Annotated in this window: 37 protein-coding genes and 3 pseudogenes; 20 read left to right on the top strand and 20 right to left on the bottom strand. The window is 66.1% G+C overall.

All coding sequences use genetic code 11. The annotated features are described in order from the left end of the window. The first annotated feature begins 160 nt into the window (after window positions 1-160). From OXU42_07840 to OXU42_07825, 4 genes are all read left to right on the top strand, one after another. Window positions 161-1285 (top strand): amidohydrolase family protein, encoded by a 1125-nt coding sequence (locus OXU42_07840; protein ID MDE0029292.1) that lies wholly within the window; start codon window positions 161-163, stop codon window positions 1283-1285. Between the two features lie 180 nt (window positions 1286-1465). Beyond that, the gene (locus tag OXU42_07835; GenBank protein MDE0029291.1) at window positions 1466-2401 is read left to right on the top strand and encodes an LLM class flavin-dependent oxidoreductase; all 936 of its coding nucleotides are present in this window, start codon (window positions 1466-1468) and stop codon (window positions 2399-2401) included. A gap of 95 nt (window positions 2402-2496) precedes the next feature. Then, window positions 2497-2871 carry an NfeD family protein gene (locus OXU42_07830; GenBank protein MDE0029290.1) on the top strand — a complete coding sequence of 125 codons (375 nt, stop codon included), beginning with the start codon at window positions 2497-2499 and terminating at the stop codon, window positions 2869-2871. A 91-nt stretch (window positions 2872-2962) separates the two neighbouring features. Beyond that, entirely contained in the window at window positions 2963-5188 is a 2226-nt protein-coding gene (locus tag OXU42_07825) for a SulP family inorganic anion transporter (protein MDE0029289.1), read from the top strand. 57 nt (window positions 5189-5245) lie between these two features. Here the strand turns inward: OXU42_07825 and OXU42_07820 are convergent. The 4 genes and pseudogenes from OXU42_07820 to OXU42_07805 form a co-directional block, all read right to left on the bottom strand. Further along, window positions 5246-5644: pseudogene (locus tag OXU42_07820) on the bottom strand (response regulator). Beyond that, window positions 5641-6018 (bottom strand): response regulator, encoded by a 378-nt coding sequence (locus OXU42_07815; GenBank protein MDE0029288.1) that lies wholly within the window; start codon window positions 6016-6018, stop codon window positions 5641-5643. The pseudogene OXU42_07820 and the gene OXU42_07815 overlap by 4 nt, the downstream one beginning before the upstream one ends. After that, complete coding sequence (locus OXU42_07810) at window positions 6011-8476, bottom strand: PAS-domain containing protein (GenBank protein MDE0029287.1); 2466 nt, start codon at window positions 8474-8476, stop codon at window positions 6011-6013. The genes OXU42_07815 and OXU42_07810 overlap by 8 nt, the downstream gene beginning before the upstream one ends. A gap of 62 nt (window positions 8477-8538) precedes the next feature. Beyond that, window positions 8539-9489, bottom strand: coding sequence for a hypothetical protein (locus tag OXU42_07805; GenBank protein ID MDE0029286.1), 951 nt, complete (start codon window positions 9487-9489; stop codon window positions 8539-8541). Between the two features lie 186 nt (window positions 9490-9675). Here OXU42_07805 and OXU42_07800 point away from each other — a divergent pair, with 186 nt between their 5' ends. Together OXU42_07800 and apaG are read left to right on the top strand one after the other, a co-directional pair. After that, window positions 9676-10923: a M20/M25/M40 family metallo-hydrolase gene (locus OXU42_07800; protein MDE0029285.1), complete on the top strand. Its 1248-nt coding sequence runs from the start codon at window positions 9676-9678 to the stop codon at window positions 10921-10923. Window positions 10924-10941: 18 nt separating this feature from the next. Beyond that, the gene (gene apaG, locus OXU42_07795; GenBank protein ID MDE0029284.1) at window positions 10942-11331 is read left to right on the top strand and encodes a Co2+/Mg2+ efflux protein ApaG; all 390 of its coding nucleotides are present in this window, start codon (window positions 10942-10944) and stop codon (window positions 11329-11331) included. 129 nt (window positions 11332-11460) lie between these two features. Here the strand turns inward: apaG and OXU42_07790 are convergent, their stop codons facing one another. After that, entirely contained in the window at window positions 11461-13863 is a 2403-nt protein-coding gene (locus tag OXU42_07790; GenBank protein ID MDE0029283.1) for a HigA family addiction module antitoxin, read from the bottom strand. 149 nt (window positions 13864-14012) lie between these two features. Between OXU42_07790 and OXU42_07785 the strand changes: the two are divergent. Beyond that, window positions 14013-15154 (top strand): annotated as a pseudogene (locus OXU42_07785) (IS4 family transposase). 693 nt (window positions 15155-15847) lie between these two features. Here OXU42_07785 and OXU42_07780 read toward each other — a convergent pair. Beyond that, window positions 15848-18076: a xanthine dehydrogenase family protein molybdopterin-binding subunit gene (locus OXU42_07780; GenBank protein MDE0029282.1), complete on the bottom strand. Its 2229-nt coding sequence runs from the start codon at window positions 18074-18076 to the stop codon at window positions 15848-15850. A 143-nt stretch (window positions 18077-18219) separates the two neighbouring features. Between OXU42_07780 and OXU42_07775 the strand changes: the two genes are divergently transcribed. Continuing rightward, entirely contained in the window at window positions 18220-18789 is a 570-nt protein-coding gene (locus tag OXU42_07775; protein MDE0029281.1) for an SUMF1/EgtB/PvdO family nonheme iron enzyme, read from the top strand. Here the strand turns inward: OXU42_07775 and OXU42_07770 are convergent. After that, a complete protein-coding gene (locus OXU42_07770; GenBank protein ID MDE0029280.1) occupies window positions 18761-20281 on the bottom strand; it encodes an ethanolamine ammonia-lyase reactivating factor EutA in 1521 nt (506 codons plus the stop codon). The genes OXU42_07775 and OXU42_07770 overlap by 29 nt on opposite strands. A 13-nt stretch (window positions 20282-20294) precedes the next feature. Continuing rightward, window positions 20295-21425 (bottom strand): cupin domain-containing protein, encoded by a 1131-nt coding sequence (locus OXU42_07765; protein MDE0029279.1) that lies wholly within the window; start codon window positions 21423-21425, stop codon window positions 20295-20297. Between the two features lie 348 nt (window positions 21426-21773). Here OXU42_07765 and dxs point away from each other — a divergent pair, with 348 nt between their 5' ends. The 5 genes from dxs to OXU42_07740 all read left to right on the top strand — a co-directional run bounded on the left by dxs (window position 21774) and on the right by OXU42_07740 (window position 29344). Beyond that, window positions 21774-23669, top strand: a complete 1896-nt coding sequence (dxs, locus tag OXU42_07760; protein MDE0029278.1) for a 1-deoxy-D-xylulose-5-phosphate synthase — start codon at window positions 21774-21776, stop codon at window positions 23667-23669. A 20-nt stretch (window positions 23670-23689) separates the two neighbouring features. Next, window positions 23690-24844, top strand: a complete 1155-nt coding sequence (locus OXU42_07755; GenBank protein MDE0029277.1) for an oxygenase MpaB family protein — start codon at window positions 23690-23692, stop codon at window positions 24842-24844. Window positions 24845-24888: 44 nt separating this feature from the next. Then, on the top strand, window positions 24889-27180 hold the full coding sequence (locus tag OXU42_07750; GenBank protein ID MDE0029276.1) for an MMPL family transporter: 2292 nt from the start codon (window positions 24889-24891) through the stop codon (window positions 27178-27180). After that, complete coding sequence (locus OXU42_07745) at window positions 27177-27989, top strand: outer membrane lipoprotein-sorting protein (protein ID MDE0029275.1); 813 nt, start codon at window positions 27177-27179, stop codon at window positions 27987-27989. Before OXU42_07750 ends, OXU42_07745 begins: the two co-directional genes overlap by 4 nt. 113 nt (window positions 27990-28102) lie before the next feature. Further along, window positions 28103-29344 carry a hypothetical protein gene (locus OXU42_07740; protein ID MDE0029274.1) on the top strand — a complete coding sequence of 414 codons (1242 nt, stop codon included), beginning with the start codon at window positions 28103-28105 and terminating at the stop codon, window positions 29342-29344. A gap of 4 nt (window positions 29345-29348) precedes the next feature. Here OXU42_07740 and ispH read toward each other — a convergent pair whose 3' ends face one another. The 4 genes from ispH to hpnC all read right to left on the bottom strand — a co-directional run bounded on the left by ispH (window position 29349) and on the right by hpnC (window position 33424). After that, the gene (gene ispH, locus OXU42_07735; GenBank protein MDE0029273.1) at window positions 29349-30305 is read right to left on the bottom strand and encodes a 4-hydroxy-3-methylbut-2-enyl diphosphate reductase; all 957 of its coding nucleotides are present in this window, start codon (window positions 30303-30305) and stop codon (window positions 29349-29351) included. A gap of 64 nt (window positions 30306-30369) precedes the next feature. Beyond that, complete coding sequence (hpnE, locus tag OXU42_07730; GenBank protein MDE0029272.1) at window positions 30370-31629, bottom strand: hydroxysqualene dehydroxylase HpnE; 1260 nt, start codon at window positions 31627-31629, stop codon at window positions 30370-30372. Between the two features lie 12 nt (window positions 31630-31641). Continuing rightward, window positions 31642-32526, bottom strand: a complete 885-nt coding sequence (gene hpnD, locus OXU42_07725) for a presqualene diphosphate synthase HpnD (GenBank protein ID MDE0029271.1) — start codon at window positions 32524-32526, stop codon at window positions 31642-31644. Further along, on the bottom strand, window positions 32513-33424 hold the full coding sequence (gene hpnC, locus OXU42_07720; GenBank protein MDE0029270.1) for a squalene synthase HpnC: 912 nt from the start codon (window positions 33422-33424) through the stop codon (window positions 32513-32515). Before hpnC ends, hpnD begins: the two co-directional genes overlap by 14 nt. Window positions 33425-33638: 214 nt before the next feature. Between hpnC and OXU42_07715 the strand changes: the two are divergent. The 5 genes and pseudogenes from OXU42_07715 to OXU42_07695 all read left to right on the top strand — a co-directional run bounded on the left by OXU42_07715 (window position 33639) and on the right by OXU42_07695 (window position 36694). Further along, window positions 33639-34068: pseudogene (locus tag OXU42_07715) on the top strand (pyrimidine dimer DNA glycosylase/endonuclease V). 66 nt (window positions 34069-34134) lie between these two features. Further along, window positions 34135-34398, top strand: coding sequence for a type II toxin-antitoxin system prevent-host-death family antitoxin (locus OXU42_07710; GenBank protein MDE0029269.1), 264 nt, complete (start codon window positions 34135-34137; stop codon window positions 34396-34398). After that, on the top strand, window positions 34395-34793 hold the full coding sequence (locus tag OXU42_07705) for a type II toxin-antitoxin system VapC family toxin (GenBank protein ID MDE0029268.1): 399 nt from the start codon (window positions 34395-34397) through the stop codon (window positions 34791-34793). The genes OXU42_07710 and OXU42_07705 overlap by 4 nt, the downstream gene beginning before the upstream one ends. Before the next feature lie 9 nt (window positions 34794-34802). Beyond that, window positions 34803-35687, top strand: a complete 885-nt coding sequence (locus tag OXU42_07700) for an MBL fold metallo-hydrolase (GenBank protein ID MDE0029267.1) — start codon at window positions 34803-34805, stop codon at window positions 35685-35687. 29 nt (window positions 35688-35716) lie between these two features. Next, on the top strand, window positions 35717-36694 hold the full coding sequence (locus OXU42_07695; protein MDE0029266.1) for a PhnD/SsuA/transferrin family substrate-binding protein: 978 nt from the start codon (window positions 35717-35719) through the stop codon (window positions 36692-36694). Between the two features lie 62 nt (window positions 36695-36756). On the opposite strand, the gene OXU42_07690 is transcribed toward OXU42_07695, so the two are convergent. The 6 genes from OXU42_07690 to modA all read right to left on the bottom strand — a co-directional run bounded on the left by OXU42_07690 (window position 36757) and on the right by modA (window position 42570). Next, a complete protein-coding gene (locus OXU42_07690; GenBank protein ID MDE0029265.1) occupies window positions 36757-37341 on the bottom strand; it encodes a 3-phenylpropionate/cinnamic acid dioxygenase subunit beta in 585 nt (194 codons plus the stop codon). Continuing rightward, a complete protein-coding gene (locus OXU42_07685) occupies window positions 37328-38668 on the bottom strand; it encodes an aromatic ring-hydroxylating dioxygenase subunit alpha (GenBank protein ID MDE0029264.1) in 1341 nt (446 codons plus the stop codon). Before OXU42_07685 ends, OXU42_07690 begins: the two co-directional genes overlap by 14 nt. An 82-nt stretch (window positions 38669-38750) precedes the next feature. Next, complete coding sequence (locus OXU42_07680) at window positions 38751-39974, bottom strand: MFS transporter (protein ID MDE0029263.1); 1224 nt, start codon at window positions 39972-39974, stop codon at window positions 38751-38753. Then, complete coding sequence (gene modC, locus OXU42_07675; protein MDE0029262.1) at window positions 39971-41089, bottom strand: molybdenum ABC transporter ATP-binding protein; 1119 nt, start codon at window positions 41087-41089, stop codon at window positions 39971-39973. Before modC ends, OXU42_07680 begins: the two co-directional genes overlap by 4 nt. Continuing rightward, entirely contained in the window at window positions 41082-41786 is a 705-nt protein-coding gene (gene modB, locus OXU42_07670; GenBank protein ID MDE0029261.1) for a molybdate ABC transporter permease subunit, read from the bottom strand. The genes modC and modB overlap by 8 nt, the downstream gene beginning before the upstream one ends. Before the next feature lie 7 nt (window positions 41787-41793). Then, complete coding sequence (modA, locus tag OXU42_07665; protein MDE0029260.1) at window positions 41794-42570, bottom strand: molybdate ABC transporter substrate-binding protein; 777 nt, start codon at window positions 42568-42570, stop codon at window positions 41794-41796. A 154-nt stretch (window positions 42571-42724) separates the two neighbouring features. On the opposite strand from modA, the gene OXU42_07660 reads away from it, so the two are divergent. Continuing rightward, window positions 42725-44083 carry an amidase gene (locus tag OXU42_07660; protein MDE0029259.1) on the top strand — a complete coding sequence of 453 codons (1359 nt, stop codon included), beginning with the start codon at window positions 42725-42727 and terminating at the stop codon, window positions 44081-44083. A gap of 65 nt (window positions 44084-44148) precedes the next feature. Then, entirely contained in the window at window positions 44149-45849 is a 1701-nt protein-coding gene (locus tag OXU42_07655) for an NAD-binding protein (protein ID MDE0029258.1), read from the top strand. Window positions 45850-46041: 192 nt separating this feature from the next. Here OXU42_07655 and OXU42_07650 read toward each other — a convergent pair whose 3' ends face one another. Both OXU42_07650 and OXU42_07645 read right to left on the bottom strand, forming a co-directional pair. Then, window positions 46042-46989 (bottom strand): alpha/beta hydrolase, encoded by a 948-nt coding sequence (locus tag OXU42_07650; protein ID MDE0029257.1) that lies wholly within the window; start codon window positions 46987-46989, stop codon window positions 46042-46044. 445 nt (window positions 46990-47434) lie between these two features. Next, the coding region (locus OXU42_07645) for a hypothetical protein (protein MDE0029256.1) at window positions 47435-47727 on the bottom strand (293 nt) is incomplete at its 5' end.

Genomic DNA, 47727 nt, shown 5'->3' with positions numbered 1-47727 from the left:
ACGCCCCCGAGCCGTTCTTCAACAACCCCCAGAACGACCGCACCAAGCTGTTCCTCAGCCAGATCCTGTCACACTGAGCCTGAATTTCGCGGGTTTCTGTGCTACGGTCCCGCGCATGTCCTCAACGCTGATTAAGAACATCGGGACTCTGGTGACAGGGATGCTGGAGGACCCCCTCCGGGACGCCGACTCGATCCTGGTGGCGGACGGCGTCATCCAGGAGATCGGCAACGGCCTGAGCGGCGGCGCCGACCGTACCATCGACGCCAACGGCACCACGGTCGTCCCCGGCCTCATCGACTCGCATTCCCATCCCACCTTCGGAAACTTCACGCCCGCGCAGAACTCCATGGGCTGGATCACCCACTACATGCACGGCGGGGTCACCTCCATCATCTCCGCCGGGGAGCTGCACGTGCCGGGCCTGCCGCTGCCGCCGGACCCCCTGTGCGCGGTGTCCCTGGCCATCGTCGCCAAGCGCTGCTGGGACAACCTGCGCCCCACCGGGGTGCGCGTGCACGGCGGCACGCTGCTGCTGGTGCCGGGGCTGGAGGAAAAAGACTTCGACACCATCGACGGGGCCGGCATCCGTCTGGTCAAGTTCATCTTCTACGACTACAGCCTGCTGCCCACCGGCGAGGCCGAACGCTACGTGAAGTGGGCCCGGGCGCGGGACATCAAGGTCAAGATCCACTCGGGCGGGGTCTCCCGTTCGGGGGTGAGCCAGGTGGCGGGGGTGGACATCGTCAAGGCCATCGACCCCGACGTCATCGGCCACAGCACCGGCGGCCCCATCCCCATGCCCGAGGAGGACCTGCGCCGCATCGTGGCCGAGACGGAGTACTACGTCGAGATCTGCACCTCCGGCAACCTGCGCATGGGCATGGTGCTGACCGAAGCGGTCCGCCAGCACGGCGCCGAGGCGAGGGTGCTGGTGGGCACCGACACGCCCGGCGGCACGGGCGTGGTGCCGCGCGGCATCCTGCGGGAGATCTGCTTCCTGGCCTCGCTGGGAGGCATCACCCCGGAGCACGCCGTGGCCATGGCCACCGGTAACACCGGCCGCGCCCACGGACTGGACCTGGGCATCATCGCGGAGGGGAGGCCCGCGGACCTCGTCATCATGGACCGCATCACCGGATCGGTGTCCACTGACGCGCTCGATTCGTTCGCCAAGGGCGACCTGCCGGGCATCTCGGTGGTGATGATCGACGGCGAGCTGACCGTGGCGGGCCGGAGCCAGCAGACGCCGCCGCCGGAGCGGGGGGTCGTCATCAGCGGATAGCGACCAGCGGCTTCCCAAAGACTTGGGGCCGGATCTTGTAGTATGGCCGAATTGGCCGTAACAATTCGTTAATACGAGAAATTGGTGTCGGTCGACGGCCCGGATACAGGGGCCGTTGGCGAAGGAGGTTTCGCGGTGAGCTCAATGCAATACGGCGTGGGAATGTTTCCCACGGAACCCATGTCACGGATCATCCAGCTCAGCAAGCAGGCGGAGGAACTGGGCTACAGCCACATCTGGGTCGGCGACTCGCATCTCATCTGGCGCGAGGCGTTCGTGAACATGGCCGCGGTGGCCCTCAACACGTCGAGGGTGATCATCGGCACCGGCGTCACCAACCCCGTGACGCGGCACCCCTCGGTGCTGGCCAGCGGCTACGCGACCCTGGACGAGATGGCGCCGGGGCGGTTCGCCGTGGGCATCGGACTCGGCGACAGCTCGCTGGAGACCATGGGCCGCAAGCAGGCGCGGCTGGCGGACTTCGAGGCGGCGGTGGCGCAGATGCGGGCCGTCATCGAGGGAGGCGAAGCCGAGCTGGAGAGCGGCAGCAAAATACACCTCAACTTCGCCCAGAACCGGAAGATCCCGTTCTACGCGGCCGCCAGCGGGCCCAAGATGCTGGAGTTGTCGGGGCGCATCGCCGACGGCGTGATCATCCTGGTGGGCGTGGATTCCGGTGCCATCGAGAGAGCCGTGGAACGCATCGCCGCCGGCGCCGAGTCCGCGGGCCGCAAGCTCTCCGACATCGACTTGGTGCTGTGGGTCCCGTGCGCCGTTTCCGAGAAGCCCGGGGCAAAGGACGCGGTCAAGGCCCACGTCGCCCGGGTCATCGCCCACCCGCTGCCGTTTACCCTCAACGAGGACGAGCAGAAGGTCCTGGACGACATCCACGAGGCCTACAACTACTACCAGCACATGAACCCGCTCGCCGCCCAGGCCCGCGTAATCCCCGACTGGCTGGTGGACAAGTTCGCCGTCGCCGGCACCCCTGACGAGTGCAACACCAAGGTCGCGGAGCTGAAGCAAAGCGCCATCAACCAGGTGGCGATCATTCCCTACAACGTGGGCGACGCCGACCGCGGCGAGACCCTGCGGCTCTTCGCCGGCGCCATGTAGCGCCGTACACCTGTCCGGGCCGTCGAATCGCCGCGACTCACGCGACCCTTCCCGACTGCCCGGACAGACCCTCCGACCAACGAGACACCCCGCCGGTGCGGACCGTCACCCGCTACTACCTCTTCCAGATTCCCGGCTGGCTCCTGGCCGGCGCGCTCGTGACCGTCCTGCACGCGTGGCTGGGCCTGCCCATGTGGGCGGCGCTCACCATCGTGGGCGTGGTGGTGGTGAAGGACGTGGTCTGCTACCCGTTCCTGCGCAAGGCCTACCAACTGGAAGCCGCCGGCGCCGCCCAGCTCGTGGGCCTGCGCGGGGTGGCACGGGACACCTTGGACCCTGCCGGGTACGTCTACGTGAACGGCGAGCTGTGGCGCGCCCGCACCGAGCCCGGTGCTCCCGCGATACCCGCGGGCGCGGAGGTCAGAGTGGTCCAGGGCCAGCGGATGACGTTGACCGTGGCGAGGGACTAGGTAATCAGCCTCCCGGATCGCCGACGGGTACATAGGGGGCGGATTTCGCCTGTATATGAATCTCCCCGAATGATGTATGGTCCGTTGCTCCATGAGCGGCTATCTGGTGTCATCAATCACGAGCCTGGTCTCCGAACTCCGCGCCGACGTACGCGCGGGCAAGCTGTTGCCGGCGCTGTCGGCCGGAGTCATCCTGGGCCTGATTCACATTGTCTACGAGATCCTGTTCGGAGCCCTGGTTTTTTCCGGTCCGCTGGCGCCGTTTCTGTCCCGAGGCATCGGCATCATGGTGTTCGGCGCGTTCGCCGTCTGCCTCGTGGTCGCGCTGACCGGGGGCTACCGGGGAGTGATCGCAAACCATCCGACGGTTGTCGTGATCGCATTGGCGACCATCGCCGCCGCGATCCCGCTGGAGGGGAACGCGCTGTTCATGACCCTGGCCGCCATCGTGATCATCGGCTCGGTCGCGACCGGTGCGTGCTTCCTGGCGATCGGGTATTTTCGGCTGGCCGATCTGCTCCGGTTCGTTCCCTATCCGGTCGCGTGCGGGGTTCTCGCCGGCGTCGGCGGGCTCATCACTCTGGCGGCGTTGTCGATGATGAAGGCGACGCCGGGCTGGCAAGCGCTTCCTTCACTCCTGGAAACCACCGTGCTTTGGAGCTGGGGTCCCGGCGTGGTCTATGGCCTTGGCTTGTTCCTGTCCACCAAACGCTGGAGTAGCCCCTGGATATTGCCGTCGAGTTTCGTGCTCGGCGCCGTGCTCTACCAAATGAGCCTGCCCCTCCTCGATATCTCGGCGGAAGAGGCCGGGGCGGCGGGCTTGCTGTTCGCGAACGCGATGGAAGGGACCCTTTGGCCCCCCTTCCAACCGGGGGATCTGGCTTATGTGGACTGGGGCGCGGTGGTCGGGCAGATTCCCAACATGCTGTCCCTGGTCGCGGTTATCCTGCTCGGCGCGGTCATATATTTGGGCAGCTTCGAGCTGGCCACGAACCGGGAACTGGAGTGGAACCGGGAATTCAAGGTGGCGGGCGGAGCCAGCGTGATCGCCGGTCTGGGCGGCGGTCCGGCCGGTTTCATCAATCTCCCGTTTTCGATGCTCAACCACCGGCTCGGAGCCGAAACACGGCTCACCGGCGTCATTACCGCCCTCGTGCTGGGCTCGGTACTGGTCGTCGGCGACGCGTTCGTGAGACTGGTCCCGGTGCCGCTATTGGCCGGGATGGCGATGTTCATCGGCGTCGGCCTGCTGGACGAATGGCTCGTAAGAAGCCGCAGACGGCTGCCCCGGCCGGATTACGCCATCGTCCTCGCGATATTCGTCGCCGTGATATTCCTCGGTTTTGCCGAAGGCGTGGGCATCGGGATGGCCATCACGACCGTTCACTTCGCGATCCGCCTCAGCCGCGTGGACCCGATCGAGACCGTGTTCACCGCGCGCGAGCGCCGCAGCAACCGGACCCGCCGCATCGCCGACCAGGCGATACTGCTGGCGGAGGGCGACCGGGTCCATGGATACCGGCCGCGCGGCTATCTCTTCTTCGGAAGCGCCCACGCCCTGGCCAGCCGGCTCAAGCAGTCGCTGAGCCGCGACCCGCCTCCGGCCTGCATCCTGCTCGATTTCGAGGCCGTCTCGGGTCTGGACTTCTCGGCCGTCAACACCCTGTGCCAGTTTGTCCGGGCCGCGCACGACGCCGGAGTGCGGACCGCTCTGTGCGCCGCGCCCGAAAACTGCCGGGCCGAGATGGAACGCAATCTTCCGTCTCCGGTATTCACCGGCCTGCTGTTCGAAGCGGATGCGGACCGCGGTCTCGAGCAATGCGAGGATATCGTCATCGCGGCGCGAAGAGCGGATCTCCGCCGTGAAGACGGCTCCGGCGACGCATTGCTGGACCGCTTCGCCGGCGACATCGAGAGCCATCTGGACAGGCGTATCCTGTTCGAGGACATGGCCCACGAACTCCGCAAGTGGCTGGAGGTTCGCGACTACGACCCGGGCCAGACCCTTGTGGCGCTGGGTGAGCCGCAGGACGGGTTGCAACTGCTGCTGATGGGCCGGGCCTCCGTCTACGATGCCGGAGGCACGCGGCTTCGGCAGTGCGGCCCCGGCGATGCGATAGGGATACGCGCCGCTTTCGAGGCCCATGCGTCCACGACCGCCGCGGTCGCGGATGAACCGTGCCGAACGTTGACGCTCACGCCCGCCGTCCGGCAGCGGCTGGAAAAGGATCAAGAGCGGTTGATGCTGGAGCTGTACGGATACCTTCTCACCGCCGGAGCGGACGCAGCCGGTCTCCCGGAATCGGACGCCCGGTAGAGCGCTTCCGACCGAAACGGCGGGCGACTAACTCTCCCGCTCGCGCGGACGGTCGGCTTCGCTGTCCCGGAGCCGCTTCTTCTCCAGGCAGTCGCGGACCCGGTCCCGCAACAAGGTCGGGTCGAAGGGCTTGGCAAGATAGTCCTCGGCGCCGATCTCGATGCAGCGGGCAACGCTGTCGGCCTCGTCCAGCGCCGATATCATGACGACCGGGATGCCGCGCAGAGCCGGATCGGCCTTCATGGTCTCCAGCACTTCGTAGCCGTTCATGTCCGGCATCATGACGTCGAGCAGGACCAGGTCGAAGGGACGCGCGGCCAGAAGCTCCAGCGCCTGCCGCCCGTGCCCGGCGGTGGCCACGTTGTCGTAACCCTGCCGCTTCAGCCGCCGCGTCAGCGTGTAGCAGTTGTCCTCGTTGTCGTCGACGACGAGAATGGCGGGACCGTCGCCGCTCACGCCGGGGCTCCCTTGGGCAACAGCGCCTCGATCTTTGCCAGCAGGCGCGCGAGATCTACCGGCTTGGTGTCGTAGTCGTCGCAGCCGGCGGTGATCGCGCTTTCCCGATCGCCTTCCATTGCGTGCGACGAAAGCGCAATGATCGGAATGTGCCGGGTCTCGGGCGCGGACTTGATCCGCCCGGCCGCCTCCCAGCCGTCCAGCACCGGCAGGTTCAGATCCATCAGGATCAGCGAGGGTGCGGCGGAACGGGACATCTCGACCCCCGCCTCGCCGTCGGTGGCGATGACGACGTCGTAGCCCTTGCGCCGCAAGCGACGTTCAAGCATGTAGATATTGTCGTCGTTGTCCTCGACATAAAGGATTCTAGTCATTGGTCCTTGCCGTCGTTGACCGCTCCGGGTCGTTCCCGCCCAATTGTGCCAGGTCCAGGATCACCGGAAGCCGCGCCGTGAACGTGCTGCCGGCTCCCGGCTCACTGACCAGCTCGATGTCCCCGCCCATCATACGGCAGAACCGCCGGCTTATGGCGAGGCCAAGGCCGGTACCGCCGTATTTTCGGGTGGTGGAGCTGTCGGCCTGGGCGAACTCCTCGAACACCTTGGCTTGTTGCTCCGGCGTCATGCCGATGCCGGTATCCGCGACCGCGAACTGAATCCAGTCCTTGCCGCGCGTCCTCTTTCGCGAAACTGCCAGGCTTACCTCGCCGCCCTCGGTGAACTTGCAGGCGTTGCTCAGCAGGTTGAGAACGATTTGCCGCACCCGTGTCGGGTCCCCGTGCATCGTGCCGGATTCCTCCGGGCAACGGACCGCCAACCGGTTGCCCTTCTGGTCGGCGAGCGGTTGCGCGGTCGTCGCCAGCTCTTCCGTCAGTTCGGCGATGTCGATGGCCTCGATATGGAACTCGATCCGGCCCGCTTCGATCTTGGAGAGGTCGAGGACCTCGTTGATCAGGTGCAGGAGGTGGGTCCCCGCGCGAGAGACCCGTTCCAGGGGCTCGATGTAATCGTCCAGGGCGTCGTCCCTCGCGTCCTCCTCCAGCATCTCGGTGATGCCGATGATGGCGTTCAGGGGCGTGCGCAGCTCGTGGCTCATGTTGGCGAGGAACTGGCTCTTGGTCCGGTTGGCCTCCATCGCCTGGTCGCGCGCGGCCGTCAGGCGGTCCACAAGGTCGGCGAGCTCGGCTTCCCGCTTCTTGGCGTCGGTGATGTCGGCGTAGACGCCGACGATGCTCCCGTCGGAAGACAGCCTCTCGTCGATCCTGACCCAGATGCCGTTGCTGAAGCGCACTTCCACGGCCTTCATCGGGTAGTCCCGCCGCTCGGCGAGGAACTCCTCGATGGTTCCGGTGCTGTCCGGGAACATGCCGCGTGCGAAGGCGACCCTGTGGATCGTGTCGCGATCGGCGCCCGGCACCACGAGCCCGGCCATCTCCTCGCCGGCCGCGTCGACGTAGAATTGCCGGTAGTTGGTGTTGCACACGACGAGGCGGTCGTCCCCGTCGAAGACGACGAAGCCCTCGGAGATCGCCTCGATGGCCTCGTCGAGCTGGGCGCGCGCCCGCAGCGCCTCGTCGCGCGTCGCGGCGAGCTCGTCGACAAGCTTGCCGAGCTGCTGCTCGCGCCGCTTCATCTCGGTGATGTCGAGATAGGTCAGCATGCGGCCGCCGTTGGGGAGCACGATGCATTGGTACCGCAGGACCTTGCCGTCGCCACGGGTCCACTCGAAGGGGGCTATGGCCCCCGCGCGGACAGCCGCGATGCGCCCGGCGAGATAGTCCTCCCATTGGTCGTCGGGAACACCGTAGAGCCCGGTGTGCCGGTTGTAGCCGATCATTTCCGCCAGGGTCGGACGGCTGTCGAAGAAATCGTCGGGGAAGTTCCACATGTCGCGGAACGCCCGATTGGCGACCCGCGCCCGGAGATCACGCCCCATGAAGCAGATGCCGTACTCGATGGTGTCGAGCACGGCGTTGAGTTCTCCCTCGCGCTGCTTGACCTCGGTGATGTCCGTATAGACCGCGACCACGCCGCCGACCTGCGTCCGTCTTTCGGCGCTCTGCAACCAGACCCCGTTGGACAGATGGAATTCGACGGGAGCTCCCGAGCGGTCCCGCCGCCGGTCCAGATAGGCGTCGACGTCGAGCGCGGCGTCGGGGGAAAGGCCGTGCTCGAAGAACGTCCGGATGATGTCCTCGTAGAACGCACCCGGCACCAGCCGCGTCACGGCCTCCTCGCCGACCGCTCCGGCGTAGTAGCGCCGGTAGGTTTCGTTGCAAAGAACCAGACGGTACTCGGGGTCGAACAGCAAGAAGCCTTCGGAGATGGCCTCGATCGCCTCGCTGAGCCGTCTCTGCGCCCGTTCCAGCTCCAGGGCGAGATAACGCTCGTCCCTTGCTTCGAGAGCCCGGTCGATCCGTCGCGGTTCCGTCACGTCGCGGCAGGTGATGAGCACTCCGCCGTTCGAGATCGGATCGTACCGGGTCAGGAGAATCCTCCCGTTCGGCGTTTCGTGCTCGACCTGGCGAAGCTCGCCGCGAGAGATTCTGTGCATTCTTCTTGCGATCTGCTCCTCGACGGCCTCGGGCTCGTGATCGCCGCTCATCACGTCGTGGCGAAGCAACGCTTCGAGCGTTGCCCCGGGCTGACACAGATCGTCGGGGAAGCCGTAGAGCCTGCAGAACGGCGCGTTTCGCGCGATCAATGTCAGGTCCCGATCAAAGATGCCGAATCCTTCCTCGAGCAGGTCGAGTGCGGATTTCAGCAGGGTGCCGTCGTCCCGCTGCAGCAGCAGGTCGATCCGAGCGTGTTCGGCGGTTGCCTTGGTCGCCATGGTCCAGGAATGCGCTCGCAGGGGCGGGTTCCAAGCCGCCCGTGCCGCTTTTCGCCTGTAGTCTACAGGAACCCCATATCCTCGTAGAACCGCTGCGCCCCTGGATGGAGCGGGATGCCCAAGGGTCCGGCGTCGGTGTCGCGACAGGCCTGCCGGACGTTCAGTCGCGGCGCGTCCACCGGGATGTCCCGGCGGCGCCGGTAAATGGCCTGGCACAGGGAGTAGGCCATGTCGTCCGTGAGCCACTTGTGGGTGATGACGGGCCAGCCGCTGAAGTCCACGGTGCGCGCGTCTTCCTTCATGCCCGGGAAACGGCGCCTGGGGATCACCGACCGCTTGAAGCCCAGGTCTTCCATGCCCGCGATCACGTCCTCGTCGAGGTGCAGCACCTCGTAGCCGTTTTCCAAGGCGGCCTCCAGCCACTTGGTGGACAGGCCCTCGTCGAACACGGCGTCCACGGTCCGGGCGCGGATCGATTCGATGCGCTTGGGCGAGGAGGGGTGGGCGCACTCGTCCACCTTGCCGCCCCAGCGCTTGATCTTGGTAAACGTCAAGCCGTAGAGCGACATGATCGTGGTGATGGCGTAGGCGGTGGAGTTGTCGATACCCGAGGTGCGGGTGGAGACCTTCAAGGGGATCCTGTTCTCCACCACTTCGCGCAGCGAGCGTACCCCAAGATCACTGGACACGACCATGGCGATGCGGTCCCAGGAGGGGAAGCAGGCGAGGGCGCGCAGGGGCAGCGCCTCCTTGTAGTAGCCCTTGCCGCGATAGGCCATGGTGGCGATGACCGAGGGGTTCACGTGGGAGACGTCCACCCGGCGCTTGCCCACCTCGATGGGCGCCTTCATGCCGCCCATGAGCGCGCCATGGACGCCGAACCGGAGCGGCGGAAAGATGTTGTCCTCTTCCTTGCTGGAGTGGATGTTGATGTCCAGCCCCACGCCCAGCTCGAGCATGCGCTCGGGATAGACGCCGGCGGCGATCTCCAGCATGGCCCGCACCCGTTTCATCCGGGAATTCGGTCGTTGTTGCGCCATAGCGGTCCTCCCTTGATGTCCCTGACCGTGTAGCAGATACGCCGGCCCCTGGCGACCACGGCAATGCCAAGCGGGACATCGTCACGGAACCGGCCGCAACACCGCCCGGCGCCGTGCCTTCCTTGAAGTCGGATAAGCCGTCAAGTATGAATAGAGCCCATGAGTGACACCGCACAACGCCTCAAGGAAATCATCGACGGGGACCGCGAGGACCTGGTCCGGCTTTGCCTCGAACTTGGCGGCATGCCCAGCCCCCACGCCCAGGAACGGGCGCTGGGCGAGGCCGTGGTCGCGTGGCTCAAGGAGGCCGGTATCGAGGCCTGGCTTCAATGGATCACCGAGGAGAGCGTGAACGCCGTGGGGGTGATCCGGGGCGCGGGCGGCGGGTCGAGCCTCATCCTCAACGCCCACATGGACACCGGCCCGGAGCTTCCGGCCGACGCGTCGGACGCGAACGTGCGCATGGAAGGCGCCTGGGTGGACGGCGACCTGATGTACGGCAAGGGCCTCATCAACGACAAGGCCCAGCTCTGCGCCTTCATGATCGCCGCCAGGGCGCTCAACAAGGCGGGGGTCGTGCTCGGCGGCGACCTCTACGTCACCGGCGTGGCCACCGAGACCGGCGAGCCGTCGGTGGACGACACCCAGGGCGTCAATTTTCCGGGCGAGGGCTTCGGCGCCTGGTGGCTGGTCAACCGCGGCGTCACCGCCGACTACGCCCTCGTCGGGGAGACCTCCGGATTCGGCGTCATCATGGGGGAATGCGGCGCGGTCTGGCTCAAGATCCGCTGCAAGGGCCGCGAGCTTTACACGCCGCGGCTGGAACGGGGTGAGTCCCTGCGGGCCCACCCCAACCCCTACATCAAGATGGCCCACGCGGTTGTCGCGCTGGAGCAATGGGCCATCGACTACGAGCACAAGGCGCGCTTCGAGTTCCCCGGCGGCACCATGATCCCCAAGGCCCAGGTGGCCGCGGTCCGCGGCGGCCCGGGCTACTGCGACATCTACTATGACGTGCGCATCGTTCCCAGGACCGATCCCCAGGCCATCAAGCGCGAGATCGAGGCGGTGATGGCCACCCTGGACTTCGACTCCGAGGTGTCCATCTACCAGTATTCCAGGGGGCACGTGGCGCGGAACGCCGACATGCTCATCGATTCCATCGACCAGGCGCACCGCGACGTCATGGGTGCCGACCCCCCGGCGCCGCCTTCGGCCGAGATCAGCATGTGGCGCGACATGAACATCTTCAATGAACTGGGGATCCCGGCGGTCTGCTACGGGCCGCCCCGACAGAGAGAGAACATCAGCCAGGCGCGCAACCGCGCGATGAAGATCGACGATCTCGTTGCCGCCACCAAGGTGTACGCGCTCGCCATCCTGTCGGTGTGTGGGGAATCGAAGTGATTGGATACGGAGGTTGCCTTGGGTAGCTCGAAGGCGGTAACGCGAGGGGTCCGGATCGAAGTCTCCACCGAGTACGACCCGGCCCGTTCATTTCCGGAGCACAACCGGTGGTTCTATCTCTACACCGTGGAGATCAGCAACGACGGCTCGGAAACCGTTCAACTCGTGAGCCGCCACTGGATCATCACCGACGCCTCCGGCCACGTGGAGGAGGTGAAGGGACCAGGCGTCGTGGGCGAGAGTCCGGTCCTGGAGGAGGGAGAATCCTTCCAGTACACTTCCGGATGCCCACTCACCACCCCCTACGGCACCATGCACGGCACCTACCAGATGGTCACCGCCGACGGCGACCGCTTCGACGCCCAGATCGCTGAGTTCTTGCTCGGCGAGCCGCGGTCGCTGCATTAGCCAGTGTAGTTTCGTCTTCCTAAAGTCCAACCACAAGTTTCCCAGCGATTTGCATGATCCATATGCAAATATCCGCGAATTAAGCGGAATTTTACATATGTTTGGTTCAGCGTCTGTTCACTCACCCACCTAGTGACGGTCCTTGAGCGTCGGCAGCGCCTGAATTTCCTCGCCTGCTTCCTCCTCTGCCACCCGCAATTCGTACAGCTTCTGCAAGTTCAACCAGAACTCCGCGCTGATGCCGAAGAAATGCCCCAGCCGGAGGGCCGTATCGCCCGTAACCGCGCGCCGCCCGTTGAGTATCTCGGTAATGCGGTTGGTGGGCACCTGAAGCAATCGCGCAAGCGCAGCCATGCTCATGCCGACCTCCTTCAACTCTTCAGCCAGATGCTCGCCCGGATGAACTGCGCGTTCGCGTGCCGCTCGTTGGAATCCCGCGGGATTCTGCATCCCGAGGATCAGACCCTCTTCTTGGCGCACGGTGGCCGGCATCTCACTTGGAACGTCAAGGTAACGCCCAAGCTCACCGTCCTCGTCGAGCGTTTGGAGGGCGATGGCCACTGCGCCGACCTGTCGTCGGTCCTTCACTTCGGGCCCGGGATCGGGTTCGATCAACGATGGATATATCTCCGCCAGCACGTGGGAACGACCTTCGCCAAGCGTCTCGAACGGCCAGACCCGCGCCCCGGTACAGTGCCGCAAGTGTTCAAGCGCCGCGATTCCGGTTAGCGCCTGCCCACCGACCGATCCGTTGCCGAGGAGTTTCCAGACCTCTTGCGCAGACTTGACCTTCGACTCGGCATAGCGGCAGGTTGGGGGGAGATTCGCTCCCCAGCGTGGCTTGTTTCTCGGAAGGCCGGGAATGTCCTCTTGCAGACCGTTGCCATAGAATGGCCCGTCCCCGTCGAAGTGTGCATTCAGCTTCGCCGCCACCTTGAAGCGGTTGTTCCTGTTACGTGGATCATCCTCGATCAACTTGGCAACTCGACACCAAACCGCCTCCCAGCCGGCGCGGCCGGTAAGCGCTTGGGCCGTACCGGCGGGAAATCCGAACGGAAAGTCGAACCCGCAGAGCAACCGGCGCCCCTCCGCTGTCGCGGTCCTCAGCAGCGTTTCGATGTACTTCATCGCCTCTTGGCGAGTAGCGGGGTTCTTGTACTCCACCCTTCTGCCCATGCCTCGGACGGCGAGCCAGATGCTGTTCTCGCCCCGCTCACGTCTGCTGCTGGCCGACCAATCGACGGCTACGTATCTGTCGAAGAGCTTCATGTTCCCCCTTAGGTGCGTGAGCAGGAGCCGCACGTCTTCCTCGGTCCGCAGCTTGACGGTCCATTCACCCCTGCTGTTGCCGTCTTCAAAGCTGTTGAAATCCCGCTTCAGCGCATCCTTGCCGGCGCGCGCCTCACGGAAACGAAAGTAGAACTTGATCCAACTCCTGTTAACGATGAACGAATACGGCAGCCTGGGGCGCCGTTCTGACCAGTCATGAAGGCAGCACGTCTTGAGCTTCCCCTTCTTCCTGAAGCTCAGGACCAAGTGCGGCAACGAGGCCGCGACGTCCACCAAGAGGCGAAAAGCGGCGCGTGCTCGCTGATCCTCGATATGCGTCTCCCATTCCCGGTACAGGTCCGCGCCCTCGATACCGGCGAGGCGCAGCGACGGGCCAAGCCGACGGTGTGAAACCGAATCGATTCGACGAGGCGGGCTCGCATCCCCCTCACGTGGAGCCCGCGGTGCGCTTCGCATACGTGGGCCTTGACGGCAAGCGTGGGAGTGGTGCGGCACCGCGGCCTGGTGAGCGGGAGCACATACGTAGTCGAGGAAGTCCTGGACTGGCTGCCGGCAGGTTTCGTTCGACATCAAGCGAAATCTGGACAGGTGAGGCAACCGCGCCAGCGTGACGGTTTCTCCGCACTCTGACATTCGGAAACGGAAGGCTTCGGCGCTGCAGCGTCCCCATCCAGTCGGGAATCGCCGGTGGGCAACGACCTTCGCTGCGCGGTTAGAGATGATCCCGTGCAGGTTCTTGAACGTGACGCGGTCGATGGTCAGGATCGTCCGCGGGATCCACTCGGCGAGGATTTCGGCCCAGAACCGGCGCGCGAACGCGATGGATTCGCAGCGACGATGCAGCGCGGCAAGACTGGGCGACCGGAACGGCACGAAATGCGCGACCAGCACGCGGTTCTCGACGAAGGCACGCGGGGATTCGCTCGCGTCGACAATGGTGACGATTCTGGCAAAGAGTTCCTGGAACTGAAACTGAAGCGGCGCGGTTCCAGGTGGACAACCCTTCCAGGACTCGATCCAGTACGCGCTGCTATTCTCGGAACTTGCCCGTGGGTGGTTGGGATCTTCGCGCGCCCCGCCGGGATTCAGCGTGATCAAGGCGAACGGGGCATGGGAGGCGAACGTGCGCCGAGGTCCTGCCAGAAACCGCCAGCCTAGCCGGTGGCCGAGCCGTGTGTACGCGGCATTGATGGATTCGACGCAGCGTTCGAAAGCCGAAATGTCGGGGCTGTTGTCGCTCACGGTGGCGTCCGGCATCTTGACCTAAACTGGGCCGAGATCATCCGAGGATCACTGCTGTCCCACAGAAATAGGAACGGAGGAGGACCTGAAGAGCTCGCCTGTGTTAAGATGGAATCATCACAAGCCCATCAACAGGGAGGTTCAGGTCCATGGCGCACAATCATACAGTACTGGGGCAAATACTCAAGCTGGTGCCGCGACATGAATTTGAGAGGGAGGCTCGGGAGCACCATGAGGGCGGGCGGTTGCGGAAGATGACGCGGTGGGGTCAGTTCGTGGCGATGGTTCTGGGGCAATTGGCGGGGCGGAGCAGCTTGCGGGATATTGTGGGGAATCTGAACGTGCAGGCTCACAAGCAGTACCATCTTGGGGTGAAGGGGCTCAGCCGATCGTCCTTGGCGCGGGTGAACGAGAAGCAGCCGTATACGTTATACGAGGCGTTGTTCGGCAAGTTGCTGGGACGCTGTCGGAGTCAGGCACCGGGGCACAAGTTTCGATTCAAGAACAAGCTGTACTCGCTGGATGCGAGCACCATCGATTTGTGTCTATCGCTGTTTCCGTGGGCGAAGTTCCGGGAGACCAAGGGGGCGGTGAAGCTGCACATGGGGCTGGACCACGGCGGTTATTTGCCGACCTTCGTCCATATCACCGACGGCAAGACTTCGGACATCCATGGAGCGCGGGCGCTGACGTTGCCCCGGGGCAGCATCCTGGTGGCGGACCGGGGCTACGTGGACTTCAAATGGCTCAACGACCTGTATTCACAAGGAATTTTCGTGGTCACCCGCTTCAAAAGAGGCACTCGCTACGCCATCCGTGAAAGCCGACCCGTCCGCTCCGAACAAGGCCTGATCTGCGATCAGACCATCGACTCACCTCCAGCCATGCGAAATATCCTCACCCCCTCCGCCGCGTGGGCTATATCGATTTCGCCACCGGCCAACTCTACTACTTCCTCACCAACAACTTCTCCCTCGCCCCCAAAACCATCGCCGATATCTACAAAGACCGCTGGCAAGTCGAACTCTTCTTCAAGTGGATCAAGCAGCATCTCAAGGTCAAAAGCTTCCTCGGAACTTCTCGCAACGCCGTCCTCTCTCAGCTCTGGATCGCCCTCTGTGTCTACCTCCTCATCGCCTACCTCAAGTTCCTCAATCGCATCTCCCTCTCCCTCAACCACATCCTCCGAATCCTCCAACTCAACCTCTTCGACCGCCGCCCCCTCCAACTCATCCTCGCCCCGCCTCCTCCGCCCCAACCCCCTCCTCAACTCAACCTCCGGCTCGAATGAAATTTGTGGGACAGCAGTGTCCGAGGATACATCATCTATGTCGTGCTCAAAAGCGCTCAGCCCTACTACGACCGTACTGCCGATTACGAAGCTCTGATAGCCAAACGTAACGTACTCCTTTCAACTGAATTGAAATATCCGCAAATTTAGCGGATATTTCAATATGACCAAGCAACGCCAGACATCTCTTCGGTTGTGGACGACGTGGCTACTCGCGTCCGGTCGTGTCGTGTTCTCGAGTGAGGAGGCGATGCAGGCCATCGGGGGCAGCCACGGCGCCTTTCTCGACGCGGCGGAGCGACTCCAGCGACAGGGGCACTTGATCAGGCCCTGGGCAGTCTGCCCGGTGGGTGGGTTGAGCTTGATCCGACCGAGGCGATAGACCCGGTTTTCGCCCCCAAGCCCATTGAAAGAGACCCGAGTTGGCGTGTGGTCGTGCGCCGTATGCCGGAACTGGACTCGTAAATGGTTCCATCCATCAGCATCCTGGCCTGGGGCACAACAGTGCCTTGGGCGAAACCGCGTCAGGTTGAGCAGGACCTGATCATCTCCCGAGCCATCCACCCTGATTAGCCCGTCCGTATAACAGCGGGAACGCCCGAAGCAAAAGGGGCGGAACGTCCCCTCGCCGCAATGAACCGCGAGGGGACGTTCCGCCCCTACTCGATGTGCGCTTGCTGTCCGTTCGGCCGGTCAGCTCTTCCGGTTCAGCGCTTCGAACACCTTCTCGGACGTGATCGGCAGCGACATGATGCGCACTCCGCAGGCGTCGGCGACGGCGTTGGCGATGGCGCCGGCCGTGGGGATGTTGGCGGTTTCGCCGATGGCCATGCTGTTGTAGGGGCCGGGGCCGCGCTTGTGCTCGGACAGCAGGGTGGTCAACTCCGGCACGTCCCGCATGGTGGGGATCTTGTAGTCGCCGAAGTTGGCGGTGGTGACCTTGCCGTCGTCCACCATCAAGTGCTCCATCATGCCGTAGCCGATGCCGGTCATGCTGGCGCCTTCGATCTGGCCCTGGTGCATGAGCGGATTCAGGATGGTGCCGGTGCTGTGGCTCGTGACCAGCCGCTTGAGCTCGACGTTGCCGGTCTCGGGGTCCACTTCCACCTCGGCGATCTGCGCGCACATTGCGGCATCCGCCACCTTGGAAGTGTCGTCGTAGAGCCCCTCGGTCTCGATGGCCGAGCCCTTGGCCTTGACCACGTCGGCATAGCTGATGGCGCGGCCGGCGTTCTTGTGCACCACCTGTCCGTCGGCAAGGTCGATGTCCTCCCTGGGGGCGTCCAGCGCGTTGGCGCCGGCCTCCAGGAGTTCCTCGCGGGTTTTCATGATGCCGTCGTAGCCGGCGTTGCCGTAGACACGGGTGCCGCGGCTGCCGCCCAGGCCGGAGTCCTGGATGCCGGCGCTGGTGTCGAAGTGCTCGAACCTTATGTTCTCGGCCGGGATCTTGAGCTCCTGCTCCGCCATCTGCTCCAGCAGCGTGAAGGTGCCCACGCCCTGGTCCAGCATGGCGGACGAGACCGTCAGGGTCCCGGTGTCGTCGAGCCTGAACTTCACCAGCCCCTTGCCGCCGTTCACCGACCACTGCACCAGGCCGATGCCCTTGCCCACGTTCCTGGGCCGGGGCTCGTAGTACCTGGTCTCTTCCAGGGCCTTGTCGAAGACCGCGTTGGAGCCCACGTAGTCGACCTTCTCGCCCACGGGGGAGTCATGGACTCCCTCCAGCAGGTTCTTCCTGCGCAGGTCGGCGGGGTTCATGCCGAGCGCCTCGGCCAGCAGGTCGAGCTGGCTCTCGTTGGCGAAGAAGCCCTGGGGGTCGCCCGGGGAGCGCATGTGCCCACACGGTACCTGGTTGGTGTACACCATGTGCTCTTCCACGAAGGTGTTGGGCATGTTGTAGGGCCCGGGGGACTTCTGCGGTCCGCCGAGGATGCCGTTGGGCTTGAACGCGCAGTAGGCGCCGGTGTCGAAGATGAAGTCCATGTGGTGGGCGGTGATGGTGCCGTCCTTCTTGGCGCCGGTGCGGACCTTGATGATGGAGGCATGGCGCGGATTGCCGGCGATGAACTCCTCGTCGTAGTCCATGACGATCTTGACGGGACGTCCGCCGCTCTTCTTGGAGAGCGAATAGCACAGGGCGATATCCATGAAATCGCCCTTGCCGCCGAAGTCGCCGCCGATGTAGCAAGGATGCACCACGATGGACTCGGGATCCACCTGCACCGCGGCGGCTACCTGGCCGCGGATGCCGTAGGGTACCTTGCTGCACGCCCAGATCTCGGCCGCGCCCGTGGCCGGGTCGGTCTTGGCCACGCAGGAATGGGGCTCGATGTAGGCTTGGTGGACCTTGGGCGTGGTGAAGGTGTTCTCGACGATGATGTCCGCCTCCTCGAAACCCTTCTCGATGTCGCCCTTCTCCCAGTTGACGTAGATCACGCGGTTGGTGGGGCCGTCGAGCTTCTGCGGCAGCCCCTTGTAGGTGTGAACATCCGGGTGCAGGAGCGGCGCCGAGGACTCCATGGCCTCGACTGGATCGAGAACCGGGTCCATTTCCTCGTACTCGACCTCGATGAGCGCGGCGGCTTCCTCGGCCGCGTCCTCGGTCTCGGCGGATACCGCCGCCACCTTCTCGCCGATGAATCGCACCATGCCGTCGGCCACGATGGGCATGTCCACCACCCGGCGGCCGATGCGCAGACCGGCGACGTCCTCGCCGGTGAGGATGCCGACCACGCCCGGCACCTGCATGGCCTTGCTGGTATCGATGCTCTTGATGCGGCCGTAAGAGATGGGGCTGCGCAGAATCTTGCCCCAGAGCATGTCCGGGAACGTGACGTCCACCGCGTACTTGGCCTTGCCGCTTACCTTCTGCTCACCGTCGATGCGGGGTGTCGGAACCCCCACGCTGTGTGTTTCCGCCATTGCTCACCTCTGGAGGGTTGTTGAAATTGAAGTGCGATAAGCCCGAAAATGCTCCGTCTTGCATAACACACGCTCGGGTCGATGTGTACCAGTGCGGTAACGCCGTTCCGTGAGTAACAGACCCGAGAACAGGAGGGACAGCCATGCACTCCCGACTTCGTACCTTCGCCGCCACGCGGGTTCTCTGGCTGGGGCTCGTGCTGCCGCTTTCCGTCGTGACGGGCGCACTTCCGGCCCTTTCCGACGTCCTCGACCCGGCCGAGGTGACCAACCAGGACTACCGCCGGTTCATCCACGCTACCGGCCGCGCCGCGCCGGAGCACTGGACGGAAGGCACGCACCCCGAAGGCTCGGCATCCGATCCCGTGGTGCTGGTGACGTGGCACGACGCCGTGGCCTATTGCCAATGGGCGGGGGGCAAGCGGCTGCCCACCGTGCCCGAATGGCTGGCGGCGTGCAACGGCGGCAACCTGACCAAGCACGGCGATGTTTGGGAATGGACCTCCACCGAGGTCGGAACGGAAGGAGATTCGTTCAAGGCCCTGTGCGGACCCATGGGGACATGCGACTGCTCCCACCGGTATCGGCCCCACTGGCTCAACGAAGTGAAAGGGTTCCGGTGCGCCGGCGGCCAGTCGCCGTTGACCTTTGAACGCCACCGGCCCAGCCGGGCAGCGTGGGCCGCTAGACCAGCCGGCTCTCCGGGAACATGAACGAGCGGATGGTGACCGGGATGACCTCGGTGACGCCCATGGCGTTGCCGACGTCGATGAAGTCCAGGTCGCCCACGTCGATGCCGTCCACCGCGATGACCTCCGGCCCGACCTTGAGCTCTTCTTTCAGGATGCCGCCCAGGGACTTGGCCACGTCCATGTCCAGGATCAGGAACACGTTGAGGGCCGGGTCCGCCGGATCCTCCGCGTCGTTGACCACCGCCGCGATGCCTTCCGCCACCCGCCGGATGGACTTGTAGTTGGGTACGCCATCGAGGCCTAGCGCCAAGGCGAGACCCGGCTTGAACTTGTCGAGGTCGAACTTGGCCAGCGCCGCGCGGAGCGTGGCCTGCACGTCGGAGTCCTCGTCGATGAGCGCCTTGACCACCTGCAGGCCGTAGACCGGCAGCGGCGTCTCGCTGGAGATGTAGCTGGTGTTGCCGCTGGCCTGGATCGTGTACTCGCCGGCGCCGATGACGGTGGCGCGGATGCCCTCGACAGGCTCCTTGACCAGGTCCGCCCGGTTCAGCTCGTCGATGCGGTCCCGGATCTCCTTCCCGAGATAGGGGCCGACGTCGCCGTAGGACGGCACCTCGTGATCGTAGATGTGTTCGGAGACGCCGCCCGAGAAGACGATGTGGTCGATGCTCTCCAGGCCGTCGTAGTCGGGCAGCAGATCGGTCACCAGCAGATGCTCTTCGAGGTCGGAAAGCGGCTTCGCCTGGATGACGTTGAAGAGGTAGGTGCCCATGTAGGCGGCGAACGCCCGCTTGACGTCCTCCGTGACGGTCTGGCCGACCTCCACCGGGGTGCCCAGCTCCTTCGTGATGAACCTGGCGGGAAGCTCGACCCGGGTCACCACGTCGTTCTCGTCGAAGGCGATGAGACGCGCGCCCACGCTGATGGCCGCGGTCTGCGTCACGGTCCCGTCGCGGATGACCGACAGCTTGGTGGTGCCGCCGCCCATGTCGATATTCAGCACCGTGGCCTTGGCCGACTTGGACAGGTCCACCGCGCCGCAGCCGTAGGCCGCCAGCAGCGCCTCGTGGTTGGGGCCGGCCGACGCGCAGATGAACTTGCCCGAGTCCTTGGCGAAATACTCGAGGATGGGGCGGGAGTTCTCCTTGTTGAGGGCCTCGCCGGTGATCACCACCGCGCCGGTGTCGATGTCGTCGTGGGTGTAGCCGGCCACGCGGTAGGACTCGTGGATGAAGTCCTCCACCTTGGCCGTGTCGATGAGGGTCCCGGAGCTGTACGGCGTCAGCATGATCGGCGAACGGTACAGCACCTCCCGGTCGGTGACCCGGAACCGGGCCGACAGCCCGGCGCCTTCGCGCCGGAGCGTCAGGTGGGAGAACACCAGATGGGAGGTCGAGGAGCCGATGTCGATGCCCACGCTGGTGAGCGAGAACATCTCGACCCCTTCGATATCCTCCACGATGGCATCGGGTCCGGGATGAAAGTGTTCGGGGTTGTCTGCGTCGTCGTGCATGGCTCGCGTAACCCTACTGTTTTCCCATCCCCTTGGACCACTCGTAGTCGTAGTTGGTATAGGCTTCCTCGTGCATCAGGCTCGTGGTGCCGCGCTTGTCCAGCTCTTCCTCGAACTTCTGCCGGATGAACGGATCCTCGTCCGGATATTCGATCTGGTCCTTGGCCCGGTCCTCGACCTTCTCCGCGTAGCCGTGGAACTGCATGGGCGGATGGAAGGCCAGGTAGCGCGCGTGCGTGGTGCCGGCGTTGAAGTGCTGGTGGAACCACTTGTTGGGCGGCACGAAAACGCTGGCCTCGTGCCACGGGACCACGATCTTCTCCTTGCCCTCTTCCCACAGGATCGAGTAGCCTTCGCCCGCCGGAATGACGATGACCCTGCCGGGGCCGTGGCGGTGCGCCTTCTTGTAGGTGCGCGCCGCGAACACCGACATGTGGCAGGAAAGCTCCGAGTTGGGGAACTCGATGAACACGCTGTGGCCGCCGGCGCCGCGCTTCTTGTTCTCGTCCAGCTTGTCCCAGGCGCGCATGTCCGGGAAGAAGTTGCCGTACCAGTAGACGCGCCGGTTCCACACGTTCCACTTGCCCGAGTCCGTGACCATCTTGGCCTCGGAGTAGAATTCGCCTTCCCCGGAAGCGATGACGTCCTGGCCGGAGAACGGGTTGTCGAAGAAGAACTCCGGGTCTCCCACGGACGACATGGCCAGCGGCAGGTAGTTGTAGTGCAGCAGCCGGACCACCTTGTCGCCCTGCATGTTGTTGATGGTGTAGTGGTAGTTGCGGGGGACGATGAACATGCTGTTGTTCTGCCACTCGAAGGTCTTCCTGGTGCCGTTGTCGTCGCGCCACACCGTGGTGGTGCCGCGGCCCTCCACCACGTAGACGACCTCGTCGAGGGCGAATCTGACCGGCGGGCTCGACTCTCCGGGGGCGATCTCCTGGATCCAGGCTCCGGTGACGCCCTCCTGCCCCATGAGTTGCATGAAGGCCGCCTTGCACTTGCGGTCTTCCCACCATTCGAGGTCGCAGGTGCGCAGGTCCCCGATAAAGTACCCGGTGTGGATCGGAAGTCCCAGGCCCTCCATCCAGTGGTCGTAGGTGAACTTGGTCTTCTCTGCTACGGCTTCGCTGATATCTTCTCCCATGGTACCGCTCCTTGAATTGGATTTGGCGAAACGTGCTTGTCTTGTCCGGGGGATCAGGTCCGGGGAACAAAAACGGGCCGGCGCCTGCCCGGCCCGATAAGACACAGATGTATATAGCGTCCCGCCGCACCGGGGGTCAAGACCGCGGCACGGGTCTTTCCCGGAGCGCCGCAAGACCGGCGCGGGACGCTCCGGCCCAGTGGGCTCCTGCCATGGTTCGCGAATGATTTTCTCGATGCGACAAGGAGTTAGGATAAGATTTCGAGTTTGACAGAGACCGCTGTTCCTGAGAAGATTGCCGTTCGCGCCCTGTCAGGTTGCTTTTGTGTTCAGTGGGAGGGAGTTTCCATGCCCATCCTCAAGATGATCGAGTGTCCCGCCGATCTCAAGAAGCTCGCTCCGGAGCAGTTTCCGGATCTCTGCGAGGAGATCCGGGAAGAGATCATCTCCGTCATCTCCAACGTCGGCGGGCACCTTGCCTCCAACCTCGGGGTGGTGGAGCTGACCGTGGCCCTCCACTACCTGCTGGACACGCCCAGGGACCTCATCGTCTGGGACACCAGCAACCAGGCGTACGCACACAAGCTGCTGACCGGGCGCCAGGACCAGTTCCACACCATCCGGCAGTACGACGGGCTGAGCGGCTTCTGCAAGCGCGAGGAGAGCGAGTACGACACCTTCAACGCGGGCCACGCGGGCACCGGCGTGTCGGCGGCCGTGGGCTTCGTGGAGGCGCGCGAGCAGCGGAAGCAGACCCACAAGGTCGTGTGCGTGGTGGGCGACGGGGCCCTCACCTCGGGGCTCACCATGGAGGGGCTTCAGCAGGCGGGCGGCCTGAAGCGCGACCTGCTGGTGATCCTCAACGACAACCAGATGTCCATCTCCAAGAACGTGGGCGCCATCTCCGCGTATCTCAACCGCACCATCACCGGCGAGTTCTTCGATCGCATCACCGAGGAGACCAAGCGGGTGCTGGGCAAGATGCCGCACATCGGCGAGCAGGTGCAGCGGCTGGCCGGCCGCGCCCAGGAGCTGGTCAAGGGGCTGCTGCTCCCCGGGCTGTGGTTCGAGGAGCTGGGGTTCCGCTACGTCGGCCCCATCGACGGCCACCAGTTCGAGCACCTGCTGCCGACCCTGGAGAACGTGCTGAAGCTCGACGGGCCGACGCTGCTGCACGTGGTCACCAAGAAGGGCCTGGGCTACGGACCGGCCATGGACAACCCGGTGTGGTTCCATGCCAGCTCCCCCTTCGACCGCGACACGGGAAGGCCCAAGAAGAAGTCCACGACGCCCTCCTACAGCAGCTTCGCCGTCAACACGCTCATCCAGCTTGCCAGGGACGATCCGCGCATCGTCGCCGTCACCGCGGCCATGTCCGAGGGGACGGGACTGGCGGCGTTCGAGAACGTCTTCCCCGAGCGTCTCTACGACGTCGGCATCGCCGAGCAGCACGCCGTGACCTTTGCCGCGGGACTCGCCGCCCAAGGCATGCGGCCGGTGATCCCCATCTACTCGACCTTCCTGCAGCGCGCGTACGACCAGGTGGTCCACGACGTGGCCACCCAGAACCTTCCGGTGACGCTCTGCATCGACCGCGGCGGCCTCGTGGCCGAGGACGGCACCACCCACCACGGCGCTTTCGACCTGGCCTACCTGCGGCACGTGCCCAACATGGTGGTGATGGCCCCGAAGGACGAGAACGAGCTGCAGCACATGGTCAAGTCGTGCGTCAGCTACGACCGGCCCGCGGCGGTGCGCTATCCCAGGGGTTCGAGCCTCGGGGTGGAGATGGACCCGATGCCGCAGGCGCTGCCGCTGGGCAAGGGGGAGCTCCTGCGGGAGGGGACGGACATCGCGCTCGTGGCCATCGGCGTGACCGTCCATCAGGCGGCGGAGGCGGCGGAACGGCTGCGAAAGGAAGGGATCTCCGCCGCGGTGATCAACGCGCGCTTCGTCAAGCCGCTGGACGGCGACCTCATCGGCGCGGTGGCACGGGAGGTGAAATGCCTCCTGACGGTGGAGGAGTCCAGCGCCATGGGCGGATTCGGCTCCGCGGTTTTGGAACTTCTTTCGGAAAAAGGTATCATGAACATACGAACCAAATGCCTGGGGTTGCCCGACCGGTACATCGAGCAGGGTCCCCAGGATCTGCTTCGCGAGAAGTACACCTTGACCGCCGACGGAATCCATCGACAGGCGAAGGAACTTCTCGCCCAGGTCGCCGGTCGGGCGGAGGTAGCCTGAAATAGCGCGGAGCTCAGCTCGTGTCGCAGCCGCCCACTGCCTACATCGAAGGGTACGCCAAGGGTCGCCTGTACGATGAAGCGCTGGCGGACAACTACATCCGCCACACCGCCATTGGAGACCCCGCCCTGGACCCGGTCATGGAGGAGCTCTCCTCCATGAATCCCGGCCACCTGCACCGGTTCGTCGGGGCCGGCATCGAGCAGCACGACGAGGTGCTGCGCGAAGCCCCGAAGTCCTTGCGGGATTTCTTCGAGAACCTCGAAGACCCCCCATGGCTCGACCACCAAGCCTTTCGTCCCGGTGTCCGCGCCTTCCACGCCAACGTGGATCTCATGCTCATCGCGTTCGTCACCGGCGTGCTGGTGGAGGGATTCGCCACGCTCATCTCGAAATCCTTCTACATCACGGGTCGGGTGGGCTCCACCAAGAGACGGCTCCAGCAGAACAACCGCCAGCTCCTGGACATCTTCTTCCCCGGCGGCCTCAACCGGGAAGGGGACGGATGGAAGCTGTCCACGCGGGTCCGCTTCGTGCACGCGCGGATCCGGAGTCTGCTGGCCAAGTCCGACGACTGGAACACCGAGGCTTGGGGTACGCCGTTGAGCGCCGCGCACCTGGGTTTCGCCATCTCCGTGTTCTCCAGACTCTTGCTGGAGTACGCGAAGCTGTTGGGCGCGAAGTTCAGCAAGGAAGAGTATGACAGCGTCCTCGCCGTCTGGCGCTATGCCGGCTACCTCATGGGGATACCGGACGCCATCCTGTATACCGACCGTCCTTCGGCCGAGAGGATGTACAAGATCGGCAAGCTCTGCGAGCCCGAGCCGGACGCGGATGCGGCGGCGGTGGCCAACATGCTGATCGATTCCATTCCGAAGATCGCCGACATCCAGGACCCGGCGGAGCAGCAACGAGTGACCGCCCTAGCCCGGCGCCTTTCCCGCGCGCTCATCGGCAACGAACTCGCCGACCATTACCAGTACCCCAAGACCACCACCTTCGGGACGCTGTTCATGTTCCGGATGAAACAGCGCCTTCAGCGCATGCTGAAGAGCGACCAGCTCATAAGGTCGGGAAACTTCTCCCAGATGATCCAGATCTCCGTGTACGACGAGGGCGGACTGAGCTACAAGATGCCCGACCACGTCCACTCATCGAAGTCGAACGAGTGGTGACGCTGCTTGTACCCGCGGCGTCCGTCCGATAAACGCTCCAACTCATGAACCGACTCTCCTTGGACGCGTACATTGCCGCCGTCCTGCGGCACCGGTGGCTGGTGGCCGGGCTCGCCACGCTGGTCATGCTGGCGCTGAGCGCCGGCGTGCCCCATGTCGTGGTCAAGAACGAGCACCGCGTCCTCTTCGGCGAGGACAATCCGCAGCTCGAGGCCTTCGACGCCCTGGAGAACACCTACTCCGCCGCCAACTCCGCGCTCATCGCCGTGGCTCCGCGAGCGGGCACGGTGTTCACCCGCGAGGTCCTGGGCGCCATCGAAGAGCTCACCGCCGCGGCGTGGGAGGCGCCCCATTCCACCCGTGTCGATTCCCTCACCAACTATACCCACAGCGAGGCCGACGGAGACGACCTGATCGTCGGGCCGCTGGTGGAGGACGCCTCGTCCCTGAGCGACGCGGACGTGGCGCGGGTCGAGAAGATCGCCTTGAGCTCCCCCGAGATCGCCGAGCGCCTGGTGTCCCGCGACGGCCGGGTGGCGGGGCTGGTCATCACCTTCGTGCTGCCGGAGGACTCGGACCCGGCGGTGATCGAGATTACCGACTACCTCCGGAACGTGCTGGGAAAGGCCCGCGCCGGCCATCCGGACGTCGACTACTACCTCACCGGCCTCGTGGTCATGAACCGCGCCTTCGCCCAAGCCACCGAAGACGACCTGGGGACCCTGGCCCCGGTGGTGTTCCTGATCATCGTCACCGGCGCGGCGCTGCTGCTGCGCTCGGTCTGGGGCACGGTGTCCCTGGTCCTGGTGCTCGTGTTTTCGGTCAACACCACAATGGGGTTCGCCGGCTGGATGGGCGCGGTGTTCAGCCCCGCCAACGCCGGCGTACCGATCATCGTCATGGCCATATCCGTGGCGAATTCGGTGCACATCGTCGCCGCCACCCTGTTGGGCATGAGCCGCGGGCTCGGCAAGGACGAAGCCATCGCCGAGGCGCTCAGGGCCGACGTCTATCCCGTCTTCCTGACCGCCGCCACCACGGCCATCGGCTTCCTCAGCCTGAACTCCTCGGATTCGCCGCCCTTCCACGTGCTCGGCAACTTCGTGGCGTTCGGCGTGGGGTGCGCCTTCCTCTACGCCGTGACGCTGCTGCCGGCGACGCTTTCCCTCCTGCCCCTGCGCGCGCCCCGCGCCCGCGCCGAGAGCCTGCCGTTCTTCGACCGGCTCGGCGCCTTCGTGGTGGCGCGCCGCCGGGTGCTGCTGTGGACCGTCCTTCTCGCGGCGGCGGCGCTGGCCACCGGCGTCCCCCGCATCCACCTCACCGACAACTGGACCCGGTACTTCGACCACCGCTACGAGTTCCGGCGCCACACGGACTTCGTGGTCGACAACCTCACCAGCCTGAACACGCTGGAGTACTCGCTCAAGGCGGAACGGGACGGCGGCATCACCGATCCGGCCTACCTGCGGGAGGTGGATGCCTTCGCCGAGTGGTTCCGCGGCCAGCCCGAGGTGAGCCACGTGCAGGCGTTTCCGGACATCATGAAGCGCCTGAACAAGAACATGCACAACGACGACCCGGCATTCTACCGGCTGCCGGACGATCCCAAGCTCGCCGCGCAGTACCTGCTGCTCTACGAGCTGTCGCTGCCGTTCGGCAGCGACCTGAACGACCGCATCGACGTGGGCAAGTCCGCCACGCGCATGACCGTCGTGGTCACCAGCTCGTCGTCAAGCGAACACCGCGAACTCGATGCGCGCGGGGCTGCCTGGCTCCGCGCCAACGCCCCGCAACTCGCCACCGAGGCCACCGGCCTCACCGTGGTCTTCGCCCACTTGTCCCGGCGCAACATCGAGAGCATGCTGCGAGGCACCATCGTCGCCATGGCGCTCATCTCGCTGATTCTCATCGGAGTCTTCAGAAGCGTGCGGCTGGGCCTCATCAGCCTCGTGCCCAACTTCATTCCCGCCATCATGACCTTCGGCCTGTGGGGCTGGCTCGTGGGCGAGGTGGGACTGGCGGCCTCGGTGATGGTCGCCATCTCCTTCGGCATCGTGGTGGACGACACGATCCACTTCCTCAGCAAGTATCTCAAGGCCCGCCGGGAAGGCCTCGCGGCCCCCGAGGCGGTGCGCTACGTCTTCCGCTCCGTGGGGCACGCGCTGTGGGTCACCACCGCGGTGCTGGCCGCCGGCTTCCTGGTGTTCGCGTCATCGGGATTCGAGGTGAGCTGGGCCCTCGGCCTCATGGTGACCAGCACGATTCTGTTTGCACTGGCGGGCGATTTTCTGCTTTTACCGATTCTGTTGATGGCCCTTGACCGGAGGGAAGCATGATTCACGTTCCGCCTCTTCGATGGGTGTCGTTCCTGCCCTGCTTGGCCTTGCTGGCGGGTCTCGCGGGACCGCCGGCGGCGCATTCGGAGACTCCGGAGGAGAAGGGGCTCCGCATCGCCAAGGAAGCCCGCGCGCGCGGGAAGGGCTTCGGCAACTTCACCGCGCGCCAGACCATGACCCTGCGCAACAAGCAGGGGCAGGAAAGCGTGCGCCAGGTCCGCATCAAGGTCCTGGAGGTGGACGGCGACGGCGACAAGAGCCTGTTCGTGTTCGACCAGCCGCGGGACGTGAAGGGCACGGCGTTCCTGATCCACGGCCACCTCACCAAGGCGGACGACCAGTGGCTCTACCTGCCGGCGCTCAAGCGGGTGAAGCGCATCAGCTCTTCCAACCGCTCCGGCTCCTTCATGGGCAGCGAGTTCGCCTACGAGGACATGAGCGTCCAGGAGGTGGAGCGGTTCACCTACAAGTACCTGCGCGACGAGCCCTGCGGCAAGCTGACGTGCACGCTCTCCGAGCGGTTCCCGACCGAGAAGCGGTCCGGCTACAAACGGCAGCTCGTGTGGCAGGACAAGGACGAGCTGCGGGTTTGGAAGGTGGAGTACTTCGACCGCAAGAACGCGCACCTGAAGACCCTCACGCTGGAGAAGTACGAGCAGTATCTGGGCCGTTACTGGCAGGCCGGCCTGATGACCATGGTCAATCACCTCACCGGCAAGAGCACGGTGCTCGAATGGGCCGATTTCAAGTTCGGCACCGATCTCGATGACCGCGACTTCTCCCGGACGGGGCTGAAACGGATCCGTTGATGCACGCTCCATCGCCGGCGAACCCCTCGTCCCCGCGTCGTCGAGACCCGGGCGGGTTTGCAACGGCGCCGCGCCATACCTCCGGCCGATGCCGGCTCGCGGCGGCCCTGATCATGGTCTGGTTTGCCGCGACGTTCCTTGCCGCGGGAGTGGCCGCCGCCCTTGAGATCGCCCACAGCGAACTGTCCGGTCGCATTGCCGCGGAAGGCCGGTGGTTCTACCAGGACAACGCCCATCCCGGCCAGGATTCCCATAACTCCGGGTTCGTGGTCGAGCCGAAGCTCTACGTTGAGGACGACGAGGGGCGCAGCCTCACGGTAAAGCCGTTCTTTCGCTACGATGCCGGGGACCGGGGCCGTACCCATGCCGACCTGCGCGAGGGCTATTTCCTGATCTACGGCGAGGCCGGCGAAGGGGAATGGGAGCTGCGCCTCGGCGTCGACCGCGTGTTCTGGGGAGTCGCCGAATCGCGCCACTTGGTGGACATCGTCAACCAGACCGACCTGGTCGAGCACCCCAACGAAGAGAGCAAGCTCGGCCAGCTCATGGCACATCTCACCTGGGCCGGCGAGTGGGGCGCGCTGGAGTTGTTCGCCCTGCCGTATCACCGGCAGCGTACCTTCCCGGGCCGGTCGGGCCGGCTGCGTTCACGGTTCGTGGTGGACGACGAGCATGTCACCTACGAGAGCGCGGCCAAGGAGTGGCACGTGGACCTCGCGGCCCGGTACAGCCGGAGCGCCGGCCCCCTCGATCTCGGCCTGAGCGTCTTCGAAGGCACCAGCCGGGAGCCCAGCCTGCGCGTGCTGCTGGACCGGAATGGCCTGCCATTGCTGGCAAACGGTGAACCATCGCTGTTTCCGCACTACGAGCAGATCCGGCAGTTCGGCGTGGACGCCCAACTCACCATCGAGTCCTGGCTGCTGAAGCTCGAGGTCATCCACCGCGCCGGCGCATCGAACGGGCTGGGACAGAAAGAGGACTACGCGGCCTTCGTGGCGGGCGGCGAATACACGTTCAACGCGGTCTTCGACTCGAACGCGGACCTGGGGCTGCTGGTGGAATGGACCTACGACGGCCGCGGTGACGACGCCCCCAACGTCTTCAACAACGAAGCCTTCGCCGGCCTCCGGCTGGGTCTGAACGACGTGGAGGGCACCCAGATAACCGTGAGCGTACTGTGGGACCTCGAGTATGCTTCACGCTCGCTGGGCCTTGAGCTGACCCGGCGGTTGACCGACCGGTGGTCACTGGAGGTCGCGGGAACCTTCTTCGTCGCCGTGGACAACAACGATTCGAACCTCTCCCAGACCCGGCGCGACAGCTTCGTCGAGATGGGCGTGACCTACCATTTTTGACCCCTCACGCCGGAGAGGGCGACTCGACGGTCAGTTCCCGCGGCAGCTTGAAGGTGACGTTCTCGTCGATGCCGTCGAGGCTCGTCAGGGTGACGTCGAACCCTTCGCGGAGCCGGTCCACCAGTCCCTGCACCAAGTCCTCGGGGGCCGAGGCGCCGGCGGTGACCCCAACGGACTCGGCGCCTTCCAGCCAGGCCGGGTCGAGGCCGGCGGCGTCCGGAATGAGGTAGCTGACGGTTCCGACCTCCTCGCCGATCTCCCGCAGCCGGTTCGAGTTGGAGCTGTAGTCCGCGCCGATGACCAGGATCACGTCGGACTCGGCCGCCAGAAGCCGCACCGCGCTCTGCCGGTTCTGGGTCGCGTAGCAGATGTCCTTCACGTCCGGGCCGAGGATTTCGGGGAAACGGGACTTCAGCGCCGCGATGATCTCACGGGTGTCGTCCACGCTAAGGGTGGTCTGCGTCACGTAGGAGAGCTTGGCCGGGTCGGCGGGCCGAAGCTCCGCCACGTCCGCCAGATTGGACACCAGGTGAACCGTGCCCGGCACCTGCCCCATGGTGCCCTCGACTTCCGGGTGGCCGGCGTGGCCGATGAGCACCACCTCATAGTCCTGGCGCGCGTAGCGCTGCGCCTCCACGTGGACCTTGCTCACCAGCGGGCAGGTGGCGTCGATCACCTGCAAGGCGCGGGCGTCGGCGGCATCCTCCACCTTGCGAGCGACGCCGTGGGCGCTGAACACGGTGACCGCGCCCTTCGGGATGTCCGAGACCTTCTCGACGAAGACCGCGCCCTTCTCGCGCAAGCCGTCCACCACGTGCTTGTTGTGGACGATCTCGTGCCGCACGTAGACCGGAGCGCCGTAGATCTCGAGCGCACGCTCGACGATGTCCACCGCTCGGACCACGCCGGCGCAGAAACCACGCGGCCGCGCCAGGATGACACGCAAGGGTCGTTTCGCCACTGGAATTCCTTCCTCTCTGACTCACTATGCAACAGCGGCACCCAAGGGTCAATGTTTCCGGCCGCTACGGAACGCCCCCATCGATGGCGCGCGCCGCCATGTGGCCGGAGCGGACGGCGCTCTCGATGGTCGCGGGCAGCCCGGTGTCGATCCAGTCCCCCGCCAGGTACACGTTGGCGAAACGGCCGCGCGTGCCCGGACGGCGTTTCACCTGCGCCGGCGTCTGCGCGAACGTCGCCCGCTTCTCCTTGACGACCCGGTACCGCGGCAGCGGCCGCGGCGGGCGCCCCAGGGCGGCGGCGACGTCGCGCCACGTCTTGCGGGCGATGGCGTCGGCGTCCTCGTCGACCATGCCGTCGGCCGCGCTGATGGTGATGGACGCGACATCGCCGCGGACGAACAGCCATTGGGCCGTCCCGCCGATGAGCCCGAGGAACGGCAGGTCTTCAGGCAGGCCACCGCGTTCCGACAGGCGGAAGTGGGCGTTGACGATGGCGTGGCTCTCCTCGGGGACGGCGAGGTCCGGCACCAGGCTCGCCGCGACCTGCGGCGGCAGCGCCAGGACGACGCTGTCGCCGTCTTTCAAGGCCACCGCTTCGGTGCCGAAATCCAAGCCCCGCGCCGCGCCGCCCTCGCCGGCGATGGCGCGCAACCGGGTGCCGAACCGGACGGCGGCGCCACGCCGGCACAGCAGCTCCAGCGCCGGGTCCACGAACGTCCCGGAGAGCCCGGTCCGGGCGATGCGCGGCCGGCAGGCGGCCTCTCCCCTGCCGAAGGTCTCACGCAAAACCGGCCACAGCAGACGCGCGGCGCCGGCCCGCACCGGGCTGTTCAGCGCGGCCACGGCCAGCGGTTCCCAGAACCTCTCGAACAGGGAACCATGATCGCCCACGCAATCGGTCACGGTGCGGTCCGCACCCGCCAGCGCGATACGGAGGCCGGAGAGGTACTCCAATGCGCGCGTGCCGGGCACGCGCCGGCGCGGGTCGAGAATCCACCAGGGCAGCGGGCCGGCGTTGGGGCGCAGGCGCCAGCGCTCGCCGCTGCGGAGGTCCAGGAACGGGAAGCAGGCCGAAGCAGGCCCCACCAACTCCTCGGCGGCGTCGATGGCCTCCAGGTAACTCATGGTGGAGCGGTTGCCGGTGAGCAGCAGGTGGTTGCCGTTGTCGATGGCGCAACCGAGCCTGTCATCGAAGTAGGACCGGCAGCGCCCGCCGGCCTGCCCGCTGGCTTCGCACAGGGTCACCGCGCGCCCCGCCCGCGCCAGTGAAACCGCGGCGGAAAGGCCGGCCAGACCGGCGCCGATGACATAGGTCCGGGCCACGAAAGAAGGCGCTCAGAGAAGGCCGTAGCGCAACGCGACCCACAGTTTGCGCGCCCGGCCAAGCCGCACGGACCGGTCCATGCGCGTCCAGCCACGGTCTTCCAGGAGCCGGAGCGTCTCGCGATAGACCGCCATCATGAGTACGATGGGGCGGACTTGGCGCCGCCCGAGCGGGGCCAGCAGCCGTTCGGTACCGGCGTAGTGGTCGCGCGCCATCCCCGCCAGCTCCGCACACGCCGCGACGAACCCCGGCTGGTCGCACACCGCGCTCAGGGGACTCTCCGGCACGCCGTGCCGCCGCATCAGGTCCAGGGGGACGTAGAGACGTCCGTTGGCCGCGTCTTCCTTCACGTCGCGCAGGATGTTGGTGAGTTGCACGGCGTTCCCGAGAGTCTCGGCAATCTGGTATCCAGGGTCCCGAGGCACGCCGAACGCGTGTATGGACAGCATCCCCACGGCACCCGCCACCCTGCGGCAATAGCGCAGCAGGTCATCCAGGGTCCCCATCCTGACCGCCGGCGCCGTGTCGGTCTCGACGCCGTCGATAACAGCGAGGAACTCCTCCCGCGGCAAATCGTAGCGCTGCACGGGCTGCAACAGCGCCCTTGTCGTAAGCCACCGCGGCTCGCCCGCGTAGAGCCGCGCGATCTCTTCACGCCACGCCGCCAATCCGCGCTTCTTCTCCGCGCTGTCCCCAGGCTCGTCGGCCACGTCGTCTACTTCGCGACAAAATGCGTAGATGGCGTACATGGCGCGGCGCCGCTCCGCCGGCAGCACCCGCATGCCCCACAGGAACGACGTGCCCGAGCGCGCCACAACCCGGTGAACGTGGGTCCACGGCTCCGTGGCACGTTCCCCCGGGGCTGCCGAGCCCGCCGTGCGCCTACCTTCCGCCATTCGACGCATCCTCGCCGCCGCGCGTGCCGGCACGAGGCGGTCCCGGCCCGCGGTTGCGTCGCAAGGCCCGCTCGAACAGCACCCGGCCGATGCCGCGCGCGCAACACGCCGCGTACTGGACCTTGGTCAACACCACCCGTTCGGCCAGCGGATCGCGCCGGCGCAGTTCCGCGCTGAGCCTCCAGGCGATGGCGACAATGACCGCGGCTTCCATGGCGAAACGCAGGTTGCGCAGGTGGCCGGGCAGCGCGTCCGCGGTTTCCAGAAGCCGGTCCGTGTGGTCGAGGCAGCGGTCCAACACCCGCCGCATGGGGGCGCCGGCGCCCCCATGCGCCAGGGCTCCTACATCGGCTCCCGCGGCCGACATCCAGTCACGCGGCAGGTAGACCCGGTTCAGCGCCTTGTAGTCCTCGCCGCAGTCCTGGAGGTGGTTGAGCACCTGGAGGGCGTTGCACAGGGCATCGGAGGCGGGGTAGGCCGCCGGCGACTCGCCATGCAGGTCCACCAGGTAGCGGCCCACCGGCGCCGCCGACAGGTCGCAGTAACCCATGAGATCGTCCCAGTCGTCATAGCGCAGCTTGACCGCGTCCTGCTTGAACGCCCGGGTCAGGTCCACGCAGTGCCGGGGCGTCACGCCGGTCTCGGCCAGGCTGCGACGGATGGCGTGCGCCTTGCCGAAAGCCGGCTCCGAGGCACCGGCGCCGGTGACCGCGTTGGCGAAACCGTCGAGGCGCGCGATCTTGTCGCCGGGCGACAGGGCCGGGTTGTCGGCGATGTCGTCGATGGCCCGGGCGTAGGCGTAGAAGGTGGCGATGTGCGGGCGCAGGCGCGCCGGCAAGAGCCACGAGCCCACCGGAAAATTCTCATCCGCCGCGGCCTTGCCGGACGGCGTTTCCATGGACACCGACGTATTCATCGTGGGGTACTGGTTTCGGCGAACGACCTCCATCAAATCCCGTTCGCCCTGCCGATCAGGCTACCACGAAACCGCCGTTCCGGACCATATGAACATACGGGTACCGCGTCTCATTGACCTGCCGTTGTCCCGCGTCACGATACGAAGGTTCCTGACCCATCTTGCTCCGGGACGGATCCGATGTGATGCTGATGACATGCGCTTGTGGAGTCTCCATCCGAGGTACCTCGACGCACGCGGGCTCGTCGCCTTGTGGCGGGAAGCGCTCCTCGCTCAGGCCGTCCTGGCAGGGACGACCGCCGGATACCGCAACCATCCGCAGTTGCTCCGTTTTCGCCAGCACCCCGCCCCCCTTGTCCTCCATCGCCCAGTACCTGCGGATCGTCCATGCGGAATCGGCGGCGCGCGGCTACCGGTTCGATCGACGTCGAATCGCGCGCCGCCGCACGTCCCGACAGATCAACGTGCCGCAGGGCCAGATGGAGTTCGAGTGGCGCCATCTGATGGACAAGCTGAGCAGGCGCTCACCCCGACGGCACGAGGAATTGCTCGCGGAAACCTCCCCCCTGCCGCACCCGCTGTTTCACGTGGTCCCCGGCGGCATTGCGGAGTGGGAAGCACCTTGATACCATGGTCAGCACCATGGTCAAATACAGGAACCCCTGGCTACCTTGAAGGAGGTTGAGCGATCCATGGCCGAGACAACCCTGACGATCAAGGCGTCCGAGTTCAAGGCGAAGTGTCTGAAGCTGATGGATGATGTCGCCGAGGGCGGCTATGAGATCGTCATCACCAAGAACGGCCGTCCGGTCTCGCGGCTGGTGCCCTACCGGGAACGACCCAAGAGCCTGTTCGGCATCGACAGGGGGAGAATTGAGATAATCGGTGACATTATCGAGCCCATCAATGTGGAGTGGGAGGCCGATAAGGGCAAGACGTGGAGCGGCGATTCGTGATTGTCCTGGATACGCACGTCATCCTTTGGACCAGATTGGATGAAGACCGACTCGGGGGCAATGCCCGAGTGGAAATCGACCGCGCATGGGCGTCGGAGGAGGTCGCCGTCTCGGCGATTTCGTTCTGGGAAATCGCGTTGCTTCAACAAAAGGGACGGATTCGATTCCCTGAAGACGTCGCCCACTGGCGTCGCGAGCTGCTCGACCAGGGCATAGTAGAAATCGCGGTCAATGGATCCATCGCCGTCCGCGCCATTGGTCTTCCCGAGTTCCATGCCGATCCCGCGGACCGCATGATCGTCGCCACGGCACTGGAAGGTCACCGCCTTGTCACCGCCGACCGCCGCATCCTCGGCTGGTCAGGCCCGCTAAGCCGTATCCGGGCAGACCGGTAGGGAGCCTGCATGGCAGACGAATTCGATGATCTCTTTCGCGTGACCCTTCTGGGCACGGGTGCGCCGCCGCCCGTGCTCGACCGTTTCGGGCCGAGCACGCTCGTGGAGGCAGGGGGCGAGAAGCTCTTGTTCGACGCCGGACGCGGCGCGCTGCAACGCCTGCACCAGCTCGGGCTTCCCTTCGGCGACATCACGGGCATGTTCCTCACCCACCACCACTCGGACCACGTGGTGGGTTTCGCGGATCTCTGGCTCACCGGCTGGATCGGCCGGCCCTGGGGCCGGCGCACCGTGCCGCTCAAGGTCTGGGGACCCGAGGGCACGAACCAAATGGCCGAGCACCTCCCCTTAGCCTTCGCCACCGACATCCGAGTGCGCAGCCACAGCTACAACGCCGACGGCGTGAAGCTCGAATCCACCGAGATCGAGGAGGGCGTCGTCTTCGACTCGGACGGCATCCGCGTCACCGCCTTCGAGGTCGATCACGGCGGCGAGCAGCTCGACGCCTTCGGCTACCGCATCGACTTCAACGGCCGCTCCGCGGTCCTGTCCGGCGACACCACCTTCAATGAGAACCTCATGGCGCACTCGCAGGACGTCGACCTCCTGGTTCACGAGGTCACTCACGGCATGGGCGGAGGCCTGGAGCGCGCCAACCTGGAACGCATCCGCCGCAACCACACCACCCCGGAAGACGCCGGCAAGGTGTTCGCGCGCACCCGCCCCCGGCTCGCCGTCTACAACCACATCCTCCTCTTCGGCGAAGCCACCGACGCCGACCTGGTCCCGGCCACCCGCGCGACCTACGCCGGACCGCTGGTGCTGGGCGAAGACCTGATGCGGTTCGACATCGGCGACGAGGTGCGGTGCAGGCCGTACACTTCGCCGGCCTGAACATACGCCCGTCCCGGAAGGAGAAGGACTTGGCCGACAAACCATCACGGAACGATTCCCGTCCCATCTCCCTCACCCTGGCCAGCAATGACTACCCGTTCTTCGGCGCGCTCACGAGCGGGCGCCACCAGGCGTACGGGCTGGACATTCGCTGGCATTACGTGGACCCGCCGAACAAGCTGTTCCGGCGGGTGCTGCGGTCGCCGCGCTACGATGTCACGGAGTTGTCGCTGTCGAGCTACACCATCATGCGGGAGCGGGGCTGGCGCGCCTACAAGGCATTCCCCATCTTCACGTCCCGGCGTTTTCGCCACTCGGCGCTGTTCGTGCGCGCGGACAGCAAGCTGGTGAGCGGGGAGCAGCTCAAGGGCAAGCGTGTGGGGGTGCCGGACTATCACATGACCGCGGCGGTGTGGATTCGCGGCATCCTTGAGGACGACTACGGCGTCAGGCCGGAGGACATCCGCTGGGTCACCGGACGGGTGGAGCGCGTCAGGCTGCCCCGGGAACTCGCCGGCAAGGTGGAGAACGCGGGCGGGGAAGCGCGGCTCTTCGACTGGCTCCTGGAGAAGAAACTCGACGCGGTGATCTACGCGCACCTGACCAGGCCGCCGGTGCCCGACGGCGCCGTGCGCTGCCTCTTCCCCGACGCCGTGGAACGGGAGAAAGAATACTTCCGCAGGCACGGCGTCATCCCGCTCATGCACCTGATGGCCATCAGGGAGAAGCACCTGGAGAAGGGGCTCGGGATCGCGCGCAAGGTGGAGCGGGTGCTCAGGAAGGAGAAGGAAGCCTTCTTCAAGCGGCTGGAGCGGGTCAGCACGGCCGGGGTGCTGCCGTGGTTCTCCGAGTACGTCGACGGCACCGCGGAAGTCCTCGGCTCCGACCCCTGGCCCCACGGCCTGGAGGCCAACCGCAAGGGCCTGGAGAAGTTCCTGGATTACTCCCTGGCCCAAGGCCTCATCTCGCACAGGCCCGACCTTCGCGAACTCTTCATCGACGTCTGACGGAGCCCGCGGGTCGGAGCGTCTCTCTTCGAATGCGCCGGAAAACGGGCAACGATGGCGCCCTACAGCACGAACGGCATGGTGGCGGAGAGCAGCACGCTTTGGTCCAGCAGCATGACGCGCTTGCATATCTTCCACCGGCCGTCCACCTTGCGCAGCACGTCGTCGCGCTTGCCGGCGAAGACGTCGGTGCTGTCCTCGAGCTTGTTGCGGTAGATCAGGACGCGGTACTTGACGCTGACTTCCTCGGGTTCTTCCAGGCTCGGCGTGGCCCGGAGGCCGTGGACGTTGGTGATCAGCCGGGAGACCCGCGGCGCGGGCTCCTCCACCCAGTGGACTCCGGAGGTGATCTGCTTGATGCGCAGCCGAAGGGTGCTCTTGCCCTCGTCGAACCAGTTCATGTCCCGGCCCTGGCGCGTGTTCTCCGTGTCCCAGTGGCCGAACTGGACGTTCCGGCGCATGGGCGCCCAGTAGGAGACGTCGTCGGTCAGGAGTTCCAGCCACTCCTCGTAGCGGCGCTCGTCCAGCAGGTCCGCCTCGGCGCACAGGAACTCGTGCACCTCCTGCGCCAGCAGCAGGTAGGCAAGCCCGGCGCCGTCCGGGGCCGGAGCCACCTTTCCCGCCAGCGTGGCCTTACGGCTGGTCACTCATCAACTCCGACCAGCGCCGGTAGAACGCCCGGGCGCCTTCCTCGGAAAAGGACGCCTTGACGGTCACCGCGTCGGGCAGGTTCTCCACGGGCTGCGCGAACCCCAGCCCCATGCCGTAGTGGTAAGGGTAGCGGCGCGCGATGGTGCCCCGGCTGGCCTCGGTGGCGTAGATCCAGTTGTCCATGTCGTCGGACTCCACCATGCCCGCCGGGCCGGAAAAGCGCATGTAGTAACGGCGCAGCAGGTCCTTGACCTCCCAGGGGGCGTCCCGGTCCACCAGGTACCAGCGCCACGCCTCGGTCCGGCCCGCGCCCAGCGGATGCCACACCACCATGGTGCGCGGGAACCAAGGATGGAACGAGGTGTTGGGGAAGATGCTGCCGTTGCCCGGGGTCACGGTGACCTTGCCCTTCTGCCGCTCCCGCCGCCTGGCCTCCACCTCCTTGAAGTACTCCGCCACCACCGGATCGTTGGGGAACTCGGGAAACCACGCCTCGGCGCCCACCTCCGGCGGCCCGGTGATGGTGGCGTGGCCGAGGGCGGGAAACGCCATCAACCCGCTGGTGAACCGCCTGGCCTGGTTCCGGTGCGTCGAGCCGTGCCGCTCCTGGCCCTCGCCCCCCGGCCCGACGCCGGCGATCTCGGCGGACTTGTGGGTGGTGGGGCTGTGATAAGTGTCCCAGGCGAAGTTCTCGGCGGCGAACTTCCAGTTGCACGGCATGCGCCACTTGACCACGCCGCCGAGCACCTCCGAGCCGCCCGCGCCGCCGTCCCGCGCATCCAGCAGCGCGTCCAGGTACAGGCGCATGCCCCCCAGGTACTCCTCGAAGGACGGCGCGGACGCGTCCCAATTGGCCCAGACGGTGCCCTTGTAGACCTCCATCCGCGCCGCGTGGATAAGCCCCCACTCGGCCTTGTCGAGCTGTTCGTCGTAGCCCGCGCGGTACTGCGGCACGCCGTAGAGGTCCCCGGGCGTCTTCACCAGGCCGCCGTCGGTGGAGTAGCTCCAACCGTGATACGGGCAGGTGAACACCGACGTGTTGCCCTGGTCGTAGCGGCACACTTTCATGCCCCGGTGCCGGCAGGTGTTGAGCAGCACGTGGATGCGCCCCTGCGGGTCGCGCGTCAGAATGACCGACTCGTCCCCCATGCGCGAAAGGAAGAAGTCGCCGGCCTCGGGGACCTGGCTCTCGTGGCCCACGAAGAGCCACGCGCGCGCGAAGATCCGCTCCAGCTCGGAGCGATAGATGTCCTCGTCGACGAAGATCTCCCGGCTGACGATGCCCCGGTCGAGATCGACCCACGTGCCGTTGTGTCGCGTCATCCTGTCCAAAGGAAACAGCGGAAGCCGCGGGTTGTCAAGGATTCGCCTGGCCGCCACCCCCCGTACGGGACTGGATACGGGATCAGGCCCGCACCTTGCGCAGGCTCGGCAGGAACAGGATCACCACGGCGGCCAGCGCGAGCACGAGGGCGCCCATGCCCATCACGGTGTAGGGGGCGCCGACGAAGTGCGCGCTGATGCCGGCGAGCAAGGCTCCGGCCGGGGTGATGCCGCGGTCGAGCATGTAGATGCTCATGACCCGGCCGCGCAGTTGGTCCGGCACGGTCATGTGCAGCACCATGTTGGAGACCGACATGAACAGCACCTGGAATCCGCCGACGATGACCAGGGTCAGCAGCGCCAGCGGCAGCGTGTGCACCAGCGCGAACAGGGCGAGGAAGATCCCTTGCAGCACCAGCGCCGCGAGCATCAGGAGCCCCGGCCGGCTCACCCTGCTGGCGAAATGAGCGACGCTCAGCATGGCCAGCATGGCGCCGAGGCCCGGCGCCGCCATCATGAGACCCAGGCCGTCCGCGCCCACCTGCAGCACGTCCTTCTGGAAGATGGGCAGGAGCGCCTGGTAGGGCATGGCGAAGAGACGCGGGATCATGGCCGTGGCCATGACCGCGAACACCACCGGTTCCGCCCACACGTAGCGGATGCCCTCGCGCAGGTTGCTCAACACCGACGAGCCCGCCGCCTCGCTGATCCGCACGGGCACGTGCATCCGGTAGATCATCCACAGCACGAACAGATAGGTTGCGCTCTGGATGTAGAAGTTCCCCGCCAGCCCGAACGCGACGATGAGCACCCCGCCCACGCTGGGGCCGATGATCTTGGTGAAGTTGAAGGCCGCGGAGTTGAGGGCCACGGCGTTCATCAGCTCCGCCCGCGGCACCACGTCGGGGATGAGCGCCTGGCGCACGGGTTCACTGAAGGACCACACCACGCCGGTCACCAGCGTGAAGGCGAACAGGTGCCACACCTCCAGCAGCCCCAGGCTCACCACCAGGCCCATGCCCAGGGCCGTGAGCAGAATGCACCACTGCGTGGTCATCATGAGCCGGCGCCGGTCCGTGCGGTCCGCGGCCACCCCGGCCAGCGGGCTGAAGATGAGAAAGGGCACGAAGCGCAGGCCGTTGATCGCCCCCAGCAGGATCGACGACCCGGTCATCTCGTAGGTGGCCCAGCCCAGGGTCACCTGCTGGATCCACAGCCCGCCGCTCAGGAAACAGGTGCCGGCCCACAAATACCGGAAGTCGCGGTTGCGCAGGGACGAGAAGGTGCTTCGAGATGCGCTGTTCAAAGCGGGCTCCCCGGCCCGGCCATCGCCGCCACCAGGCTGAGTTGGCGCCGGTCGAGGTTGGCGCTCTTGATGAGGGCGTAGACCTCCTGGCCGGGCGCCAGCGCCAGCTCGCGCACCGCCCCCCGGGTCACGAGCGCGGTGAGCGTGGTGTCGCCGATACGCAGCCTCAGCTCCGTCACCGGGCCGGCGCCGCCCTCGCCTATCTCCACCAGGGTCCCCCGGAGCACGTTGCGCAGGCTCAGTCCGCGCGGCCGCTCCGTGGCCACGCCCACGTCCCGCGCGCGGATCCACACGCGCACCGCAACCCCTTCCGGGATGTCCGCCAGCGGCACCCGCAGCTCGCCGCCGCGGAATTCGAGGTGCGTGATGCCGCCCTCGGCGTCGTGGCGCGCGACCCGTGTGGTGAGCATGGTGCCGGTTTCGGTCTCGTCCTCCGGCGACCACAGGTCCAGCCGGTTGAGGATCTCGTCCACTTCGCCGGACGCCGTGACCCGGCCCGCGGACACCAGCACGAGGTTGCGCGCCAGCCGCGACACCTCGTCGAGGGAATGGCTCACGTAGAGGATGGGAATGCCCATCTCGTCGAGGCGCTCGATGTAGGGCAGGATCTCCCGTTTCATGAGCACGTCGAGGGACGCCAGAGGCTCGTCCATCAAGAGCGCCCGCGGGCTGCTCAGGAGCGCCCGCCCCATGGCCACGCGCTGCTTCTCGCCGCCCGATAGCGACAACGGGCGGCGCCTCAGCAGGGCGCCCAGGTCCAGCAACTCGACCGCCTGCTCCATGGCCAGGTAGCGCTCGGCGGCGGGGGCGAAGCGCCGGCCGTAGAGCAGGTTCCGGCGCACGGTCAAGTGGGGGAACAGGCGTCCTTCCTGGAAAACGTAGCCGAGGCGCCGCTTCCACGGCGGCAGGTCGACGCCCGCGACGCTGTCGAAGAGCACGTGGCCGTCCACCGCGATGCGCCCGCGGTCGGGCCTCAGGAGCCCGCTCACCATGTTCACGATGGACGTCTTGCCGGCGCCGGAGCGGCCGAACAGGGCCGTGACCCCGCGTTCGCTGCGGAACCGGGCCTCGATGCGGAAGTCCCCGAGGCGGCGCTCGACGTCCACTTCAAGCACTCGCGTACCCCCGGGTCCTGCGCGCGACGTAGCGCCCCAGCATCTCCGACGCTACCAGCGCTACGATGGTGACCACAACGATGATGACGGTGAGGCGCATGGCGCCCGGCTCTCCGCCGGGCACCTGGAGCGCGGAATAGACCGCCAGGGACAGGGTCTGGGTCTCGCCGGGGATGTTCGACACGAACGTGACCGTGGCGCCGAACTCCCCGAGGCTCCGGGTGAAGCCGAGGATGGCGCCCACCACGATCCCCGGCAGGCTCAAGGGCAGCGTCACCGTTAGCCAAGCCCAGAAGCGGTTGGCCCCAAGGGTTTTGGCGGCGGCCTCCAGGCGCGGGTCGACGGCCTCCAGGCTGAGGCGGATGGGCCGCACCATCAAGGGGAAGGCCACCACCGCCGCGGCCACCACCGCGCCGGTCCAGCGAAAGGCGAACACCAGACCGAAAGTCTGCTCGAGCCACGCGCCCACAAAGCCCCGTCGCCCCAGCAGCAGGAGCAGCAGGTACCCGGTCACCACCGGCGGCAGCACCAGCGGCATGTGCAGCAGGGCGTTCAGGACCTCCTTGCCCCAGAAGTCGCGGCGCGCCAGCACGTGGGCCGCCGCCACCGCCAGTGGAAGGCCCGCCGCCGTGCTCCAGGCGGCGACGCGCACGCTCAGGCCGAGCGCCTCGACTTCCGCTGGGCTCAGGGACCACATGAGGGCGCTAGGGCTCCCGCACCGCGAAGCCGTGGGCCGCGAATGCCGCTCCAGCCTTGGGCGACCACAGGAAACCCAGGAGACGTTCCGCCTCGGGGTGGATGCTGGCGGCGGGGATGGCCGCTGAATAGTCGATGGACGGATGGGAGTGCTCGGGGAAGACCCCCACCACCGCGACTCTCGGATCCGCCTGTGCGTCGGTGGCGTAGACGATGCCGTAGGGCGCCTCGCCCCGCGCCACCAGCGCCAGCGCCCGGCGCACGTCCGGGGTGCCGGCGAGCCGGTCCGCCACGGTCCGCCAGACGCCGAAGGTCTTCAGCGCCGCCTTGGCGTAGACCCCCGCGGGGACGTAGGACGGATCGCCCATGGCCAGCCGCCCGCCGTCGAGGATGCGCGCCAGGGGGAAGCCGGTATGGATCGTCACCGGGGCGGCGCGGTCCGCCGGCGCCACCAGCACCAGCCGGTTGCCGAGGAGGTTGCCGCGGGTCCCCGGGCGCAGCCAGCGCCCGCGCTCCAGCCGGTCCATCCACTTGGGACTGGCCGAGATGTAGACGTCCGCCGCGGCGCCCTGCTCGATCTGCCGCGCCAGGACGGAACTCGCCGCATAGGACACCGCCACCCGCGCCCCGCCCGCCCGCTCGTAGGCCCGCGCCACCTCGTCCACCGCACCCTGGAGGCTGCCCGCCGCGAACACGAGCAGGCGTTCCGCCGCCGCGGCCGGCGCGCCGCAGGCCGCCACCAGGATCCACACTCCGGCGAGCACCCGGAGCGTTCGAATCGTCATTCGATTCGGGGCTTTGGTGCTTTCCATATTCATCTTTTTTTCTTGGCATTTTGTTGTCTATAATGCCAAGGTTCGACGCGTTCCGGGGCAAGGCGACGCACCAAGCTGTTCGCGAGCAAACTCCTCCGCTGCCCGGCAACCCTGAAAGGACCCCATGGCTGGACGCAAAGTTCCCTACGACCCCAAGACCGCCAACCTGTTGTGCTACGCCGCCGCGGTCCCTGCGTTTCTCGACGGCAGCGACACCCCCCGTGCGTATCTGGAGCGCTGCCTGGAAACCATCGAAGCGCTGGAGCCGGAAGTCAAAGCCTTCGTGCGCATGAACGTGGAGGGCGCGCGCGAGGCGGCGGACGCGGCCACGGCGCGCTACAAGGAGGGACGGCCCCTGTCCGCGGTGGACGGCATGCCCATGGCCATCAAGGACGTGCACGAGACCGAGGACATGCCCATGGAGGTGGGCAGCCCGGTGCTGGAGGGCTGGCAGTCCGGCTGGGACGGCGCCGCGGTCCACGCCCTGCGCAAGGGCGGCGCGCTCATCCTGGGCAAGACCGTGACCACGGAGTTCGCCTTCGCCGCGCCCGGTCCGACGCGCAACCCCTGGGACGTGTCGCGCACCCCCGGGGGCTCCTCCAGCGGCAGCGCCGCCGCGGTGGGCGCGCGCATGGTGCCGGCGGCCACGGGCACGCAGGTGCGCGGCTCGGTGCTGCGGCCGGCGGCCTACTGCGGCACCTACGCCATTAAGGCCTCCTACGGCGCCCTCAACACCTTGGGGGGATTTCCCTCGGCGCCGAGCCTGGCCCACCTGGGTATCCTCGCCGGCAGCCTGGAGGACATGTGGGGCACGGCCTGGTACATCTCGCACACCGCCGGCGGGGACCCCGGCCATCCGAGCCTCAACGGCGAGCCCTCGCTGCCGCCCGCGAGCAAGCCCCGGCGCGTGGTGCGGCTCGAGACCGCCGGATGGGACGCGACCCTGGATGAAACCAAGGCGGTCTTCGAAGGATACGTCGAAGAGCTGCGCTCCAGGGGGGTGGCGGTGGCGGGCCGCGCCGACGACCCGGAGGTGGAAGCCGTCGAGCACAAGCTCCGGGAGCTGCCGGAGGTCATCCTGCTGATGCTCACCTACGAGGGGCGCTACCCGCTGGCGCTGTATGCCGACCGCTGCCCGGAGCTCTTGAGCGAGCGGGTGCTGGAACGGGTGGAGGTGGGCCGGGGACTGACCTCCGCGGACTACGCCGGAGCGCTGGACTGGTGCCGGGACTTCCGCCGGCAGTGGGAGGCCATGGCGGGCCGCGCCGACGCATTCGTCACCCTCAACTCGGTGGACGCCGCGCCGGTGGGAATGCCGGTGGGCAACTCGATCTACGGCGAGCTCTCTTCGGTGGTGGGCGTTCCCACCCTGAACCTGCCGCTGCTGGCGCTCGACGCCATGCCGCTGGGGGTACAGCTCCTCGGCTACTACCGCAAGGACTGGGAGCTCGTGGGCATCGGGCGCTGGTTGGCGGAAGGCTGAAGCGCGTCCGCCTTCCTCATGTGCAAGAGGAGTCCTGAAACACTTCGCGATCACAAGGCCTTGTCGTGAAAGTCCTGGTCAGCCTCATCTACTCCTTCCTGGAGGCACCGGAAACCCGCCGCAACCTGGGCGTGCTGCTCAAGTTTCTGGCAATACTCGTCGGCACCATCGTCGTCTATACCATCCTCTTCCACGTCATCATGGTCGGCCTGGAAGGCAGGGACTACTCCTGGATCACCGGTTTCTACTGGACCCTGACCGTCATGAGCACCCTGGGGTTCGGCGACATCGTCTTCCACAGCGACGTCGGGAAAATCTTCAGCATCCTGGTCCTCTTGTCGGGCATCATCCTGCTGCTGATCCTGCTGCCGTTCACACTGATCCGTTCATTCTACGGGCCTTGGCTGGAAGCCCAGATACGCGGCCGCGCGCCGCGCCAGGTGCCGGAGGACCTGGCGGGGCACGTCATCATCTGCGGCTACGACGCGCTCGCCATCGGTCTCATCGAGCGGCTGGCGTTGTACGATATCGCCTACCAACTCATCGAGCCGGACCCCGCCGAGGCCGCGCGCAAGCATCGCGAGGGCCTGTCGGTCATCACCGGCGACGTCGACAGCCGGGAGACCTACATAAGCCTGCGGGCGCCACGCGCGCGCCTCATTCTCGCCAACCTGGGCGACGCGGTGAACACCAACATCACCATCACCGCCCGGGACGTGGCCCCCAGCGTTCCCATCGTCGCCACGGCGGAAGCGGAGGACTCCATCGACGTGCTGGAACTGAGCGGCTGCAGCCACGTGCTGCCGCTGCACCAGCAGCTTGCGGCACGCCTGGCCAACCGCGTCAACGCCGGCCACGCCGAGGTGCACGTCATCGGCGGCATCCGCAACCTGCGCATCGCCGAGTTCGCCGTGCACAACACCCCGTTCGCCGGCCGCACCATCCGTGAAACGCAGATCCGCGAAGCCACCGGCGTGGAGATCGTCAGCGTCTGGGAGCGCGGCAAGCTCCTGCCGGCGCGGCCCGACACGTACCTGTCCCATGCCAGCCTGCTCATGGTGGCGGGCACCGAGCAGCAGATCCTGGAGCTGAACCTGCTGCTGGTCATCTACGACATCAACTACCACCCGGTGCTGGTGATCGGCGGCGGCAAGGTCGGACGCGCCACCTCCCGGGCCATCCGGCGCAAGGACGTGGACGTGCACCTCATCGAGCGCAACGAGGCCCTGCGGGCGCGCATCGGCGAGATTCCCAGCCGGCTCTTCATCGGCGACGCCGCCGACCGGGACCTGCTGATGGAGGCCGGTCTGAACGATACGCCCGCGGTAGTGCTGTCCAGCAGCGACGACGCCACGAACATCTACCTGGCGGTCTTTTGCCGGCGCCTCAATCCCGAGGTCCTCATCCTCAGCCGCCTCACGCACCCGCGCAACCTCGAGGCCATATACCGGGCCGGCGCCGACTTCGCCCTGAGCTACACCTCCCAGGGCGTGGAGGACATCTTCGCCCAACTCCACGGACAGGAACTGTTGGTCATCGGCGAAGGCGTGGAACTGTTCGTCGTTCCCGCGCCGCCCCGTCTCGTCGGCCGGGACCTGGGCGCCGCCGCCGTGGCCGAGCGCACCGGGCTCACCGTCGTCGGCGTGCAGCAGAACGGCGTCGTCGTCACCAACCCACCGCCCTCCACCTCCCTCCACAAGGGCAGCGAACTGATCATGCTCGGAAACACCGAGCAGCGCCAGGCGTTCTCGCGGGATTTCGGGTGAGAGCGGGAGTACGCGAAAAACCCACGCAACGGGTCAAGGCCGTCAGGGGCTTAGCTAATTCCGTAAATGTTAGTGTGCAAGAGCGCCGTTATCGTTATGCCGGACACAAACCTCATGCCTTCGCGATGGCCGAGATCCTTCCCGGGCATTGGTAAGGTCGATGACGAACGGCCTTGGCGTCATCGCGGCCCGTCATGCGCCGATCCCGTTGTCGGCGAGGAAGCGGCTGAACAGAGCGAAGCACTGTTCAGGTTCCTCGAGCTGCAGGAGGTGGCTGGTATCGGGCACGACGGCGTAATCGATGCCGAACGTCTCGCAGAACAGCTTGCAGCAGGACGCGGTCTTCGCTGCGTCCTCGGGCTCCGGGTCGGAGCCGACGATCAGGAGCGGGCGCGCCGGCGGGCCGGGCTTCCGCCAGATCGGCAGCTCGGTGACGTCGGTATAGAGACCGGCTTCGACCGGGCCGGGGCAACAGAGCAGCCAATCTCCGCATGCGGGATCGAAGCGCATCACTGAGCGTGCGTTGAGTTCCGCCACCCCCTTCCGCAGGCGCCGGAACTGGTTCAGGTAACGGAATACCTCAGCCAGTTCCTCGGGATTCCGGAACCGGTTCTGGCGGATCAGGTTGGCGTCGCGCTGCACCTCGCCCGCGGTAATCCTCGGGCCGCGCAGCGGACTGCCTTCCGGCGGCACCATCGGCGGGTCGAACAGCACCAGCGCATCCCAGTGCCAGACGCCTTCGACGACCGCGAGCAGGGCCGTGATCGCGGACATGGAGTGAAAGACGCCGATAGTGGTCTTCTCGCCCCATTCCCCGGCGATCGCGCAATGCACCGCCGTGCTGTCGCGCGCGAATTGAGGATAGTGGTGCGTCTCCCCCGCGTGGAACGGGTTTCGCCCGCAGTTGCGAAAATCGAACAGGGCAAGGTCGAAACGCTCCAGCATCAGCCGCCAGAACGGGAAGTAGGAATCGCTCGCAAAGCCGGCTCCGTGGCTCAGCACGACACGCGGCCCGGACGGGGCGCCATGACGCACGATGCGTATCGGCGCGCCGTCGTCCATCATGAGATCGAGGGTTGCGGCGGGCTCGGGCAGGACGAATCCGACTGTTTCCTGCCGAGCCTCCAGGGTCGTAGCCAACCATCTACTCCGTCGTCTTCGTCGACCAGTTCCAGGACATTTGGCTGGCCAAATATAGCACCTCCAACCAGCGAGGTTAAAGCGCCGTTCTTGACGACCCGGCCGATTGCTTGAATCGAAACGGCTCGGCCATTACAGTTGGGCACCTTCCCCTTTAGTTGTTCCTTACCTGGGGGTCAGTTGAACCTGTACACGTAGAGACGCTTCTCCGATGGAAAGCAGTCCACAGCGCTTCAGGGTTAACTTGTTCCAAGGATTTGCCAAACAACCAATATATATCAGCCACTTATGAGTGATTTCCGAGGTCGATACATGGTCGGAGTCGACGTCGGCGGCACCTTCACAAACAACTGTTTTCGTAAATTTCGCCACACTCCGACACGAGACCTCATCCGCAGCCACCTGTCGACATCATGGGCTAACTGACTGTTATTATGGTATGTTTTCAAATAACGGACGCCTCTTGCAAAGCGGACTTTGGTACGCTTGAATAGACAGGCGTTTCAAGCTGGTCGCTTGCGTTGTGCTTACGGTTCGCCATGGGTTTTTCGGGGGTTTCGGGAGCAAGCCTTCGGTTGTCCGGGGATGGAGTGACGGAGAGCGCGAGGAGCAGCGGGCCCGCGGGGGCAAAGAGCGGAACGCCGGCAAGCGGGCGGAGAACCGAAGACAAGGGTTTGAACAACAGGACGACTTTCGATTGGGGAGGGTTTCGATGGCCAAGCTGCAGTACCGCAACAT

The organism is Deltaproteobacteria bacterium (assembly GCA_028818775.1).
Lineage (GTDB): Bacteria > Desulfobacterota > Binatia > UBA9968 > JAJDTQ01 > JAJDTQ01.
This window is presented reverse-complemented; position numbering and strand designations above follow the sequence as displayed.

What these genes read in the sequence shown, in the direction of transcription:
- modB (MDE0029261.1), bottom strand. Translation starts at nt 41,786, where the DNA reads ATGTGGTCCCTGAGCCCAGCGGAAGTCGAGGCGCTCGGCCTGAGCGTG.
- OXU42_07835 (MDE0029291.1), top strand. Translation starts at nt 1,466, where the DNA reads ATGTCACGGATCATCCAGCTCAGCAAGCAGGCGGAGGAACTGGGCTAC.
- OXU42_07740 (MDE0029274.1), top strand. Translation starts at nt 28,103, where the DNA reads ATGGTCTGGTTTGCCGCGACGTTCCTTGCCGCGGGAGTGGCCGCCGCC.
- OXU42_07775 (MDE0029281.1), top strand. Translation starts at nt 18,220, where the DNA reads ATGCACTCCCGACTTCGTACCTTCGCCGCCACGCGGGTTCTCTGGCTG.
- OXU42_07710 (MDE0029269.1), top strand. Translation starts at nt 34,135, where the DNA reads ATGGCCGAGACAACCCTGACGATCAAGGCGTCCGAGTTCAAGGCGAAG.
- OXU42_07765 (MDE0029279.1), bottom strand. Translation starts at nt 21,425, where the DNA reads ATGGGAGAAGATATCAGCGAAGCCGTAGCAGAGAAGACCAAGTTCACC.
- OXU42_07770 (MDE0029280.1), bottom strand. Translation starts at nt 20,281, where the DNA reads ATGCACGACGACGCAGACAACCCCGAACACTTTCATCCCGGACCCGAT.
- hpnC (MDE0029270.1), bottom strand. Translation starts at nt 33,424, where the DNA reads ATGGAAACGCCGTCCGGCAAGGCCGCGGCGGATGAGAATTTTCCGGTG.
- OXU42_07750 (MDE0029276.1), top strand. Translation starts at nt 24,889, where the DNA reads ATGAACCGACTCTCCTTGGACGCGTACATTGCCGCCGTCCTGCGGCAC.
- dxs (MDE0029278.1), top strand. Translation starts at nt 21,774, where the DNA reads ATGCCCATCCTCAAGATGATCGAGTGTCCCGCCGATCTCAAGAAGCTC.
- OXU42_07745 (MDE0029275.1), top strand. Translation starts at nt 27,177, where the DNA reads ATGATTCACGTTCCGCCTCTTCGATGGGTGTCGTTCCTGCCCTGCTTG.
- OXU42_07840 (MDE0029292.1), top strand. Translation starts at nt 161, where the DNA reads ATGCTGGAGGACCCCCTCCGGGACGCCGACTCGATCCTGGTGGCGGAC.
- OXU42_07685 (MDE0029264.1), bottom strand. Translation starts at nt 38,668, where the DNA reads ATGACGCGACACAACGGCACGTGGGTCGATCTCGACCGGGGCATCGTC.
- OXU42_07700 (MDE0029267.1), top strand. Translation starts at nt 34,803, where the DNA reads ATGGCAGACGAATTCGATGATCTCTTTCGCGTGACCCTTCTGGGCACG.
- OXU42_07805 (MDE0029286.1), bottom strand. Translation starts at nt 9,489, where the DNA reads ATGAAACGGGTGCGGGCCATGCTGGAGATCGCCGCCGGCGTCTATCCC.
- OXU42_07810 (MDE0029287.1), bottom strand. Translation starts at nt 8,476, where the DNA reads ATGGCGACCAAGGCAACCGCCGAACACGCTCGGATCGACCTGCTGCTG.
- OXU42_07660 (MDE0029259.1), top strand. Translation starts at nt 42,725, where the DNA reads ATGGCTGGACGCAAAGTTCCCTACGACCCCAAGACCGCCAACCTGTTG.
- OXU42_07825 (MDE0029289.1), top strand. Translation starts at nt 2,963, where the DNA reads ATGAGCGGCTATCTGGTGTCATCAATCACGAGCCTGGTCTCCGAACTC.
- OXU42_07815 (MDE0029288.1), bottom strand. Translation starts at nt 6,018, where the DNA reads ATGACTAGAATCCTTTATGTCGAGGACAACGACGACAATATCTACATG.
- OXU42_07800 (MDE0029285.1), top strand. Translation starts at nt 9,676, where the DNA reads ATGAGTGACACCGCACAACGCCTCAAGGAAATCATCGACGGGGACCGC.
- modA (MDE0029260.1), bottom strand. Translation starts at nt 42,570, where the DNA reads ATGACGATTCGAACGCTCCGGGTGCTCGCCGGAGTGTGGATCCTGGTG.
- OXU42_07780 (MDE0029282.1), bottom strand. Translation starts at nt 18,076, where the DNA reads ATGGCGGAAACACACAGCGTGGGGGTTCCGACACCCCGCATCGACGGT.
- hpnD (MDE0029271.1), bottom strand. Translation starts at nt 32,526, where the DNA reads ATGGCGGAAGGTAGGCGCACGGCGGGCTCGGCAGCCCCGGGGGAACGT.